The organism is Tatumella sp. UBA2305, assembly GCF_002345795.1.
GTDB classification, from domain to species: Bacteria; Pseudomonadota; Gammaproteobacteria; order Enterobacterales; family Enterobacteriaceae; genus Tatumella; species Tatumella morbirosei.
In genome coordinates this window covers 173,015-230,685 of the sequence record NZ_DDVT01000023.1, presented here as the reverse complement: position 1 = coordinate 230,685, position 57,671 = coordinate 173,015, and the positions used below count along the sequence as shown (strand labels likewise).

Sequence of the window (57,671 nt, the reverse complement as noted above, 5' to 3'; positions counted from 1 at the left end):
AGTGCGACCACTGCTCTGGCAGCCGATCTCTCAGTACCGACCCACAGTTCTATTCAGGTTAAGGAAGATCCTGCGCTGAATAAGCTATTACCGGCCGATATTGCTCAACGTGGTTATATTGTGGCAGCAACCAATCCCAATACACCACCCACCACGTTCTTTGAGACTGACAATAAAACCCTGGCAGGGCGTGAAATCGATGTGATGAATGCTGTAGGCCAGCGTCTGGGGATCCAGGTGCAGTGGCGTAACAGTGGTGGTTTTGACAATATCATCCCGGGCCTGAAAACCGGCCGATATGATGTCGCGCTTTCCAATATTAATGCCACCAAAACTCGTCTGAAACTGATTGATTTCGTCAGTTATTACGATGCCAGTAAGCTGGGGGTTATTTCACTGAAGTCTTCTGATATTAAGCCGTTCACTTCATTTGATGCACTGTGTGGCAGTCAGGTCGGTGCCGGTTCCGGGACCACCCAGGTGACCCGTCTGGAAGATGCCAGCAAACAGTGTCAGACCGAAGGTAAAAAACCTATCCAGGTGGCAGTGTTCCCGGATCGCCCGGCAGGCGTCCAGGCCGTGGTCAGCGGACGGGTACCTATGTTCCTGGGGCCCTATGAAGGTCTGGTCTGGCAGGTGAAACAGATTAAACCTGCCACCATCAGTGGTGTGTTAACGGTGAATGATGCACCGGTGTCGGTGGCTTTCCCGAAAGATTCTCCGTTAGAACCAGCAGTCCAGGCGGCGCTGAATTCTCTGATTAAAGATGGCTCCTACCAGAAGATTCTCGACCACTGGGGAATCGGTTTTGGTGCTGTGAAGCAGTCACTTCGTAATGAAGAGATCTTTAAATGAAATCAGTAACTGAACCGGCAGAAGAACTGAAAATTGTCGGTAAACGTTATTACGGTCGTTGGATTAGTGCACTGATCGTTCTGCTATGTATCGCGGGAATGCTCCAGTCAATGGTGAATAACCCGCGCTTTGAATGGCAGGTGATAGCCGATAACTTTACCGAAGCGTCGATCCTGCAGGGGGTATTAATGACCCTGCAACTGACCGTGATCTCGGTGGTGCTTGGATTCCTGTTTGGTACTCTGTTAGCGTTAATGCGCCTGTCATCGAACCCGGTGCTCTCTACCGTCAGCTGGGCCTATACCTGGTTCTTCCGTGGTGTACCGATGCTGGTTCAGTTGTTCCTGTGGTATAACGTCGCTGCGTTGTACCCAACTCTGTCCGTATCTTTGCCGGGGCTGGGTGAGTTATGGAGCGTAAAGTCTAATACGCTGATTAGTCCCTTCACCGCGGCAGTGATTGCCCTGGTGATGCACCAGTCTGCCTATGCCGCAGAAATTATTCGTGCCGGTATCCAGAGTGTGAGTAACGGCCAGATTGAAGCGGCCCGTGCGCTGGGCTACCGTCCGGCGCAGATCTTTCGCTATACCATTTTGCCCCAGGCGATGCGGGCCATCCTGCCTCCGGCGGGTAATGAAGTGATTGGTCAGTTGAAAACCACAGCGATAGTCTCGGTCATTTCCCTGCAGGATGTACTGTACTCGGCTCAGATCATCTATCAGCGCACTTACGAGGTTATTCCGCTGCTGCTGGTAGCGACGCTCTGGTATCTGCTGATGACGTCCGTGCTTTCCGTGGGGCAGTATTATATTGAACGTTATTTTTCCCGTGGGGTGACACGCCGTGAACCTTCGGGTATTGCTAAACTGCTGAGCCGGATGGCCCGCAAGGAGGTATCCCGTGGCTGAGGCAATTTACTTACGTAAAGTGACCAAGCGCTTTTCCGGCAACACCATTCTTAAACAGGTCGATCTGGATATCCCTGCCGGGTCAGTCACGGTCATCCTGGGGCCTTCCGGCTCAGGAAAATCAACACTGTTGCGTTGTATCAACCATCTTGAAAAACTGGATGGCGGTACAATCCGTGTCGGCGAAGAGCTGGTAGGGTATCACCAGAAAGGCCATACCCTGCATGAACGCAGCAACCGTGATATTGCCCGGCAACGCCGTGAAATCGGTATGGTATTTCAGCAGTTCAACCTGTTTCCACATCGTACAGTGTTGCAGAACATCATTGATGCACCGATGCGGGTCAAAAAGCAGGGGCGTCAGCAGAGTATTGATAAAGCACTGGAGTTGCTAAAGCAGGTAGGGTTGGCTGGGCGTGAAAACGAATGGCCACAAAACCTTTCCGGTGGACAGCAACAGCGGGTGGCGATAGCCAGGGCACTGGCGATGAATCCGGGGGTGATGTTGTTTGATGAACCGACCTCTGCCCTGGACCCCGAGCTGGTGGGTGAAGTGTTGCAGGTAATTAAGCAACTGGCACATTCCGGAATCACCATGGTGATTGTGACCCACGAAATCGGTTTTGCTAAGGAAGTGGCTGACAATATCGTGTTTATGGAATCAGGCAGCATTATTGCCGCCGGCCCGACCCAACAGGTACTTGATGATCCGCAAAACGGACGGGTACGAGAATTTATTGCAACGGTGCTTTAGGGCACCGTTTTTTTTACTGGCAGACTCATGAGCTCATCAAAGAAAATGCACAGCGCCCATTGGGGGGCGTTTCAGGCCGAAATGCAGGAGGGAGAAGTTCGGGTAACCCCTTTCCCCGGCGATCCGGACCCCAGTCCGTTACTGAATAACTTTTCCAATGCGCTGAATCATCCGGCTCGCGTAACCCAACCGATGGTGCGCCGGGGCTGGCTTGAACAGGGGCCGGGGCCGGACTCACGGCGGGGCAGTGATGAATATCTGCCACTCAGTTGGCCAGAAGCTATCGAACTGGTGAGTCACGAGTTAAAGCGGGTGAGTTCGGCTTACGGTCCTGAGGGCATCTTTGGCGGGTCTTATGGTTGGTCAAGTGCCGGACGTTTCCATCATGCCCAGAGCCAGGTACACCGCTTTCTGAATACGGCGATCGGCGGCTATGTACGGTCAGTGAACAGTTACAGTTCCGGTTCTGCCGCCGTACTGTTGCCGCATATTGTCGGTTCGATGGATGAGATTGCCCGTAAGGGTGTGAGCTGGCAGGAAATTGCCACGGATACCGACATCGTGATGGCGTTTGGCGGTCTGGCACTCAAAAATTCTCAGGTAGCCAGTGGTGGGATTAGTGAGCATACCGAACGTGGCTTTATGCGTCAGGCCGCGGCACGCGGCGCCCGGTTTATTTCGGTCAGCCCACTGGCCAGTGATTTGCCTGTTGAAGCAGAGGGCGAATGGTTGTCGATTATTCCCGGGACAGATGCGGCACTGATTATTGGTATCCTTGCTGTTCTCATCGAACGGCAACTGACCGACGAGGATTTTCTGGCGAAGTATTGTGTCGGCTGGCCAGCGATGGTGGCCTACATTCGTGGTGAAGAAGACGGCCTGCTGCGGGATGCGCATTGGGCGGCGGAAATTTGTGGAATCAGCGCCACAGAGATTATCACCCTGGCGCAACGTTTACACGGGAAGCGGGTACTGATTACCGTTGCACATGCACTGCAGCGTTCTCAGCACGGAGAACAGCCGGTATGGCTGGGACTGGTCCTGGCTGCCGCCCTTGGTCAGCCGGGGTTACCCGGCGGTGGTTTTACCTATGCACTGGGTGCGCTGGGGCACTACGGCAAGCTGTTTAATCTGGTGAGCTTTCCTTCGCTTCCTCAGGGACGTAATGGTATTGACCGTTTTATCCCGGTGGCAAAAATTTCGGATATGTTGCTGCACCCGGGTGAGCATTTTCACTATAACGGTCGTCGCCTGACCTATCCTGATATCCGGCTGGTGTACTGGGCCGGCGGAAATCCTTTCCATCACCATCAGGACCTCGCCAGGTTGCGTCAGGCATTTTGTCGGCCAGATACGCTGATAGTGCATGAAACCGCCTGGACCGCCACTGCCAGACATGCTGATATTGTATTGCCAGCGACCATGACGCTGGAACGTGAAGATATCGGTGGTGCACCGACCGACCGGCATCTGTTTGCCATGCATCCGGTGGCAGAACCCCGTGGCCTGGCCCGCGATGATTTTGATATCTTTACTGATCTGGCGCGTGCGCTGGGCCGCGAGCAGGAATTTACTGAAGGGCGCACTTCTCAGCAGTGGCTGGAAATGATGTATGGTCAACTCAGAGATAAACTGGCTGCGTTACAGTACAGTTTGCCGGATTACCAGACGTTTCAACAATCGGGTATGGTCGAATTACCTCAGCACACCGAAAGTGGTCTGATGATGAAAGCGTTTCGTCGGGATCCTGTGGGGGCACCGCTGACCACTCCCAGTGGGAAGATAGAGATCTATTCTGCGACGATTGCCGGTTTTGGTTATGCAGACTGTCCGGGGCATCCGGTATGGTTAGCACCACAAGAGCAGGCGGTGGCCGGAGAATCCTGCTGGCTGATAGCTAACCAGCCAGCCACCCGGTTACACAGCCAGCTGGATTTTGGTAATTACAGTCAAAGCAGCAAACGTCAGAACCGCGAAGTCTGTTGTCTGCATCCAGAAGATGCCAGGGCGGCAGGGATCAGTGAAGGGGATATTGTTGAGTTGTATAACCCGCGGGGAACGGCACTGGCCTCTGCCAGCCTGACTACTGAGATTCGTCGCGGGGTCATTCAGCTTCCGACCGGTGCCTGGTATGACCCCGTGGAACCCGGTGCAGATAAACCGGTTTGCCGGCATGGTAATCCCAATGTGTTAACCCGGGATGTGGGGACATCGTCTCTGGCACAGGGCTGTACCGGACAGATCACCGTTGTTAAGGTGCGGAAGTTTAACGGAGAATTACCGCCAATGCAGGCGTTTATTCCGCCTGCCGGGGCTGTCGGTCAGACCGCCTGAGGCTGGCTCAGGCGGTAAGGTCGATTATGCCAGTAAGGCATCAATTAAACGGCTAAGTTGCCGGCGGTCAGTCAGCCGGCAATCGTCAACAACCTGCTGTCGGCGGTCTGCCGTTTCCTGCTGCAGTGCCAGAGCGAGTTTTTCCCGTACTTTCACCGGTTCTGCCAGCGACTCCTGTCGGGTTCGCCGGCAACTGAGCTGTCGTCCGTCGGTCAGAAACAGACTGACCTCATGAAAACGCAGTGCCGGATTAATGGCATCCGGTGGCGCAGTTTCGTCGGGTGTGCGACGCACTTTGTTGGCCAGGGCCATCACCTGTGGGTTGACCGGTCCTTCAGCAAAATCCACCATACGTAAATCATCGTACAGCAGCATCGCAGCGATAACATATTCCAGACTGAACCGGGCTTCGATACCGTTATCAGGATGGCGAACCGATGCCGCGATATCACCACCAGGCGGGAAGCTGACCGTGATGTTATCGGTTAATGTCAGTAAATGGTCGATGTTTCCCTGCTCACTTACCCACTGGCGACGAAGGATCCGTGCGGCTTCTGCGGCACTGTGAGTACCGCTGCAGGTGGCAAAAGGTTTAAATTCCAGCCCGGGTCCGGTGATACGCCAGGGCATTCCCCAGTCTGTCGTCAGTTTTTCGGGGAGCGCCTGATCATTGCTGGTAGCAGAAAGGAAAGCCTCAATCACTCCCCGGGGTTGCCCGTCAAATCCGGCCAGTGCCAGTTGAGTTGCTCTGACTGCCCGTTCAGCAGCCAGTCCGGCATGCAGTGGTTTTACCGCTGAACCAAACTCAGCTCTTAATCCACTGGCTTGCGTGGCAGCTATCCCCAACAACACACAGGTCTGAGCCAGAGTCGCCCGGCTGAGACGGGCCAGGGCTGCCGCTGCGGCCAGGGTGCCGAGTGTCGCGGTATTATGGTAGCCACGGGTATAATGTTGCTGGGTAGCGGCCAGCCCCAGTCTGCCGGCGGTTTCCACGCCGACGATATAGGCATCAAGAAACTCCTCAACGCTGTATGACGGCTGAAAACTGCACCAGGCAATCAGGGCCGGCAGAATCACCGTGGTGGGGTGGCCCCGGAAATCGGCATGGAAATCATCATAATCCAGGGCATGGCCCGCATAACCGAGTAACAGGGCACGCTGTGCAACGGTCTGCTCCGGATACACCTGTCTGAGTATCGGCAGACCGGAATCCGGAACCTGCTGATGCATCAGTGGCCAGCAGACGGCAATAAAATCACAGACCCCATCCCGTGCATCCTGCCGTGCCTGTTCGTCAGGCTGGCTGCCGATAATTTTCTCTGCCAGCCGTTCAGTGATGTTCACTGTGCGGACTCCTGCGGCAGGTTCAGTGCGCGTTCTGCCAACTGTGCCAGATAGTGTGAGGTCGGCAACAGCACCTGATCATTGATACGAAACGCCGGATGGTGCAGGGCATATTGCTCGCCGGTACCGACCATCACGAATGCTCCGGGTAGTTGCAACTGGTAGAAAGCGAAGTCTTCACCAATCGGGCTGGCTTCAACGACCCGGGCCTCAAAGCCACATTCAGCCGCCTGTTCCAGGGCAAAGTCAGCCCAACGGGCATCGTTAATCACCGAAGGAGGGCCAGCCTGCCAGTCGAGACTGATGTCGGCATCAAAGGCGGCGGCGAATCCATCCAGAATCGCACGAAAGCGTTTTTCAATCAGTTGCCGGGTATCCGGGGAGAAGGTCCGGACAGTGCCTTCCATCCAGGCACTGTCCGGAATCACATTCCAGGTGCTGCCACTGTGAATCTGGGTGATGGAAACCACCGCATTATCCGATGACGGTGCATTACGGCTAATCACCGTTTGCAGAGCACCGGTGAGTTGCCCGGCAATAATAATCGGGTCATTACCTTCATGCGGACGGGCGGCATGGCTGCCGATACCTTTTATTGTGATGCTGAAGCGGTCAACCGAAGCTGTCAGTGCACCTGCTTTACTGCCGATGACCCCGGCCGGAAGTGTCGGGTCATTGTGCAGCCCAAAGATGGCGAAGGCTTCTGACAGTGCTCCGGTGTTAATAATGTCGGGTGCGCCCTGGCCGGTTTCTTCTGCGGCCTGAAACAGGATTCTGACGCGGCCTGGCAACGCAGCTTCATTTTTTTTCAGCAGAATAGCGGCACCCAGTGCAGCTGTGCTGTGAAAGTCATGACCACAGGCATGCATTACGCCAGGGTTTTCTGAACGATAGTCTACGCCCGATTGTTCTTCGATGGGCAGCGCATCGATGTCTGAACGCAGCACCACCAGAGGCCCGCTGGCGGGACCCACTTCGGCGACCAGTCCCGTTTTCAGGGGGAGGTCCAGCACACGGATATCATGTTGCTCCAGTTGCCGGCGGATTCGTGCCGTTGTCTCAAATTCCTGATTTGAGAGTTCAGGAAAACGGTGCAGTTCATGGCGAAAAGCAATCAGGCTTTCGGCGAACAGGTCTTCAGTAATATCAGTCATTGTGTTCTCCGGTTATTTTTTTCCGTCAACAGGCACCTGACGTGTCAGCCAGCGCTGGTGGGCGGCTTCATCCAGGACTTTTTTCATATACAACGTAATATGGCCTTTGCCCAGGTCAGCCTGGTGCATGGGCACGAAGCCTCGCTTCTGATACATCTCAATCAGCCACGGATGGTTGGTCGCAGTTCCCAGAGAAACCGCCGGAGCACGCAGCTGGCCTGTCAAAATTTCCTGCTCAAGGAGTTGCAGTATTTTACTGCCATAGTGCTTGCCGGGATGCTCCGGATGGGCAGCAAACCAGCCGATATGCGGCAAACCAAAGGGGCCGGGCAGCGGGCCCCATGGATAACGGATAGTGACAGAAGCGACCATCTGGTCATGCTGGTAGAGTCCGTAAACCCCATGATTTTGCAGGTGTAGCAGGGCTTTTTCACGATTCGTGGTGGCGGCATCGAAGTGGATTCCCATCGATATTGTTGGCGCATAGGCGGCCAGCACCAGTGCAAGATAGCTGTCTACCTCGTCGTCTTTGACCTGGCGGAAAGTAAGGCTCATGGTTATTTCCGGGATTATGAAAAAAAAAGAGTATAACAAAGCGTGGGGAGGAGAGATTAACAGTAAAGTGAACCGCAGCTATATATAAAAAAGGTATAAGCTAATTCCATTTTGGAAAGTCAGTCAGGCCGCTTTTCATTGCGTAAATAGCCAGTTACCGTAGACTATACTGCATCTCCGGTGTACCCCTGTCAGGGGTACTTCAGCTTAGTTACCATCGTATGTCGGTGGTCTGCAATAGTGTGTTCAGGGTGACCCCGTGTTAGCAATCAAATCTCCAAATGGTTATTTTCAGGAGCCCGGTCTGCGTACCCAAACCGGAAGCTATCTGAAAGCTTTTTCCTCCGAAGTTCGCATTATCAGCTCCCCGGCGGCCTGGAAGGCGGTCAATCCTGAACTGAGTCATAGCCTGGAAGAGCAGGGTATTCGTTGGCAACTGGAATATCTGAACGGAGAATGCACTCAGCAGGCGATTGATACTCTTCAACAAAATGTGCTGGCGCAGGGCGCCGGAGTGTTACTGGGTATTGGTGGTGGCCGTGTGATGGATGCGGCAAAAGCCGCGGGGGCTGCGGTTCCGGAAGTCAAAGTGGTGAACATGCCTACTCTGGCGGCGACCTGTGCCGCCTGGTCCCCGGTCAGTATCATTTATGATGATCAGGGCGGTCATTTGCGCAGTCAGTTATTGCCCGCCATGCCCGAACTGGTACTGGTCGACAGCGAGGTTATTGCCCGCTCTGATGTTCGTTACCTGAAGGCCGGTATGGTGGATGCGTTGGCGAAATTGTTTGAGTTCCGTCCTTACCAACTCAACAATCCTGACAACCTGTCGCTGCAACTGAAAATACTGCCGGCACAGCAGGCGTTGGAAATATTTAAACAGTATGGTGATCAGGCCATTGCTGATAACCAGGCCGGGGTGGTGACTCCGGCACTGATTAAAGTGATTGAGGCCAACATCGTCTATGCCGGACTGTCGAACAGTGTACGCGATACTCTGGCGACCCCCGGATTTGCCCATGCTATCCATAACCGGCTGACTCATCAGCCGGAACTGCATCACTGGTTGCATGGTGAAAAAGTCGGTTTCTGCCTGCTGATTCAGTCACTGATTGAAAATAACGGTCAGGCTGATGCAGAGCTGGTGGAATTATTGCAACGTTACTCTGCACCATTGAAACTTCCGGCATTTGCGGAGGACCGGAAAGCGGTCATCCGTACCCTGGCGGGCGCAGTACGCTTCCCGGAACGCAGCGCCGCTATGCTGCCGTTTGAGATTTCACCAGCCTCGCTGGAAAAGGCTTTTTTACTGGCCGATACCCTTTTTTAACCACCGCTATGCGGTGATGAATGTGACAAACAGGAATGATAAATGGACAGTTCAACAACTCAGCGTCGTCTTCGTCTTGGCCTCTTTGTTCAGCCCGTGGGACATCATGTCAGTGGCTGGCGGTTAACCGAAAACCTTGGTTCACCGACCGATATCGACTGGCTGATTACTCTGGCGAAAAAGGCCGAAGCAGGGACTTTTGATCTGTTTTTTGTCGGTGACGCGCTGGCAACCAGTATGTATCGCCTGCCCTCTACCATGGCACGCCTGGAGCCGCTCACGCTGCTGTCTGCGCTGGCAGTGAATACCCGGCGGATTGGTCTGGCGGCTACCGCATCCACCACTTTCAGCGATCCCTTCACTCTGGCCCGCAGCTTTTCTTCGCTGGATCATATCAGCCGTGGGCGTGCCGCCTGGAATGTCGTGACCTCATTCTCTACCGATGTGGCGCGTAATTTCAGCCGTGAAGATATGCCTGACCACGCGCAACGTTACGGACGTGCCCGGGAATTTCTTGAGGTGGCTGATAAGTTATGGGCTGGCTGGGAAGAGGGCGCGGTACAGCCGGATCCTGCCAGTGGCCGCTATTTTATAGATGAAAAAATTAAGCCGATCGATCATCAGGGAGAACACTTCCAGGTGCAGGGGCCGCTGAATATTACCCGTTCGCCTCAGGGACGTCCGGTGATTATTGAAGCGGGCTCCTCTGCTGACGGCCAGAAGCTGGCCGCTGAAACGGCCGAAGTGGTATTTACTGCCGCGGCCAGCCTGGAAGAAGCTCAGACATTCTATCGCTCACAAAAAGATCAGGTGATTGCTGCCGGCCGTAATCCTGATCATGTAGTCATTATGCCAGGGGTGATGCCGATTGTTGGCCGGACCCGTGAAGAAGCTAAAGCATTGTGGAAAGAGCTGAATACGCTGGTGGATATTGATAACGGATTACGCCAGCTTTCATTACGGTTTGGTATGGATCTGTCGACTTATCCGCTGGACGGTCCGGTGCCGGAAGTTCCACTGGGTGAAGGCAATCAGAGCCGGGTGAAACTGATGACCGATATGGCAAAACGCGAAAATCTGACCTTACGTGAACTGGCCGCCATAGCTGCCGGATCCCGTGGGCACCGCGTGATTGTCGGGACTGCGGAAGATATTGCTGATGATTTCCAGCTGTGGCTGGAGCAGGGCGGGGCGGATGGCTTCAATGTGATGCCGGCGATTATGCCTGAGCAACTGGATCTGTTTATCGAACTGGTGATCCCGGAATTGCGTCGTCGTGGCCTGTTCCACGAAGATTATGAGTTTGCCACTCTGCGTGAAAACCTCGGATTGCCGGTGGTTGGTTAATTTTGCCTGGCGGGGCCAGACAGCCGGTGTGGTCGTCAATCACACCGGCATGCTCTCAGGCCCCCAGATACATCTTCTTCACTTCCGGATTTTTCAGAATATCCTGCGCATCGCCGGACAACACAATTTTACCGTTTTCCAGCACATAGGCGCGGTCAGCGATCCTCAGTGCTGCGGTGGCATTCTGTTCAACCAGCAAAATAGTGATATTGTCTTCCCGCAATTGGCGAATAGTGGCAAATAACTCGCCGACTATCTTAGGTGCCAGCCCGAGGCTGGGTTCATCCAGCATAAGTAATACTGGCTCACTCATCAGCGCGCGGGCAATGGCCAGCATTTGCTGTTCGCCACCGCTCATGGTGCCCGCCATCTGAGTGCGGCGTTCCTTCAAACGCGGAAACAGTTCAAACATCCGGTCTCGTAGTACGGTAAAACTGGCCAGATTATTGTAGGCACCCATCTTCAGGTTTTCTTCAATCGTCAGATTGGTAAATACCTTTCGGCCCTCCGGTACCAGCGCCAGCCCTTTACGGACAATGTTGTGGGTCTGGCTGCGGGAGATATCCTCATTAAGAAAACTGACCGAACCGGTCGATTTCACCATATTGATAATCCCGTTGAGTGCCGAGGTTTTACCTGCGCCATTACTGCCAATCAGGGTGACAATTTCCCGATCATTGACCTGTAAATCGATGCCTTTCAGTCCCTGAATCATGCCATAAAATACTTTCAGCTCGCGGGCATTAAGCATAACTGAGGTCTCCCAGATAAGCGGCAATCACTTCCGGATGGTTAATGGCCTCTGACATTAGCCCGCTGAATAAGGGTTTGCCATATTCAAGGACCATAACGCGTTCGCAGAGCGCATTAACAAAAGGCATATCATGTTCGATTAATAACACACTGAGCTGATAGTCTTTGCGCATCCGGAAAATTAATTTTGCCAGGTCTTCGGTTTCTTTGGGGTTCATCCCGGCGGCAGGTTCGTCAAGTAACAGCAGTTTTGGTGACGTTGCCAGGGCGCGGGCAATTTCCACTTTACGTTGGTTACCATAACTGAGGTTTGTCGCCTGCATATTGGCAAAATCAGCAATGCCGATATAGTCGAGCAGTGCCAGGGCTTTTTCCCGACTATGACGTTCCGCGGAGAAAAAGCGCCCGATACGTAATGCGGCTTCTGCCAGTGAATAACGGCTGGTGCGGTCCAGTCCAATCATCACGTTTTCCAGTACGGTCATCGAATTAAACAGGCGAATATTCTGGAAGGTCCGGGCAATTCCCCGTGCCACTACCTGGTTCGGTTTTAGCCCGGTCAGCGATTTTCCGGCCAGTACCACTTCGCCGGAGGTCGCCCGGTAATTGGTGGTGATAATGTTAAACATGGTGGTTTTACCCGCCCCGTTGGGTCCGATCAGACCGAAAATCTCAGCTTCTCTGACCTGAAAGCTGACATTGTCGATGGCCTTCAACCCCCCAAACTGAATACTGACATTTTTTACGTCAAGGATGACTTCAGGACTTTCCATGGCGCTTTCTCCCCGGACGAATTTGCCAGATCTCTTTCTTGCCCAGTAAACCTTCCCGGGCAAACAACATGATAATTAACAGGATCAGTGAAAATACCACCATCCGTAAGCCAGGATAGGAGCCGAGGTCATAACCAAACAGGTTCAGTGGCTGATCCAGGAAACGCAGCCATTCACCACTGCCAATCACAATAATCGTTCCGAGGATAGCGCCGGTAGTACTGCCGAGGCCGCCGAGAACGATGATAATTAACAGCTGGAAGGTCAGCATAAAATCAAACAGCCCCGGAGAGATGGTGGTCAGCAACGAAGCCAGCAAACCGCCGCCGATACCTTCGAAAAAGGCACTGGTAGCAAATGCACAGGTCTTAATCCTGAAGGTATTCACTCCCATGGCAATCGCCGCATCTTCGTCATCACGAATCGCTTTCATCATCCGGCCATATTTGGAACTGACCAGTTGCAGAATGATCCCTGTGGAAACGAGTGCCGCCAGCCCGCACCAGAACAGCAGGTGGGGTTGCTGAGGAATATCACTCAGGCCAATCGCTCCGTTGGTGATCTGTGGGTTATTAATTGCCAGAATTTTAATGATAAAGCCGAAACCCAGAGTCACGATGGCCAGGTAATCTCCCCGCACACGGAATACCGGAAACGCCAGACAGACGGCCAGTAACGCTGAACATACTCCGCTAATCAGTAAGGCGGGCAAAAAACTGGTATGCAGTGCGAGAATGAACTGGCTGGGGGACGCCATCTCGTACATGTCCAGCTTACTGTCACTGGTCAGTAACAGTATGGAGGTGACATAGGCCCCTACCGCCACAAAACCGTTCGGTTCCAGCGACAGTTGTCCCGTTACCCCATTGATCAGGTTATAACTGACGGCCAGAATCATAAAAATAAAAATAGTACTGATCACCCTGATAATGTAGTCATTAAACAGGGAGTTAATGGCAAATAATAACGCGATACCGATGGCAATGATCAGCAGGCTGCGGGCCACAGAGGCCGGAGCAGAAGTCGCTATTTTCATCAGAAACGGCTCCTTTCCAAACGTTCATCTCCCATAATCCCGACAGGGCGGAATAGCAGAACCAGAATCAGGAACATAAAGGCAAAGGCATCTTTATAACCTCCCAGTTCCGGGAACAGTGCCACTGCGACGACTTCGGTGAAACCGAGAATAAAGCCACCCAGTACTGCGCCGGTGACACTGCCTATTCCACCCAGCACTGCGGCTGCAAAGGCTTTCAGGCCAATTAATACCCCCATTAACGGATCGATAGTCGGATAGCTGATGGCATAAAACACCCCACCCAGTGCCGCCAGACTGCTGCCAAGCGCAAATACCAGCGAAATGATCCGGTTAGCATCAATGCCCATCAGGCGGACCGTGTTCACATCGAAAGCCACCGCGCGAATAGCCATGCCGTAGCGGGTGCGATACAGCAACCAGAGAATGGCACACAGCAACAACACAGTAATCACCGGAACCAGCCAGGCGACATTGGTAATGGTGATGCCACCCGGATTGATGGTCCGGTTGAAAAAATCCGGAGCCGAAAAGAAGCGGGTACTGCCACCGAACAGGACATTAAACAGATTCTCGAGGAAAAAGCTGACACCGATAGCGGTGATCAGCATTGAGATTTTCGATGCATTACGCAGGGGGCGATAAGCCACCCTGTCAATCAGCATCCCAAACAGACCACACAACATCAGCGTGAGGAATATGGCTACCCAGAAGGGTAGCCCGAGTGAAGAGAACAGAAATAACGTCAGGAAGGCACCTACCATCATGACATCAGCATGAGCAAAGTTAATTAAGCGCAGTACGCCGTAGACCATGGTGTAGCCGATGGCGATCAGAGCGTACATACCTCCCAGGCTCATCCCATTGACGACCTGCTGCAGAAAAATGGCACCATCCATTGCTGTCTCCTTATTAAAAACTATGGATTAACCACAGTTTTAAATACCAGTTTTCCGTCTTTCACTTCGTTGATGACTGCACTGCGGATAGCATCGCCATTTTTCAGAGTCAGAGTTCCGGTAATACCCTCATAATCTTTGGTGGCACGAATTTTATCGTTCACACAACTACGGTCATGGGCATCGCTACACTGGTTCATCGCATTGACGATGACGTTATAAGCATCGGCGGTCATTGCGCCCCAGGTATGAGTAGGCTGTTTGTATTTATCTTCCCAGGCTTTAATAAATTTTTCGCCTTCAGGAGTTTGCTGTTTCGCGGTAGGTGAGTAGTAGTCGGTGGTCATATAGCCATTCACTGCATCTTTACCCACCTCGAAGAATACCGGGTCAGCGGCCAGACCATCACCACCCACGACAGGTTTCTTCAACCCAAGTTGCTGAGACTGAACGGCAATCAACGCTCCTTCGGTGTAATAGATAGGCATGTAGATCATGTCCGGATCTTTGGCTTTCACGCTGGATAGCTGGGCTTTAAAATCTTTACTTCCAGTAGGTGCCTGTACCTCGATAACGATTTTCCCGCCATTTTTAACAAACTGATTGCGGAAGGCTTTTGCCAACCCAACGGAATAGTCATTGCTGCTGTCAAATACGATAGCCGCGGTTTTGGCATGCAGGTCCCGTGATGCCAGATTCGCGCCCACTACCCCCTGAAAACTGTCAGAAAAGCAAACGCGGCTGACATACGGATGGTTGCGGGTAACACGGTCATTGGTCGCGGTAGGGGAGACAATCGGGGTTTTACTGTCATCGGCAATTTTTACCATGGCCAGAGTGTTGGTAGAGGTGACTTCACCGATCACCGCATCGACTTTATCGCTGGAAACCAGACGCTGCATAGCATTTGCCGCTTCGACTTTGTCGCTCTTGTCATCGATCACAATCAGCTTAATCGTATCGCCATTTTTCAGTTTGGGCGTCAGCGACTGAATCACCTCCAACCCTTTCTGCGAAGGCTGACCGTAACCACTTAATGCTCCGCTCAATGGCAGGACAACACCAATTTTAATTTCATCAGCATGGACTGCAAAGCTGCCCGCCAGTGCAGAGACCATTAATGCAGCGACAGATAATTTCCCACCAAAGCTTTTCATAGTTACCTCATCATCCGTTTATATAAGTTGTTTAAGACGTTTACAGGCACAACAGTTGAAACAGGGAAAGCGACAGCTGACAAAACATCCCACAGGTATTTCATCTCAGTATGCTGATCCCACCGGTCTGAACAGCGCTGATTTCTGCGCTACTTCAAGGTAGTAGCTGAATATTGCAAAATGCTTCACACTAGCCAAAGCAAGTTACATGCCATTTTTAAATGAAACAAAATACAGGAAATGTGTCCTCTGGTTAATGTATGTTGCGCTAATGTGAAGATTATAGTCATCACTATGGTGCATTCGGTTTTTTTGCTGAACTCTTTTAGTGCAATGTGACGGCGGTAAATATTTTGGGTTGGGGGATGATCGTAAACAGTGCAGGGCACCAGAAAAATTGCCGGTAAACTGAGTGAGCGGATAATGTATACCGTAAGCAGAAATTTTGAAGTGAGAGGGAGTATTAATCCGCGATCGGATATTTTTAATAAATATTAAACATCGTAGGACAGCGGCAGAAAGAGAGTAAACAGGTTACTCTCTTAAACTGAATGATTAATTACATTTTACGATAGGTTTCAATATAGGCTTGAGCTTTTTCGTAGCCAAGTATCCCCCCATATAAATAGCCACCAATCCCTCCGCCAACTGCAGAAACGGTTAAACCGACCAACTGGGCGATACCGCCGACGATCCAGCCACCCGCTCCGCCATATTTACCTCCCACCGCCGCCCCGGTACCGAAACCGTCAATGGCACCAAGAATCGACCCCCAGAAGGCTCCATCCATATCACCATCAATAAGGCCACCGGCACCGGAAACGGAGGCTGATTCTGTAAAGGTTAATTCTTTCATATGAATACTCCCTGTTTATTTTAAGCTGAGTTATTTCCTTATGAGATAAGCAAAAATTCTGTCGGAACAAAATATTGCTCTTTAGCGATCGCTCCGGTATTAAATTTTTCCGTGAGAGACAGCAAAAATATACATGCAACTAGTAGAACACCTAATAAGAATCGGCATATTTGTGAGGTGCATCACGTTAATATTATGGGCAGTGATATGTCGATAGGAATAATGCATAGCTCAGGATAACTCATTGTAATTAATAGTAAGTATTGGAGTTTTTTCGTGCTTATGTGGGGGGGCTGTTTCATTTAATAGGATAAATACGGGATTTATTGCCTGGTTTTGTTTTTACTATGCAGTGACTGATTTTTGAGGCGTTATTACGAATATTAATGCAGAATTATTGTCTGTAGAATCCGGAGTGACTAATTTAAAAAACTGCAGTGTATTGTGGGGAAATACAGGTATTCAGGTGCAGGGATAGCGATGGTCAGATGTCGGTACCCCTTTATTGTAGGGAGATATTATCTCCTTTTGAAAATGAAACAAGCTGTGGACAGTGGGCAATCCGTTCAGAGATGAAATTTTTTATTCTCCAGCCTGTGGCAAACGAGGCGCTGAGACAGGCTGTCGTAAGCAGAGAGTCTTCTCTACGATTATCGGGATTTTTTGGGCTGAAGATTTAATCTAAAAATCCGTAAAACGGGTAACAGAACTCAAAGTAGGTGATAAGTCGCTAATGGGAGATTGCCATGGTTTTATCGCTGAATTTTTTAGAAAAAACGAGTTCAGCATGGGCTTTAAGTGGTGATAAATCCGGGTTTTCTGCGCCCGGATCTATAATTATTGTGTCGTATGGTGTATTTTTCACCGCTCAGAAACGATTTTTGATAGTTTGAGATATTATGTCACAGATGAGTAGGGGAAAAAGTACTTCAATACTGTTCTACTTATCGGCTGATAAATCAGTGTGCAATTGCAGCACAATTGTTGTCTCCTGTACTGTGGGTTACGGGAAACGTTTGCCAGGGAGTAATTATGCGTAAGCCGTTAGTTTTAGTCTCATCTCTCATCCTGATGTCAGTGAGTTTATTAAGCGGGTGTTCTTCGTCCACGAAGCAAGCCTCAGAGGCTCCGGTGACCACTGAGGCACCAGTTTCAGATGCAAACCAGCCTGCACCAGAGGTCGTAGCTCCGGCTCCGGCTCCGGCGGCAGAACCAGAGACTAAATTTGCAGACCCGCTGGAAAAAAGTTCAGTATTTGGTGATTTCCGCCACTACAAAATAGGCGACATCATTCCTGCGCTGTACCGGACGCAGACTTACAACATCTCTAAATGGCAGCTGAGAAAAATCCCTGCGCCGTCAGCGGGCAGTCACTGGACTTATTTCGGTGGTGATTATGTGCTGATTAGCGATGAAGATGGAAAAATTCTTCGTATTTTCTCTGGCGAAATTATCTATCGTTAATACTGCCGTATAAGAGGAAGATGGCCGCAGGACAATGCGACCATCTTCTGTTATTCCCGGAGTGGCTAATCCTCTGGCTCTGCCCGGTTCTCCCCGCTGATAATCTGTAACGACTTCATACCTACACCCAGTTTTCTTGGGTCCTGCCCGATAATATTATTCAGCATACTTTCAACAGGTGCCGGTGGAGTAATGACCAGCGTTGGGCTTTTGCTGTGGCGGGTAAACTGCAGTGAATAGTCAGCCAGCTCCCCGGTAGGAATAAAGCTGTGTTGTTCACCACCCACACTGACGGTGACCGGTTTACCGATATTCGGCCCATAGCCTTTTGCCACGATATGTAACGTAAATTCATCCGGTAGTGGGCGGGTGTAGTTAATGGTAACCCCCGGTGCCAGATTGGCATTTGACCAACGCCCCCAACTTTCCGGGCGGGATAAACCACTGTAGCTGGCGACGGATTGTGGAGCACCGGGCAGATAGAACAGGTAACTGTCAGACGGATAGCGGATATCATTATCAGCCACCTGTAACTGCTGCAGTGTCTGACGATAGGTATCCTCTGAAATGACTGCCGGGGTAAAGGCCACATTGCCCTGGTAATTTCCGCGGCCGATTTCTGTGACCCGGGGTTTGCCTCCCAGTTCACCCGTGGTGTAGCATAGCGCATCTGATAAGGCGAGGTTCGGAGCCCATAACCGGCCAGCCTTATAGCATCTGTCAAACCAGACAAATTTATCTCCGGCTGCAAATTTACTCAGACGTGAAGTTAATGTTTCGGCATATACCCCTTCCGGGATCGGTTCGACTTTATCGCTGTCCACTTTTATCAGTACCGGCAGACGGAAGGTGGATCCGGAAAAGCTCAGGGTGTTTTTTTGCTGATCGACAGTAAACCGGTCAATGCGCCGCGGGAAATTCCATAACTGGATGATGTCCGGTTTCCACGCGTTGATCTTGCGGGGAAGGTCAGTAAATATTTCGGATAACGAGGTTCCTGACAGGCTGCTTCGCCCCAGACCAATAAAATTATCACCTCCCAGAATATCCAGTACGGTCGCACCGTTATCCATCGTGCTGCGTTTACGGTTGATCTCCGTGGTTTCAGGCTTATCACCACGAATTATAAAAAAGCTATCGTGGCGCGGATGCTTGATCAGGTAACGATAAGCGGTGTTATTCATCGCCAGATGGTCAGATCCCACGACGATAATAGTATTTTTAAACCACGGTGAGCTTTTTATCCGCGCAATAAGCCGGGCAATGTGTTCCTGAGAACAGGAAACCGCACTAAACGACAGGTTATTTTTTCCGTCATAGGGGTAGGCCTTGCGCTGGCAGGTCGCCGAGATAAAGCCGTCCGGGTGGTGGGTGTCAACGGTCAGCGCGAATAATGCAAATCGTTGTTTTTCCTGTGATAACTGTTGGTATTTTTCGAAAACTTTATCCAGAACCGTATCATCATAAAAGCCCCAGTTATTTCGGTAGTCAGGATTTGTCACCTGAGATTTCAGTTCTTCAGAACCTTCAAGATGTTGCACGTCAAACCCGTGGGATTTGAGAAACACATCTTTACCGCCGAACCGGAGGTCAGCACCCTGCATGAACCAGTTCTGGTAGCCTGAGTTTTTCAGTATATCCCCGAGGCAAATATTTTGCGGATAGAAGCTGGATAATGAGGACGACGCATTACCTTCAAAGGGGGCAAACAGCGGAATACCACACTGAGAGGCGACCATACCCGCGATGGTATAATCGGTGCCCGGTAACTGAGCGGTTCGGGTGAAATCGATGCCGGAGTTCATCTGTTGTGACAATTCCGGAGCCAGGTCAGGAAAGGCTTGCTGATCGAAATAGGTACGTTCCAGGCTTTCTGCGTAGATATACACCAGGTTCAGCGAGGGGTTTTCAATCTTTGCCGCAGGGACTTTAAAGTAATCATCAAAATCTGACCCATCTTTGCCTGTATGTGACGTAATAATCTCTTTAACCTGATAGTAGGCCGGGCTGGTATTGATCGACAACAGGGCCAGCACACTGGCCAGCAGGCTCCAGCCTAAATGATGTTGTTGGTTTTTTTTATACAGCAGCCAGCCCAGAGCACAAAACAGGGCGATGAAAAGCAAGATCAGTCCTGCAGCCGGCAGGATGTATTTAGCGGTGCCGGCACCGGTCAGACTGCTGGTCAGGGTATAGATGACTGCATCGGTAATGCCATTTCCGGTAAAGTAGTTACTGGCAAATAAAACCGCGTTAAGCAGCAGGAAAATCATCAGCAACATCAGCATAAGGATAAACCACAGGCGATGCCGTCCGGCTTTACGGGAATAAAGGAACACTGACGTAATAAAAAGTCCGAATGAAACAATGACTGACACTACCTGGCTCTCCTGATAAAGAAATAACGACAGATGGGCGGATTCCGTCGCCAGACACTCTGCCGCAGAGGATGATTCTGCTTACTGGCTGAGATGCCTGTTGTTACGCCATAATTCTCCTGGTGTACCTGCTGCAAAATGGCCGTCAGCATTATTCCAGGCTAATTCCCAAAAAAACTGTCATACCAGTGTCATGCGGGCAGGATAGGGTAATAATATTGCTGCCCCAATCCTTGGTGGCCGGAAAATGCTCGCGATACTGAAAATCAGTGTCGTTGCTAACTATTTGATAGTTTTCTGAATGTGTTTTTTTGTACCAAAGAATAAGTATAAAGCACAATGCGTAACTTGTGATGATATTTCCGGACGAATTGAGATCTGCCTGCAGATTTCAGGGAGATATCTGTGATTCTGGTGAGTGTATTCTAAGAAGTTCAGTAGCCTTCCGGCGATGGTTGTTACGCCTGCACCTTGCGACATAATTTTTTACATCTCATTGACGTTTCTGACAAATACTCTCCTTCAGCTTCTGTTGTGAAATGCTATAAAAATAGTATTAACAAAAAAATAACCTCACCTCTTCCCTCTTGTTATCCGCGTTACTTTGGCTTGCCTGCCGACAGGGTCAGTCTTGGCTAACGTGATGAAAAGGATAAATAACATGTTTCACTGGACGCCAACTCAGCGTAATGTCGCCTTTGCCAGTTTTATTAGCTGGACTCTGGATGCGTTTGATTTTTTTATTCTGGTATTTGTATTGAGCGATCTGGCTCAGTATTTTCATAACACTATCACTGATGTATCACTCTCTATTATGCTCACTCTGGCGGTCAGACCTGTCGGTGCGCTGATATTCGGTCGTCTGGCTGAAAAATTTGGCCGCCGTCCGATTCTTATGGTCAACATCGTGATGTTTTCGGTGTTTGAACTGTTGTCAGCCTGGTCACCCACCTTCGGAGCGTTCCTGACTTTCCGTGTGATCTATGGGATTGCGATGGGTGGGATCTGGGGCGTCGCCTCGTCGCTGGCGATGGAAACCATTCCGGATCGTTCCCGGGGTTTGATGTCAGGGATTTTTCAGGCGGGATATCCGTGTGGTTATCTGCTGGCTTCTGTCATCTTCGGTCTGCTGTATAATCTGATTGGCTGGCGTGGAATGTTTATGGTGGGGGCATTGCCTATCCTGCTATTGCCATTCATCTGGTTCAAAGTGCCTGAATCTCCGGTGTGGCTGGCCTCTAAAGCCCGTGCAGAAAGTCACGCTCTGTTGCCGGTCATTAAGCAGAATGCCAAACTATGCTGTTATCTGGTCTTGCTGATGGCCTGTTTTAACTTCTTTAGCCACGGTACGCAGGACCTCTATCCGACCTTCCTGAAAGTCCAGCATCAGTTTGATGCACATACCGTCAGTATCATTGCTATCTGCTATAACATTGCGGCGATGTTGGGTGGTGTTTGCTTTGGGCTGTTGTCTGAGAAAATTGGTCGCAAGAGAGCCATCATGCTGGCCTCGGCGCTGGCATTACCGGTACTGCCGTTATGGGCCTTCTCTTCCGGTTCCTGGATGATTGGCCTGGGCGCATTTTTAATGCAGTTTATGGTGCAGGGCGCCTGGGGCGTTATCCCGACCTGGCTGACCGAACTGGTTCCCTCGACTGCCCGCGCCGTTCTGCCTGGCTTCGTCTATCAGCTGGGTAATCTGATTGCTTCCGTGAATGCGACATTGCAGTCTAAAATTGCCGCGACTCATGGCGGAAACTATGGACTGAGTATGGCTATCGTGGCAGGGACTGTGGCGGTGCTTATCTGCTTACTGACTGCGTTTGGCCGTGAAACCCGGGGGATCAGGATTTCAGGTCAGGATTGATGCTGGCGGCGGTTATCACCGCCAGCCGCTTACTGGCAAACGTCAACCCAGCTGGCGTTTGTCAGTTCTGCCATCCGTTGCGGAGAGATCCTGACCGCACTATGGGTGGCTCCCGCCGCAGGCAGCACTTCATCAAACGCCTGTAAGGAGACATCACAGTAGACAGTTAACGGATTTTCCAACCCGAAAGGGCAGACACCCCCCACCGGATGTCCGGTGGCATTGATCACCTCATCGACACTCAGCATCCGAGCTTTGGCGCCCAGAGTATCTTTCAGTTTTTTATTATCCAGTCGCGCGTCACCGCGCATTACAATCAGCACTATCGCCTGTTTTACTTTCAGAGACAGGGTCTTGGCTATCTGGCCGGGAGTGACACCATGAACCCGTGCTGCCATATCGACCGTCGCGGTACTTTCCGTGGTTTCAATCACTTCAATATCAGGGGCATGCTCAGCAAAAAACTGCTGTACCGACTGCAGACTCATGTTTATCTCCGGGAATTATTCAGCATTAAAAATTGCCATAAGCCGGTAGCGCTGTAAACGCCCACCCTCTGAATTCCGCCGCGTAGCGGTCAAAAAAGCAATTTTTTGTGTCACAAACGTAAAAAAGCTGGAAAATGACAATTGTTATCATATGATAGTGAAAATCATTATCATTCGCGGGGCGTAATCGATGGAAGTTGCAATGCTGGCTTCAGGTTCGTTATGGATGTTCAGTTGGGTGATGGGGAAACGACTGGACAGTGGCTGGGGAGTTTTGCTGCCCTGTATCGCGTTACCACTATTTGCATTGTGGCAGCCCGGCTTTGAGCAGTGGCGGATTATTATGCTGATTGCGTTACTCATGACGCTGGTAATGCTGTTCCACCATCGCTTACGCCATTATCTGTTATTGCCTTCCTGCCTGGTCGTGTCTGGCGGACTCGCGGCAATCATGGTTAATTTTCAGCTAAGCTAAACAGCTGGCAGGAAGAGTTCAGGGAATGGGCAGCAGTATATTCACGGAAAGAAGTTCAGGAGAAACTGTCAGGGATGATGTTCTTCAGGGGGGATAGCCTGAGAGAGATGACAACGTGGTGCGAAGAGAGGGACTTGAACCCTCACGTCCGTTAAGACACTAACACCTGAAGCTAGCGCGTCTACCAATTCCGCCACCTTCGCATTGGTTGTCATTTTATATCAGTATCCTGGTGCGAAGAGAGGGACTTGAACCCTCACGTCCGTTAAGACACTAACACCTGAAGCTAGCGCGTCTACCAATTCCGCCACCTTCGCAGTATTCAGGATGATATAAAACTCGTGGTTTTTGGTGCGAAGAGAGGGACTTGAACCCTCACGTCCGTTAAGACACTAACACCTGAAGCTAGCGCGTCTACCAATTCCGCCACCTTCGCATACCGTCAATACAGCGTTACTGTATTGTCACCACGGAGGCGCATTTTAGAGGTTTTCCACCCCGCGTCAACTGATATTTGATTGTCGGGGGTGTATTTGCTGTAAAATTCAGCAGCGCTGCCAGTTGCTTAGTCAACGCGACTTATTTCGGGCGGCTGCCACGGCCATAGATGCTCCGGTAGACACGGAACCGGCCTGTCTGCGCCAGCACTTCATGGTTACCGAAGGTCTCGTCCAGTACTTGCGGATAAGGTAAAAAGGCATTAGCGACAATCCGGAGTTCACCGCCAGTATTCAGGTGCTTCACTGCGCCGCGGATTAGCGCGGTTGCAGCATCCAGGCTGGTTTGCAGCCCTTCATGAAACGGTGGGTTGGACATTATCATATCAAACCGGCCGGTCACGTCGGAAAAGACATTGCTGGCAAACACTTCGCCTTCGACATCATTGGCGGCCAGTGTTGCCTGGCTGGCCGCCAGCGCTGCCGCATTGACATCGGTAAGCCACAGTCGCACTTTCGGCGAATGTCTGGCCAGTGTGACAGACAGCACTCCGGCACCACAGCCCACATCCAACACTTTACCCTTAGTGTGCGGGGTAAGGGTGGAAAGCAGTAATGCGCTGCCAACGTCCAGCCCGTCACGGCTGAAGACGCCTGGCAGGGTATGAATGGTCAGCCCGTCATACTGATAGTGGTTTGCAAAACTTTCAGCATTGAATGCGGGTTGTTGCTCAAGACGGCCGTGGTACAGACCACAGCGTCTGGCACTATCAATTTTCTCTATCGCAGCCCAGGGAGCCAGCAACGTTTCTGCACTGCGAACACCGCTCCGGTTTTCTCCCACCACGAAAATATCGCTGCCCACCGGCATCAGGGATAGCAGGTTCTGCAACTGGAACTGAGCTTCCGGTTTATTTTTGGGCCAATAATATACCAGGGTGTCACAGCCGCTGACCATTCCGGCTTCAGCCACCAGACTGAAACTGGCATCGTCACCCATTCGCTGGCTGAGATTCTGCCAGTGGTGATATTGCTGGGTATGAACTTTGCGGGAAGCGGTCGCCAGCTGCGCCGGCAATTCATCCTGCAGGTCCCCGGCAAATAAAACATGACGGGTTTCGAACTCTTCACTGTGGCGCAGTATCACTTCACTGGCCGGTGTATACGCGGACATATTGGCTCCTTATTCTTAAGCCCGACGATTATAGTGGTTTGTTGGCGCATGTACGATGGGTTTGCTAGCATATGCACGCAATCTTCTTACTGACGGACTTAATTCATGGCAAGCAGGCGCGACTGGTTGTTACAGCAGATGGGTATCACACAATACCGGCTTCATCATCCCAGGGTGTTACAGGGAGAGGTAGCGGTAAGGTTGCATCCTGATACCCGGCTGGTGATCGTTGCGGCCGAAAATTTGCCCTCTCCACAGAGCTTTCTGCAGGATGTTTTGCAAAGCTTAGGGCTTCAGCAACATCAGTCGAGACTACTGACCGACCGTCAGCTTAGTATGCTGCCGGAACCGCTGGCCTGTCCGGTCTGGTTGTTGGGTGTTCCGGCCGATAAGCAATATTCGGCCGTGCAACTGGTTTCTCCTCCGCTGGCGGAGCTTATTAACAGCAGCGCGGCAAAGCGCAATTTATGGCAACAAATCACTACTTATGGCAGTCATTTCTTTTCTCGCGCCTGAAGATCAGGCACAGGCGCTGGCCATTGAGCAGCGTTGCCATGCTTTTCCCTGGTCAGCAGAAACTTTCGCCGGAAATCAGGGCGAACGTTATCTGAACTACCGGATTGATGCCGACGGAAAAATGGCCGGTTTTGCGATTACCCAGATAGTGCTGGATGAAGCCTCATTATTTAATATTGCGATTGACCCGGATTTTCAACGCCAGGGTTTAGCGCGCCGTTTGCTGGAAACGCTGGCTGAAGAGCTGGCTGCCCGCGGAGTGCTGACGTTATGGCTGGAAGTCAGAGAATCTAATCTGCCGGCGATTGCGCTTTATGAACAACTTGGTTTTAATCAGGTCTCTCGCAGACCCCGTTATTACCCGACTCCAACCGGCCGTGAGGATGCTCTCATCATGGCTCTGGTGCTGTAATCTGATTGACTTGCTGGCGGAGACCCCCATGCTGGATACACTGGACTGCATTATTTTTGATGCAGACGAAACGCTGTTTACCTTTGATTCATTCCGTGGTCTGCAACAAATGTTGCAGAGCTATCAGGTGACGTTTACCGAACAGGATTATGCTGATTATCAGGCGGTGAATAAGCCATTGTGGGTGGAATATCAGGACGGAAAAATCAATGCCACCCAGTTGCAGGTCAGACGTTTTATGCACTGGTCTGACCGGCTGGATGTGGCCGCGGAACAACTGAATGATCAGTATTTAGCGGCAATGGCCGATATTTGCCAGCCGTTGCCAGGCGCAGAAGCGCTGCTCAACAGCTTGCGGGGTAACGTCCGGCTGGCGATTATTACCAATGGTTTTACCCGTTTACAGCAGACCCGCCTGCAACGCACCGGCTTCAGTGATTACTTTGATGCTCTGGTGATCTCCGAGCAACTGGGCATTGCCAAACCGGATCGGGCGATATTTGACTATACCCTGCAACAACTGGGCAATCCTCAGCCTGGTCGGGTGTTGATGGTGGGGGATACCCCGGAGTCAGATATTCTCGGTGGGATAAATGCCGGAATGAAAACCTGCTGGCTGGATCATGGTACCCGCGCTCTGCCAGAGACCCTGAGACCTGACTGGCAGGTTAAAAATCTGGCGGAATTACAGGCGTTATTGTCAGCATAATATTTACTTTATGGCCTTACAGCCAGACGTTAGTTAATGGCTGGCTGTGCTACGTGCTGACGACGGGTGAGATGCCGGTAAAACGCTTCTGCCAGTGCTGACTGCTCCAGCGTCTGACTCACCAGATAAATATCGCAGGACGGAATATTGTCCAGTGGAAACAGGTGCAGCCCCGCCAGAAGCGGATTATTGTCGATAAAGGTCTGCGGCATCACCGTGAATCCCAGTCGCCGGTGAACAGCACTCAGGATGAGCTCGTAAGACTCGATATCCGACTGGCGTGCATAACGCAGATTCTGTTGACTCAGCCACTGGCGAACCAGCAGATGATAGAAACATTTTTCCCCGAAGCTGAACAGCGTCAGCCCGGATGCCTTGTCACGAAACTGCCCGGGATCGGCCAGGTGAGTGACCAGTGACAGCCTTTCAGGGGCATAAAATTCCGCTTTCAGGGCCGGATGTTCTATCGGACCGTCAACCAGAATCATATCCAACTCCCCCTGTAGCAGCTTTTCCATGAGTGTCAGGGATGAGTGACAGCAGATATTAATTTGTACCTGCGGATGCTGATGCATAAATTCAACCACCGCCTGTTGTAATGGTCCATTCAGGGCCACATCAAGCACTCCGAGCTGGAGTTGTCCCTGCAACAGAGAATGCTGAAAAAAGGTCAGACATTGTTGACTCTGTTCGAGTAACTGCTGAGCTTTGGGATAAAAAGCCCGCCCTTCCGGGGTCAGTGTCAGGCGCTGTTTCTCACGGTTAACCAGTGCTACGCCCAGACTGCTCTCCAGCTCTTTAATTCGGGTACTGATGTTCGACGGCACGCAACACATTTTGTCTGCGGCTGCAGCGACACTGCCTTCTTCCACCAAAGCACAAAAGAAACCTAACTGATGTAATTTTAACAACATAGCGACTCCTTTAACCGCGCTAAACGGTCATAACACTCCATGCCATCCGACAATGGTGACGAAGGAAAATAAAATACCGTAACTTTGTAATGCTGTGGCCAGCTCCGGCTTCAGTCCTGCCCGTTGGGCCATAATCGCCGCCGCTATCATCGGGGCCATACCTGCCTGCAGTACTGATATATTTCTGACTTCCGCACTGACGGGGAATAGCAGCGAGGCTAATAGCACCAGTGTCGGAGCTGCTAACAGCTTCCATATCGTCCCGGCCAGTAACGGGATAAATAGCCGGCGAGGCGGGCGAAGCTGGATCTGTAATCCAACGGTAAACAGTGCCAACGGAGTCATTGTCGCTCCGATACTGGCCACCGGTGATTGCAACACGTCCGGCAGTCCATGGGTTAGTTTTAGCAACAGGCTCGCGACCAGAGCGACAAAGGGTGGAAAGGTGATTATCCGCTTTGTGACCTGTTTTACGCTCACCTGGTGACCAGAGCAAAGTGCCATCACAATAACTCCGGCAGTGGACAGTATAATAAAGCTGCCCAGCTGATCGGCAATTACCGCAGTTTTAAGTCCGTCGGCCCCGTAATAGCCGGAAATAATGGGATATCCCATAAATGACGTGTTACCGATACCCGCGACCAGAATTAATACCCCACAGACTTCCCGCGACCAGCCGGCAAACCGGCAGGCGACTACCGCCAGTATCAGCGCCCCGAGGAATACCAGCCACATGCTCAGCACGGGGAACAGGCTTGAGCTATCGAACCGGGTATGCGGGATCAGGGTCAGGATAACGCAGGGTAGGGCAATACTTATCAGCCACCAGTTAAAACAAGGCACCAGTTGTTCAGGAAACGTGATAAACCGTCGGACAAAAATCCCCAGCAACAGGCAGAGGAGCAGTAACACATTCATAATAAGTCCTGTTATTCAGGGCATGCTGTCTACGCCGCTCAGTCAGACGTAAAACGGGGCACAGGACGCGCCCCGGGTCATAGCAGATTACTGATAATCGATATAGACGGTCTTACGTTTGATGTACAGCTGATAGCCATATTCGCCGTCATCCCCGCCCAGTCCGGAGAGTTTCCATCCGGCATGGAAGCCATTAATCTCTTCCGGTCCGAAACGATTGATATAAACCTCACCATATTCCAGTTGATCGGAAATCTGGAACGCTGTCGACAGGCTGCTGGTATACAGGTAAGAACTCAGGCCATATTCAGCGGCATTAGCTTTTTCGATGACCTCTTCCTGAGTATCAAATACCACCACTGGCAGCACCGGACCGAATACCTCTTCACTGAGGATGGTTGCATCTTCCGGTAAATCAGTCACAATTACCGGAGCAACCCAGTTACCTTTTGACAGTTCCGGATCCTGTGGCAATTTTGCCTGCCAGAGGATTTTTCCGCCCTCTTTAAGGGTGGTTTCCAGTAACTCATCGACATGCTTTTTTTCTGCCGGTGAGACTTTTGGACCCACAATAGTGCCTTCCTGCAACGGGTCACCTACGACGACTTCCTGAGCAGCTTTCTCTAAAGCCCGGATAAACTTATCGTACACTGCCCGCTGAACATAGGTTCTTTCGTTACAGATACAGACCTGTCCGCAGTTTGCCATACGCGAATTCACTGCATCACGTGCAGCTTTATCAATATCCGCATCCGCCATGACAATAAACGGTGCTTTACCGCCTAATTCCAGCGATACCGGAATCACTTTTTCTGCAGCATTCTTCATGATTTCTTTACCGGCACGGGTTGACCCGGTCATGGTAATCAGTGCTGTGCCAGGATGTTTGACTATCGCGTCCCCGACCACGCGTCCTTCTCCGCACACGACATTGACAATACCTTCAGGAATACCCGCTTTTTGGCTCAATGTTGCCAGCGCCAGTGAACTGAGTGGAGTCACCTCACTGGGCTTAATCACAATAGAGTTGCCGGCAATCAGGGCCGGGGCAGCCTTACGCAGGAACAGTGCCAGCGGAAAATTCCAGGGAATAATCGCGCCAATGACTCCCAGCGGGACTTCCCGGGTCACTGAATGCTGTTGAGGCGCTGAGGGTGCCAGGACATCACCCTGTCGTTTCCAGGCGAAATTAGCGGCATAACGCAGCATAGTGATGGCCATATCGACCTCGCCACGGGATTCACTGAGCGGTTTACCCTGCTCAGTGGTCAGTAGTGTCGCCAGGGCTTCGTGATTTTGTTTAATCTGTTCAATCCAGGCTTCCAGAAAAGTCGCACGTTCTGGCTGGGGCTTACTGGCCCAGGCTTTCTGCGCTTTTACGGCAGCCTGTACCGCTTTATCGACCATGTCTTTATCGCCCTTCGCCACCTGACAAATAACTTTGCCAGTGGCTGGATTCAGAACATCATCGTGTTGTGATGATTTTACCCATTTTCCGTTAATAAAATGGGCGGGTGAATCAGGCAGCAGGTGATTATATTGGGTCATAAAATACTCCGGTACAGTTGAAGGCTAGCGATAGCCACGGTAAACGGATAGTTAGTCATCCAGCGGGGTGGGTTGCAGAATCTCAATCCAGTAGCCGTCAGGATCCTTAATAAAGGCCACATAGTTCATACGGCCCTCAGAGAGTTTTTTCTGGAAAGGCACCGAAAGCTGTTCAAAACGCTCACAGGCCTGGCGTACATCGGGTACGCTGACACACAGATGACCAAAGCCCTGAGGCTCTGAATTACCGTTGTGGTAATGAAAACCGGCCTGTTTTTCTGTGCCATGGTTCCAGGTCAGTTCCAGCACGCCGGGCTGGCTAAGAGCCCATTGTTTCAACTGCTGGTCATCCTGTGGGATATCAGACAGTGGACGACGCACCAGGTAAACGATAGTAAAAGCGGCCTCTTCGAAACGTTCTTCATATACCGGAATGAATCCAAGAATCCGGCTGTAGAAATCGATGGCTTTCGGCAGGTCTTTGACACGAATCATCGTGTGATTAAACACATAATCCCCGGCCTTGTGGGTTTCTTCGATATTAATCTGGTACTTATTGATCAACTCAGATAATGACATTGTCTGGTTCCTCATCGTCGGTGATGAATTTGGTTAAGTCTGCGGTGTGAGCCGCAAAAAACCTGCGGCTGGTGGATTAAGTATAGAAATGCATTAACACCATGCTTTCTGATTATTCCCGGTTTTTGGCGACAAAATGCAGTTAAAACGCATCACCCGCAGCTAATTGTGGATAAGGATGGCAGAGATTGTTGTTACACGAAATCAACATTTAAAGCAGAGGTCTGTTCACTATTTGTGAACAGACCGGCAGGCGGTAACGGGCTAGCGTGAAGAATGGCGTTTTTTACGGTTACGAGGGGGACGGGCATTTTTGGCCGGCGCTCTCCTGGACGGAGGGGGACGCTGGTCGCTCTCAGGTTCCGCCGGTACTGGCTGGCTGGCCGTCAGCAGGAACGGTGACTGCTGCCAGTGACTGCGCCGGTTTTTCAGCAGAGTCCGGCTCAGCACCAGGCCAATAGCCAGCGCCAACAACATCATCAGCCGTAAAATATTGGTCGTGTTATCCACTTGCCGGGATTCGGTGGCCAGCACATGGGTATCCAGCGTCAGTCGTAAAAAACCAAGCGGTCCGTTTTTTCCCTGTACTGGCTGGACAATCTGATGATTGAAATAGCTGCCGGCACGTTGCCCGTCCAGACCGAGACGGTCTCTGACCGGGATGCTTTCTCCGCTGTGAGCAACCAGTGCACCGTTGGTGTCATAGACCGAGGCATCCAGTACCCGACTGTTGGTGGTCAGCTGTTGTAAAATGGCTTCAATCCTGCCCTGCTGGTTGTTGCTGTCAGCCAGCAGTGGAACCAGACTGAATGCGACCTGGCGGGAAAGGGTCCCGGCCAGTTGCCGGACCTGAGTCGACTGGACTTTCTGGCTGTTCAGGCTGAACCAGGAGGCTCCCTGCATCAGCAGCACCAGTAACGCCAGGCAGGCCAGTGTGATCACTGTGCGGTGCAGTGTAAACCTGATTTTCTGTTGTGCCATGGGCGGCGTGTCTCATTCCTGGGCGAATAATCGTAATGACTTATGGTTTATGTTGCCAGAATAGCTGCACTCGGGGTAGCCTCTTGCGTGGTTTTGTTGTCCCCTACAGGAGCTCTGATGCCAAACCGTCTTACCTGGTGTGATCTGCCTGCGGATGTCGCGCAATGGCCAGGTCTGCCTTTATCTTTGAGTGGTGACGAAGTTATGCCACTGGATTATCGTGCCGGCAGTACTGGCTGGTTACTTTACGGGCAGGGGCTGGATAAACAGCGCCTGACCGATTATCAGCACCGTCTGGGTGCTGCCATGGTGATCGTCAGTGGCTGGTCGGTCGAGGATGTACAGGTGATCCGGCTGGCCGGTTCCCTGACCCCGCGCGCCAGTAAACTGGCCCATGAGTGTGGCCTGGATGTGGTGCCAATGGGTGCCTTACCACACCTGAAAACCCCGGGGTTACTGGTGATGGATATGGACTCCACTGCGATAGAGATCGAATGTATCGATGAAATCGCCAAACTGGCGGGGTGTGGTGAGCAGGTTGCGGAAGTGACCGAGCGGGCTATGCGGGGTGAGCTGGATTTTGAAGCCAGCCTGCGCCAGCGTGTCGCAGCGCTGAAAGATGCCGATGCATCCATCCTGAAACAGGTACGTGATGAGCTGCCGTTAATGCCGGGTCTGCGTAAAATGGTTGCAGAGCTACAGTCGTATGGCTGGAAAGTGGCTATTGCGTCCGGTGGCTTTACTTTTTTTGCTGACTATCTGCGTGATGAGCTGGATCTGGTGGCTGCTGTCGCCAATGAGCTGGAAATCTATGATGGCCGGTTGACGGGCAACGTACTGGGCACCATTGTTGATGCAAAACACAAGGCGGTGACTCTGGAAAAACTCGCTGCCCGGTTTGATATTCCTAAAAACCAGACCATTGCGATTGGTGATGGTGCCAATGATCTGTTGATGATGAAAGCTGCCGGATTAGGGATTGCCTATCATGCCAAACCTAAGGTCAATGAAAAGGCCGCGGTGACTATTCGGAATGCCTCTCTGACGGGAGTACTCTGTATTTTGAGTGGTGGTCGGATCCACGAACAACGATAAGCTGAGGAGTCGTTTTGGCCAAAGCGGTAAAACGTGCATACGTTTGTAATGAGTGCGGTGCGGATTATCCGCGCTGGCAGGGACAATGCAGCGCCTGCCAGGCATGGAACAGTATCACTGAGGTGCGGATTGCTGCGACCCCCACTGCGGCCAGAAATGAGCGATTGTCGGGGTATGCTGGTAGCGCCGGAGTTTCTAAAGTACAGAAGCTTTCAGAGATAAGCCTGGAAGCTTTACCTCGTTTCAGTACCGGGTTTAAAGAGTTCGACCGGGTGCTGGGAGGCGGTGTCGTACCAGGCAGTGCTATCTTAATTGGCGGAAATCCGGGGGCAGGGAAGTCAACATTGCTGTTGCAGACGTTGTGTAAACTGGGTGAGCAGATGAAAACGCTGTACGTCACCGGGGAAGAGTCTCTGCAACAGGTGGCGATGCGTGCCCATCGTCTGGGCCTGCCGACAGATAACCTGAATATGCTCTCAGAGACCAGCATTGAGCAAATCTGCCAGATTGCCTCGGAAGAGAAACCACGTCTGATGGTCATTGACTCCATTCAGGTGATGCATATGGCCGATATTCAGTCCTCGCCTGGCAGTGTGGCGCAGGTACGTGAAACCGCCGCTTATCTGACGCGATTTGCCAAAATGCACGACGTGGCAATCGTTATGGTCGGTCATGTTACCAAAGATGGCTCTCTGGCCGGGCCTAAAGTGCTGGAACACTGTATTGACTGTTCGGTATTGCTGGATGGCGATGCAGATTCCCGATTCCGTACCCTGCGCAGCCATAAAAATCGTTTCGGTGCAGTGAATGAGTTGGGTGTATTTGCCATGACAGAGCAGGGAATGCGGGAAGTCAGCAATCCGTCAGCCATTTTCCTGTCGCGGGGTGATGAGATCACCTCGGGCAGTTCCGTGGTGGTGATTTGGGAAGGTACGAGGCCGTTGCTGGTGGAAATTCAGGCACTGGTCGATCATTCGATGATGGGGAATCCCCGTCGGGTGGCGGTCGGCCTGGAGCAGAATCGCTTAGCCATCTTACTGGCAGTGCTGCACCGGCATGGTGGATTGCAGATGGCCGATCAGGATGTTTTCGTCAATGTGGTGGGTGGGGTCAAAGTGACCGAAACCAGTGCCGATCTGGCATTGCTGCTGGCGATGGTTTCCAGCCTGCGGGATCGGCCACTGCCACAGGATTTGGTTATTTTTGGAGAAGTGGGGCTTGCCGGAGAAATTCGTCCGGTACCCAGCGGGCAGGAACGAATTTCAGAAGCGGCAAAACACGGTTTTCGTCGCGCAATAGTCCCTGCTGCCAATGCCCCGAAAAAGCCTCCGGAAGGGATGAGGGTTTATCCGGTCAAAAAACTGTCAGATGCTCTGGATGTGTTAGAAGAACTTGCATGAGAATAAAGAGCTGGCCAGCTTTCGGTGGCCGGTTTTGTTACCTCTGGAATACCCGATATCCGGCAGCGCAGCAAAGTGGATGCCAGACAGCTGTCTGGCAGATGACAAGAGGCAATGAATGTCGACCTATGACTATCTGAAAAAGGCAATTCGTCAGCAAGGATACACCTTGCAACAGGTGGCGGATGCCTGCGATATGACCAAGGGTTATCTGAGTCAGTTGATTAACGCCAAAATTAACAGCCCCAGCGCCCGAAAACTGGAGGCGTTACATCGTTTTCTTGGGCTGGAGTTTCCCCGCCGACAAAAAACAGTCGGGGTCGTCTTTGGTAAATTCTACCCGCTACATACCGGTCATATCTACCTGATACAGCGAGCCTGTAGTCAGGTCGATGAACTGCATATCATTATGGGGCACGACGATCCGCGGGATCGTCTGCTATTTGAAAACAGTTCGATGTCAGAACAGCCCACCACCAGCGATCGTTTACGCTGGTTATTACAGACCTTCAAGTACCAGAAAAATATCCGTATCCACTCTTTCAACGAAGAAGGGATGGAACCTTATCCGCACGGTTGGGATGTCTGGAGCCACGGCATGAAACAGTTCCTGGCCGCGAAGGGGATTGTGCCTGATAAGGTGTATACCAGCGAGGCTGCCGATGCGCCGATGTTCGAAAAACATCTGTCGATACAGGCGGTGCTGGTTGATCCGGATCGTTCATTTATGAACATCAGTGGCAAGCAGATACGTCAGGATCCCTTCCGTTACTGGGACTATATCCCGACCGAGGTAAAGCCATTTTTTGTCCGTAAAGTCGCGTTACTGGGCGGCGAATCCAGCGGGAAATCCACCCTGGTGAATAAACTGGCAAATATTTTTAATACCACCAGTGCGTGGGAATATGGCCGTGATTATGTGTTTTCTCATCTGGGCGGGGATGAAATTGCTCTGCAATACTCTGATTACGATAAAATCGCGCTTGGACAGGCCCAGTATATTGATTTCGCAGTAAAATATGCCAATAAAGTGGCCTTTATTGATACCGATTTCGTCACGACCCAGGCTTTTTGCCTGAAATATGAAGGGCGTCAGCACCCGTTTGTCCAGGCGATGATCGATGAATACCGTTTCGATCTGGTGATTGTGCTGGAAAATAATGTGCCCTGGGTGGCGGATGGCTTACGCAGCCTGGGCAGTTCGGTTGACCGGCGGGAATTTCAGACCATGTTGCTGGGGATGCTGGAGCAGAACAATATTCGTTATGTGCGGGTAGAGGAAGATGACTATGATTCGCGTTTTCTGCGCTGCATTGAACTGGTGAAATATATGCTGGAACATCCGGCCGCTCAGTTACCCCCGACCCGTGAGCGTTAAGCGCAGGTAAATAAAGCTGCCGGACGGCCAGCGATGGCCGGCCCGGCAGGCTCGATATTACTTAGTCATTCGCTTGTACTTAATACGTTTAGGTTCCAGTGCGTCGGCTCCCAGAGTCCGTTTCTTGTACTCTTCATATTCAGTGAAGTTACCTTCGAAGAAGGCGACATTTCCTTCATCCTGGTAGTCAAGGATATGAGTCGCGATACGGTCAAGGAACCAGCGGTCATGCGAGATCACCATGGCACAGCCCGGGAATTCCAGCAGGGCGTTTTCCAGGGCCCGCAGAGTTTCCACGTCCAGGTCGTTGGTAGGTTCATCGAGCAGTAACAGGTTACCGCCCACCTGCAACAGTTTGGCCAGATGCAGACGTCCGCGTTCACCCCCGGACAGTTCACCGACACGTTTGCCCTGGTCAGTCCCTTTGAAGTTGAAACGACCCACATAGGCGCGGCTCGGCATTTCAAAGTTACCAATTTTCATGATGTCCTGACCACCGGACACTTCTTCCCAGACCGTTTTGCTGTTGTCCATCGCATCACGGAACTGATCTACTGATGCTAGTTTAACGGTTTCACCCAGCTCAATGCTGCCTGAATCTGGCTGTTCCTGTCCGGATAACATACGGAACAGAGTCGATTTACCGGCGCCGTTGGCCCCGATAATCCCGACGATTGCCCCTTTCGGTACAGAGAAACTTAAGTTATCGATAAGCAGCCGGTCGCCGTAGCTCTTGCTCAGGTTATTCACTTCAACGACTTTGTCACCCAAACGAGCACCCGGCGGGATAAACAGCTCACTGGTTTCGTTACGTTTCTGGTACTCAACGCTGTTCAGCTCTTCAAAGCGGGCCAGACGGGCCTTACCTTTAGACTGACGGCCTTTAGCTCCCTGACGTACCCATTCCAGCTCTTTTTCGATCGATTTACGACGGGCCGCTTCAGACGAAGCTTCCTGCGCCAGACGCTGATCTTTCTGCTCCAGCCAGGAGGAGTAGTTACCTTCCCATGGAATACCTTCACCGCGGTCCAGTTCAAGGATCCAGCCGGCAACATTATCCAGGAAGTAACGGTCGTGGGTAATCGCCACTACCGTTCCTTCGAAGTCGTGCAGGAAGCGCTCCAGCCACGCGACAGACTCGGCATCCAGGTGGTTGGTCGGTTCGTCGAGCAGCAGCATGTCAGGTTTTTCTAACAGCAGACGGCATAGGGCGACACGACGCCGTTCCCCCCCGGAGAGATTGGCGATTTTTGCATCCCAGTCTGGCAGACGCAGCGCATCGGCTGCACGTTCAAACTGAGTGTTAAGGTTGTGGCCATCATGTGCCTGGATGATTTCTTCCAGGCGTCCCTGTTCTGCAGCCAGCTTATCAAAGTCTGCATCAGGGTCGGCGTACAGTGCATAAACTTCATCCAGACGCTTCAGGGCGCCGACCACTTCGGCCATGGCTTCCTCGACGGATTCACGGACCGTGTGTTCAGGATTAAGTTTTGGCTCCTGTGGCAGGTAGCCAATTTTCAGGCCAGGCTGAGGACGTGCTTCACCCTCAATGTCGGTATCAATACCGGCCATAATGCGCAACAGGGTGGATTTACCGGCACCGTTAAGTCCCAGAACCCCGATTTTGGCCCCCGGGAAAAAACTCAGGGAGATGTTCTTCAGGATATGCCGCTTTGGCGGGACAACTTTGCCCACGCGATGCATGCTGTAAACGAATTGAGCCACGAGAATGAGCCTCTTTTAATACATATTGATCATGATAATTCAGCTGTGGAGTGTAGCCTGTTTCCGGGCATAATCACAGAGAGCGACAGCCGATGTCAGCCCGGAAAGTGCAGCGACTTTCCGGGGCGCGGCCAGGATCATGCACTGACACGGCGGCGCAGGCGAAACCATCGCGCCGGCAGAGTAATCATTGCCAGACACAGCATGATAAACCCGATACCCACCCAGCCGGCGGCGGGCAGGTGTTCTCCCACCAGAGTGACCGCCAGCAAGGCCGCGACCACCGGTTCGGTCAGCGTCAGCGTGGTTGCGGTGCTGGCTTTGATACGTGCCAGGCCAAAGCCGTAGCACAGGTAACCGATAAACATCGGCACCAATGCCATATAGAGTGCTACCGCGGTATTGGTGGCAGAGGCAAGCAGTGGAGCGCCGGTCAGCAGCAATACCGGAATCAGCGGTAATCCACCGGCACCAAAAGTGGAACCCATGGCAGCGACAGCATTGACACCATTGTGCATCATGCGTCGTGCCGACCAGGAGTAGAGGGCATAGGTAAAGCCTGCGACCAGTCCCAACAGCATACCGCACAGCGTTTGCAGGCTGTCTCCGGAAACGGCCGCCTGGTCTTCAGCAATGCACAGCAGCACCATCCCGACCACCCCGGTAACCGCGCCAACCAACCACTGGCGACTGAGCGGCTGGCCATCAAAATAGTATTCAATTAACGCAGACAGCAGCGGGGCGGACCCAATCGAGATCACGGTTCCTGCCGCCACTCCGGCATAATGCATGGAGGCATAAAAGGTCAGGGGGTAGACCGCGACCGCCAGGGCACCCATCAGCAAATTCAGCCAGTTGGCCACAATCTGTCGGCGACCGGAGAGTATTTTCGGCAGGGCCAGCAGGGCCTGTAAAATCCCGCCACTCCCCATAGCCACGGATCCAATTGCCAGCGGGCCGACATCTGTAGCAAAAGTCGCGGCGGTGCCGGTCGTTCCCCAGAGGATGGCTGCTGCCAGCACGGCGGCAATCCCGGCCTGCGGGCGGGAAGTCTGTGAGGTCACAGGGCCTCCAGCAGGTTTTGGGCCATGACAGCCGCCTGATTTATACAGTGGCTGTTTCCTTCCAGACCTGCTCGCGAAATGCTTCCTTCCAGCAGAAACGATAAATGTCTGGCCAGTAAATCACACCGTGCCCGGTCATGCGTCAGTTGGCTCAGGTGCTGTTTCAGAATATCTTCCACCTGTAGCTTGTGCTGACAGATAGCTTTACGACCTGCGGCATTGGTGGGCAGTTCTGCTGCGGCATTCAGCAACCCACAACCGCGGAAAGCATATTCGTATTCAAATTCGGCATGATCGGTATAGGCGCTAAATACTGCCATGATGCCTTGCTGAGGGGTGGTAGCTGTGGCTGAACGGCTCTGATAGAGATCCAGCCATTCCTGATGACGGGCGGTCAGATAGGCTTCAACCAGTGCATCTTTGGAACTGAAATTGTTATACAAACTTTTTTTAGCCACCCCGGCCCGTTTCACCACCGCGTCGATCCCGGTGGCAGCAATACCATAGTTGTAAAACAGCACCCTGGCGGCGCTCAGTAGCTTGTCGTAGGCGGTGGATTTTGGGTCCTGATGAACAGTCATGGCGAGAACCTGAAAATAAGTAGGTAGACCAGTATACCTATTTTCAGGGTGGAGTCAGGGAGATTTCTTTCCCGGTACAAAGCTTTCCGGCGGCCAGTGGAGGGCCGCCGGAAGTGAGATTAAATCGCGACCAGTTTTCTGACGCCATCTTTTTCCATATCAGCGCCGGAGCCTTGCTGAATAATCTCTCCTCTGGACATCACCAGATACTGATCGGCCAGTTCAGCCGCGAAGTCATAGAACTGTTCAACCAGCAGAATTCCCATATCACCCCGCTGAGCCAGCATTTTAATTACCTGGCCGATTTCCTTAATCACCGAAGGCTGAATACCTTCTGTTGGTTCATCCAGGATAAGCAATTGCGGGCGGCTGGCGAGTGCGCGACCAATGGCTAACTGTTGCTGCTGGCCTCCTGAGAGATCCCCGCCACGGCGGTGTTTCATTTCTTTCAGTACCGGGAACAACTGGTAGATATCTTCCGGGACGTGGCGTGCCTCACGGGCGCTAAAACGCGACATGCCCAGCAGCAGGTTTTCTTCCACTGTCAGACGCGGGAAAATTTCTCGTCCCTGCGGTACCCAGGCAATACCGGCATTGACCCGCTGGTGGGGTTTGCGCGGGTTAAGCAGTTGTTGCTGCCAGTGGATAGTGCCGGACTTTACCGGCAATAGTCCCATCAGGCATCGCAACAGGGTGGTTTTACCCACCCCGTTACGGCCCAGCAGGCAAGTCACCTGACCGACAGGCACTTCAAATGACAGGCCGCGCAAAATGTGGCTGCCGCCATAATACTGATGTAATTCGGCTATCTGTAACATGTTAGCGCCCCAGGTATACGTCAATCACGTGTTCATTGGCCTGTACTTCACGCAGAGAACCCTCTGCCAGTACCTGCCCCTGATGCAGTACGGTGACATGGTCGGCGATGGTTTCGACGAACCCCATATCGTGTTCCACCACCATCAGCGAGTGTTTTCCTGCCAGCTGGCGAAACAGCTCTGCGGTGTATTCTGTTTCTGCATCGGTCATCCCGGCGGCCGGTTCATCCAGCAACAGCAGGTGGGGTTCCTGGACCAACAGCATACCGATTTCCAGAAACTGCTTTTGTCCATGCGATAACAGTCCCGCCAGCCGCTGTTGCTGGTCTGACAGCCGCAGCAATTGCAGTGTCGAGGCGATTCTGTCCTGTTGCTCACCGTTCAGCCGGGCGCGTAACGAGGCCGCCACGGTTTTGGGTGCTTTCAGGGCAATTTCGAGATTTTCGAACACGGTTAACGCTTCAAACACCGTGGGTTTCTGGAACTTACGGCCAATACCCGCACGGGCAATTTCGGAGGGCGATAACTGCGTCAGGTCAGTACGTTGGTCATATACCACTTTTCCCTCGTCCGGCCGGGTCTTGCCGGTAATGACATCCATCAGGGTGGTTTTACCGGCACCGTTCGGACCGATAACACAACGCAGTTCCCCGACGCCGATATTCAGCGACAGGTTGTTCAGGGCGCGAAAACCATCGAACGTCACAGAAATATTTTCCAGCTGCAATACCGGGTCGGTTTGCTGGCGGTGCCGGTCGGCCGGTGAACTATGGGTATAGAGTTGATCAGTCATTTTTCCTCCGGCGCAGCAGTCCGACAACGCCCTGCGGCAGTGCCAGGGTCACTACAATAAACATCAGGCCAAGGAAAAACAGCCAGTAATCCGGGAAGCTGACGGTAAACCAGCTTTTTGCCCCATTAACAATCGCCGCGCCCAGTACCGGGCCAATCAGTGTGCCACGGCCACCGAGTGCGACCCAGATGGCCGCTTCAATCGAGTTAGTCGGGGACATTTCCCCCGGATTAATGATACCGACCTGCGGCACATAGAGTGCCCCGGCCAGGCCACACATCACAGCCGACAAGGTCCAGATAAACAATTTGAAGCCGCGCGGGTCATAGCCGCAGAACATCAGACGGTTTTCGGCGTCACGCACAGCGGTCAGAATGCGGCCAAATTTACTGCGCGCCAGCAGAAAGCCAGTGAGCAGTGATAACGCCAGCAGAATCACGGTGGCCATAAACAGCGCAATACGGGTTCCTGTGGCATCAATCTTCCAGTCGAGCAGTGTGGTGAAGCCGGTAAATCCGTTGTTGCCGCCAAATCCGGTCTCGTTGCGGAAGAACAGCAGCATCCCGGCGTAGGTCAGTGCCTGGGTCATGATCGAAAAGTAGACCCCTTTGATTTTTGAGCGAAAAGCAAAGAAACCAAATAACGCCGCCAGCCCGCCAGGTAATAACACAATCAGACATAACGTCCAGATAAATGACTGAGTTCCGGTCCAGAACCAGGGCAGATGGTCCCAGGAGAGAAACGACATAAAGGCCGGCAGGGCGTCACCAGAGGCCTGACGCATCAGGTACATACCCATGGCGTAGCCACCCAGGGCAAAAAACAGCCCGTGGCCCAGCGACAACATTCCGGCATAGCCCCACACCAGATCCAGCGCGACGGCGACAATGGCATAGCAGAGGATCTTACCGCACAGTGTCAGGGTGTAAGTCGACACTGACAACGGATTGCTGGCCGGCAGCAGACTCAGAAACGGCATAATCAGCAATGCCAGCAGTACCACGCTGACCAGAGTCAGCGTCAGTACCGGCATTTTTTTGCCTATGGTGACAGTAATTGGCTGGCTCATTAGTCAATGACCCTCCCTTTTGCAGCGAACAGCCCCTGAGGACGTTTCTGGATAAACAGGATAATCGCCAGCAGGATAATAATTTTACCCAGCACAGCCCCGACCTGGGGTTCCAGCACTTTATTCAGAATACCCAGACTCAGTGCCGCCGCCACGGTTCCGGCCAACTGACCGACACCGCCGACCACCACCACCAGGAAGGAGTCAATAATGTAGCTTTGCCCCAGTTCAGGGCCGACATTGCCCAGTTGGGATAAGGCGACGCCCCCCAGACCGGCCAGACCGGATCCCAGGCCAAACGCCAGCATATCCACTCTGCCGGTAGCCACACCACAACAGTCAGCCATCGCGCGGTTTTGGGTCACGGCACGAATATTCAGTCCGAGTCGTGTTTTGTTCAGCAGCAGCCAGGTCAGCAGCAGTACGCCGACGACAAAGATAATGACGGCAATACGGTTATAAGGCAGTACCAGGTTTGGCAGTACCTGCCAGCCTCCGGACAACCAGCCCGGGTTGGCAACTTCAAGGTTTTGCGCGCCAAACAGTATCCGGACACCCTGGATCAGAATCAGGCTGATCCCCCAGGTGGCCAGCAGTGTTTCCAGAGGGCGACCATACAGGTGACGAATAATGGTTCGTTCGAGGATCATGCCGATAGCCGCAGTCAGCAGGAAGGCGGCCGGCAGAGCCAGCACCGGATACCACGCCAGCCATTGCGGTGCCCACTGCTGAAACAGGCTCTGGATCATCCAGGTGGTGTAAGCACCAATCATCAGCATTTCGCCGTGGGCCATATTAATGACGCCCAGCAAGCCGTAGGTAATAGCGAGGCCCAATGCGGCCAGCAGCAGGATAGAACCGAGGGAGAGCCCACTAAAGGCCTGGCCGAGCCAGTCGCCCCACATCAGACGGTGGCGAATCTTCTGCAGGCTGTCAGCCGCCGCCTGTCGTACAGCCGCATCGGGTTCGGTCGATGCCTGAGTCAGAGGTTGCAGGCTGGCCTGCACATCGGGGTTGCTGGCCTGACCTAACAGTTTAACCGCCTGCAAACGGACTTCCGCCTGAGGATTTGTCAGTTGTAACAGGGCAACGGCCTGTGACAGAGCATCACGGACCTGTGGGTTAGTCTCTTTCTGCAGTTGTTGCTGCATCAGTGGCAACTGATCGCTGGCAACATCGTTCTGTAATTGCCGGGCTGCCAGCAGGCGTAGTGCCGGATCGTGGCTGGTCAGCTCGATAGCTGACAGGGCGCGGGAAGTCAGAATTCGCAGTCGGTTATTCATCAGCAATTTACGGGTATTGCCGGAAGGCTGTTGCGCACTGTCCAGTGGCACCAGTTTGTCGCCGGTTTTACTGAAAGGCTGCTTGTTCTCATCTGTTACCACATTCTCATTATGTAATGCGTTCAGCAGTGGTAGTAAATGTTCATCAGGTGCGGCAGCCCATTGCTGTAACAATGTAGCCTGCTGGGTGCGGCTGGCCGCGGCAAAATCAGCCGCGGGACCGGCACTGGCGAGTAATGGCTGGCACAGTGTTAACCACAGTAATGACCAGAAAACGCGGCGTAGTGTGATCATAATCTTTGCTCAACTGAGGACAGGAACGGACCTGACCGGGGTGACTAACGGACCCGCCGTTTGGCAGCGGGTCTGCGGATGGTCAGAACGTACCTTTGACCGGGGTATCAGGCTTCTTGTCGTTACCGGCGATGTACGGGCTCCATGGTTGGGCGCGTACTGTACCGTCAGTCTGCCAGACCACGTTAAACTGGCCGTTGGCTTCTACTTCGCCAATCATCACTGGCTTATGCAGGTGGTGGTTGGTTTTGTCCATGGTCAGCGTGTATCCATCCGGGGCTTTAAACGTTTGTCCGGCCATCGCTGCACGGACTTTATCTACATCGGTAGTACCGGCTTTTTCGACCGCCTGTGCCCACATATGAATACCGACATAGGTGGCTTCCATCGGGTCGTTAGTCACTACGGAGTCAGCGTTTGGCAAATGGTGAGCTTTGGCATAGGCACGATAATCGGCAACGAATTTAGCGTTTACCGGGTTATCCAGAGACTCAAAGTAGTTCCAGGCAGCCAGTTCCCCGACCAGGGGTTTCGTATCGATACCACGTAGTTCCTCTTCACCCACCGAGAAGGCCATGACCGGGATATCGGTGGCTTTTATGCCCTGGTTAGCCAGTTCTTTGTAGAACGGAACGTTGGAATCGCCGTTGATGGTAGAGATAACCGCCGTCTTACCTCCGGCAGAGAATTTCTTGATATTAGAGACGATAGTCTGGTAATCGCTGTAACCAAACGGGGTATAGACTTCCTGAATATCTTTATCCTGAACGCCTTTGGAATGGAGATAGGCACGCAGGATTTTGTTGGTAGTCCGTGGGTAGACATAGTCGGTACCCAGCAGGAAGAAGCGTTTAACATTGCCGCCATCTTCGCTCATCAGATACTGTACTGCCGGGATGGCCTGTTGGTTAGGTGCCGCGCCGGTATAAAAGACGTTCGGTGACATCTCTTCGCCTTCATACTGTACCGGATAGAACAGCAGACCGTTAAGCTCTTCAAATACCGGCAGAACGGACTTACGGGATACCGAAGTCCAGCAGCCAAACACGACGGCAACTTTATCCTGGCTAAGTAACTGACGGGCTTTTTCGGCGAATAATGGCCAGTTGGAGGCCGGGTCAACGACCACTGGCTCCAGTTTCTTGCCCAGTACACCACCGTGCGCATTAATTTCATCAATGGTCATCAGAGCGACATCTTTTAACGGCGTCTCTGAAATTGCCATGGTGCCGGAGAGTGAATGCATAATCCCGACTTTGATAGTGTCGGCAGCATAAGCGCCGAGACTGATCCCCATACTGACGACAGTAGCGGAGAGAGCAAAAGCTTTAAGTAATGAACGTCTTTTCATTGTAATACCCCTGATAAGCGAATTATGACTCGGGTGTTGTTCTTGCCTGCTGTAACATGTGTAGTGTTATTTTGCGGACTTCCGCTTTACTCTCTGCGATATGCCTGGTGAGCAGTAGCTGTGCCTCCTCGCTGTTTTGTTGAAAAATCTGGTTTAAAATCAGGGCGTGCTCACGATAAGTGGCACTGATCCTGTCTTCCCGGGTAAAGTCCAGACGGCGGATAATGCGAATTTTCTCGGTAACAATCGCATGAACTTTGGCCATTTCCCGGTTGCCTGCCGCATCCAGTAATCCACGATGAAACTCTTCATCGCAGGCCGAGATCTCCTTGCCATCACTGAGTGGTAGTGGTGGCATATCGATCCAAAAGGTTTGGAGACTGGTTAATGCCTGGCGGCACTGTTCAGCCGGTAAACGGCACAACCGGCGCACGGCTTCACATTCCAGTACGGTACGGAAGTCGTAGAGCTCTTCGAAATACTCAAAATCGAACGGTTTAACCTGCCAGCCGCTGCGAAAATAGACCTCCAGATAGCCTTCATGGGCCAGCCAGTAGAGTGCCTGCCGGACCGGCGTCCGGCTGACCTGCATTTTTTCGGCAATATCGTTCTCACTGAAGCGATCACCCGGCAGCAGGCGAAAGTCGAAAATATCGTCCTTTACTGCCTGATAAACCCGTGATGCCAGAGCTTCTGGCCGTGACTTATTGCTGTGACTGACTGAACTCATTGTTCCTCCCCGGCTAACCACAGCAGGACATCTCCGGGCGCGACCTGGCGTCCTGGCTGGCAGGCAATCTGGCTGACCACTCCGGCGGCGGGTGAGCTGATGGTCAGTTCCATTTTCATCGCCTCGACAATCACGACCGGCTGGCCGGCAGCGATGGTATCGCCTGGCGAAACCAGGACTTTCCAGACACTGCCATTGAGGTCGGCGTTGACCGGCAACAAACCTGCGGTATCTTCTTCGGCGACCAGAGGAAGAGCATCATCTGACGGGGAATTCAGTGCCTCCCGGCTCCATAATTCCACTTCTTCAGCAAAGGCGGTGGCCTGGCGTTGTTGGAACTGACGGATAGAATCAGCGTTCTCCGCCAGGAAACGACGATGGGCAGCGTAATCAAATTCGCTTTCCTCAATGCGCACGGTGGCACGGCCTTCACGGAAATCGTCGCGCAGTTGCAGCAATTCATCTTCGCTGACCGGGTAGAAACGTACCTGATCGAAGAAATGTAAAAGCCAGGGTTCGTTGGCGGCGAACTGATCGTTTTTCAGATACTTGTTCCAGATAGGCAGCGTACGGCCCACCAACTGATAGCCGCCCGGCGAATCCATCCCATAAATACACATATACATGCCGCCGATACCGACGGTGCCTTCGGCGGTAAAGGTACGGGCAGGATTATATTTAGAGCTGAGTAACCGGTGACGTGGATCCACGGGCACTGCACAAGGGGCTCCCAGGTATACATCGCCCAGACCAAGAATCAGATAACTGGCGTCAAACAGAATGCGTTTAACTTCTTCACGGTTTTCCAGCCCGTTGGTCCGTTGCAGGAAATCCACGTTATTTGGTAACCACGGCGCCTGCTGACGGACGGTCTGCTGATAACGGCTGACTGCGTCGAGAGTCGCGCTGTCCTCAAAAGCCATCGGCAGCCAGACAATACGTGAAGGGACTTTCAGCTTGCTGACATCCCCGAGCGAGGTTTCCAGATCCAGCAGCAGGTCGATCAGGGCTTTCTGTGATAACTGCAGGCTGTCATAGCGGATCTGCAATGAACGGACACCCGGCGACAGTTCACGGATCGCCGGGATCGCCTGTTGACGGATAGCTTCAATCAGCAGATGAACCCGCAGGCGTAACGCCAGATCCAACACGTTGTCGCCGTACTCAATCAGGATATAGTGATCACCGGCCTGGCGGTAAACCACGGAAGGACGGTTACCTTGTGCCGGTAATGCGGCCAGGGCGGTCGCCGGGACTCCGTCGACAGGTTGCAGGTTAGCCGGAGCAAACTCTGGTATCGCTGCCGGTGCGAGTTGTTCAATCTGCTGATTACAGGCGATTTCCAGTGCCTGCGCTTCATCAAAACTGATCGGATAGAAACGGATTTTGTCGCCGGGTTTCACCTGACCCACCTTCCATAACTCGGCACTGGCAATCGTCACCGGGCAGACAAAACCGCCGAGACTCGGTCCGTCACGGGTCAGGATGACCGGGAAGTCACCGGTGAAGTTGATTGCCCCAATCGCGTATTCGCAGTCATGCACATTGGAAGGGTGCAGACCGGCTTCACCGCCATTTTCCCGGGCCCATTCCGGTTTAGGGCCGCTGAGCCGGACACCTAAACGGTTCGAGTTGTAATGTACTTCCCAGTCAGTGGCAAAGAAGGTATCGATGGCTTGCGGGGTAAAAAAGTCCGGAGCACCGTGCGGGCCATATAGCACCCCGATATCCCAGTGATGACTGTATTCCGGAATCATCTCTGTCGGCAGGGCTTGTGGTTCACTGATGGCCGGCGGTGTGGTGCAGGCCGGTAACTCTGGCTGTGATACCGGCAGCATATCTGCCTGACGTAAAATTCGCCCGGCATGGCCACCAAACTGTCCCAGCGCAAAGGTCGAGCGGCTGCCCAGATAGACAGGGACATCGAAACCGTGACGTATGGCGAGGCAGGTACGGCAACCGGACGTGGCACGGCCGAGCGTCAGTGTCTGACCCGCTTTTACGCTCACCGGTTGCCAGAAAGCGACCGGCGTATCATCCAGGGTTGCTTCCGAAGGGGCGCCGGTCAGTGCAATAATGCTGTCACAGTGGAACTTCAACACGGGTCCCTGCAGCGTGAATTCCAGCCCTGCAGCTTCCGGGGCATTGCCCACAATACGGTTAGCCAGCCGGAAGGCGTAATCATCCATCGGGCCAGAGGGTGGAACACCGATGTCCCAGTAACCAGGACGCCCCGGATAGTCCTGCACCGAGCTCCAGGTGCCTGGTTGAATCACTTCAACCACATGGGCGTTGGCGGTAAATTTATCGAGGAAACGAGTGTAGCTGCGTCCTTCCCGGAACTCAGGGGTATTGATGACCTGGCGGAGATAGTCAAGATTTGAGGCAATACCCTGAATCCGGGTTTCTGACAGGGCCTGACGTAATTTTTCCCAGGCGTCTTCACGGGTATCGGCGTGAACAATCAGTTTTGCCAACAGCGGATCATACCAGGCGGAGACTTCGGTACCGGTACTGACCCAGCCATCGACCCTCACATTATCCGGGAAACTGACATCCGTCAGGGTTCCGGGAGAAGGCTGAAAGTTTTTCAGTGGATCTTCTGCATACAGACGTACTTCGATGGCCGCTCCCTGAGGCGCTTTGGCCATGGCCTGCCAGTCTGGTGTTTCGCCGGCCGCGACCTGTAACATACAGGCGACCAGATCCAGCCCTGTGACCGATTCGGTGACCGGGTGTTCTACCTGGAGTCGGGTGTTCACTTCCAGGAAATAGAATTTATCCTGAGCACCGTCATAGATGTATTCGACAGTACCTGCGCTGCGGTAATTCACACTTTCCCCGAGCCGGACAGCACTTTCCAGTAACGTGCGGCGGGTTTCTGGTGGCAGGTGAGGTGCAGGGGTTTCCTCAACGACTTTCTGATTACGGCGTTGCAGGGAGCAATCACGTTCACCGAGGGCAACGACCTTGCCCTGACCATCCCCGAAAATCTGGACTTCAATATGCCGTGCCTGATCGATACAACGTTCAAGAAATACACCTGCATCATTAAAGAATTGTGCACCCAGCCGGCGAACACCTTCCCAGGCGTCGGATAACGCCGACTCATCAGCACAGCGGGTCATTCCGATACCGCCGCCGCCCGCGGTACTTTTCAGCATCACCGGATAACCGATAGTCGCGGCGGCCTGCAATGCTTCTGGCAGTGAACTCAGTAGCGGAGTGCCCGGGGTCATGGGGACACCGGCCGTGGCAGCCAGCTCCCGCGCCCGGTGTTTTAAACCAAACTCACCAATCTGATGGGCCGTTGGACCAATAAACACGATGCCGGCTTTTTCGCAGGCGGCGGCAAACGGCAGACTTTCTGATAAAAATCCGTACCCTGGCCAGATAGCCTGGGCGCCGCTCTGTCGGGCGGCCTGTAAAACTTTCTCTATCGACAGATAGCTGTCGGTCGGTTTATCCCCGCCCAGGGCAATCGCCTCGTCGGCTTCTTTCACATGCGGGGCATTTTTATCCGCATCGGAATAGACTGTGACGCTGCGAATTCCCAGACGTTTGAGGGTTTTCAGTGCACGGCAGGCGATTTCACCGCGGTTAGCAATCAGTACGGTATCAAACATGATTAACGGGTCTCCTGTGAGCTTAACCAGCGGCGCCAGCCACCTGTTTCGGTGATATCAAGGGCGTTACTCAATGCGTAAGGTTCGCAGACAAACCCCTGGACCGTGCGTCCATCGGCCAGTGTGAGAGTGCCAATCCCTAAAGGAGCAGGGATCTCAGCAACGAACTCACCATAACGGGCCAGTGGGATATCCCAGAGTTCGACGATAATGGCGGCACCACTGTCATCACGAACCAGGCCTGGTTTTTTAATCGCTCCGCCACTCAGGGCATACAGTCGGTACTGCGCGGCAGTCGTGGTTTCTTCCACCAGCACAGCCTGACGGGTGGTGAGCTGGTAATTGAGCGGCATACCTGTCAGATGAGCGCCGACCACCGCAATACGGACGTGATCAGCAGATGCCGGCAGAGAAGCCGCTGTTTCCGGGGCCGGGAGTCCGGTGGCCCCCGGCGACAGTTGTTGCTGCTGTTGCCAGCGTAAGCCAAAGTCAGCCAGTGCCCGATCGTACCAGGCGGGGGCAATCAGTGTGATCCCGGCAGGCAGTCCGTCAGCCCGAAAACCGGCAGGCAAGGCCAGTGCACAGAGATCGGCCAGATTGGTGAAGTTGGTGTAGGTACCAAACTGTGCGTTGTATTTCACCGGTTCCTGTTGCATTTGCTGACGGGTACGGATAGTGGGGGACGTCGGTACCACCAGTCCGTCGAACTGTGCCAGTGTTTGCTGAATCTGTCGGCTCAGTTCGGAGCGCAGGTATTCAGCCTTCCAGGCATCGGTGGCTGTAAATTTTTCACCCTGTCTGACAATGCCGTAGACCACCGGATCGAGTTTGTCCGGGTGCTGTAACATTTCACCGACAGCCGCTGTTCGTTCCGCAACCCAGGGGCCGTTATATAACTGCTCTGCCAGCCGGTGAAACAGTGTGAAATCGATCGCCGATAAGGTGGCACCACAAGCCTGAAGGTCGGTTAATGCGTTGTCCCAGGCGGCCCGGGCCTGCTCATCACCAAAAAATTCCGGACTGGCGGGGATGGCAAATTTCGGGGCAGCTGGCAGGGCAGCCGGAGCCGTATGCGGGGAAGAGCGGGAATAGCTGTCTCCACTGTCATAACCTCCGGCGAGGCTGGCGACCTGCCAGGCATCTTCGGTGGTGAGCGCAAATACGGAAATGGTATCAATCAGGCGACAGGCCGGGACAACCCCTGAGGCAGAGAGCCAACCCTTAGTCGGTTTCAGACCGACAATGTTATTGAATCCGGCGGGTACACGTCCGGAACCGGCGGTATCGGTGCCCAGAGAGAAAGGCACCAGACCACGGGCCACCACTGATGCAGAACCGGAACTGGAACCGCCGCTGACATATTCAGGATTAAAACTGTTAGGGACTTCGCCATAAGGGGAACGGGTCCCGACCAACCCTGTAGCGAACTGGTCCAGATTAGTTTTCCCGGCGACGATGGCGCCGGCAGACTTCAGGCGGGCTACGACTTCGGCATCATTGTCAGCCACATAACTGAACGCGGGGCAGGCAGCGGTGGTGTCAAAACCGGCAACATCAATATTATCTTTAACTGCAAACAACACGCCGAATAGCGGCAGGGAAGCCGGGTCCTGCAGGAAACGCGGCAGAATTTCGCTGACCTGGGCGGTAATCTGCGCCGGGGTCGCGACACTTATCCATGCCGGATCCTGTGGGTCAAAGGTGGCCAGCCACTGATTCAGAATGTCAGCCAACTGCTGAGGGTGCTGCCGACAATGGTCAGTCCACTGTCCAAGGGTAAGTCCTGCGCGTAGAGAGGTCATATGAATTCCATCATGTATACCAGATGGTATTCATCTCAGCAAAGAGTGTGCCATATTTATAACTATATGAATTATATTATTTAAGTGGTTTTTCCTGAGGAACCTGATGCCCGGAGTTGAGCATTTTTGGCGCACGCCCGCCTGCGGATGGTGCAAATTTTTGCCATGCTTTCGCACAAAAATGTGCCAACGAACGTCAGACTGAGTAAATTTTTGGCAGATGATAGTAAGTCATCATTTAACCCGCTAGCATGGGAACCTGTCAGCGGGTCTGCTGATATGTGGCGGGTAAACGAGGAGAAGCGTGTGATTAATTGGAAGCATTGGGTATTGGGTCTCTGTCTGACAGGGGTTGCCGGTCTCAGTCAGGCAGATTCATTAGATCAACAACGTCAGCGATACCAGCAAATTAAGCAGGCCTGGGATAACAACCAAATGGATGTGGTGGCGCAGATGATGCCATCACTGAAAGATTATCCACTCTATCCTTATCTTGAGTATCGACTACTCTCCCAGGATTTGAATCAGGAAACCTCTCTGGCAATCAGCAATTTTGCCAACCAGTATCCGACATTGCCTTCCGCCCGTAGCCTGAAAAACCGCTTTGTAAACGAACTGGCAAGACGCCAGGACTGGCAGGGATTATTAAGCTTCAGTCCGACCCGCCCGGCACCGGTGCAGGCCCAGTGCAACTGGTATTACGCAAACTGGGCTACCGGGAATCAGCAACTGGCCTGGGAGGGGGCAAAAAAATTGTGGCTGACCGGGGCAAATTTACCTGACAGCTGTGATGCATTATTTACCGCCTGGCAATCATCGGCACAATTCAGTCCACAGGCGATATTACAACGCCTGATTCTGGCCTTTAAAGCCGGCAATGATTCACTGGTGCGTCACCTGATTACGATGTTGCCGGTGAATTATGCGACCGTGGCAGCAGCTCTGTCGACGCTCGGACAGAACCCTCAGACGGTGAGTAGTTTTGCCACTACGGTTTCACCCAGTGATTTCAGCCGGCAGATAACCCTGATTGCTTTCAGCCGACTGGCACGACAGGATGCCGAAAATGCCCGTTCGTTGATCCCGACACTGGTCTCTGCTCAGAAAATGTCTGATTCAGAAGCTCAGGCAATGAAGGAGGCGGTGGCCTGGCAATTTATGGGCAGTGATGTGACAACGGAACAGATGCGCTGGCGGGATGCTGTTGTCATGGACAGCGATTCTACCTCCCTTATCGAACGACGCATCCGTCAGGCTATTTCTGATAATGATCACCGTGGGCTGAATACCTGGATTGCCAGGTTACCCGTCGAGGCTAAGCAAAAGGACGAATGGCAATACTGGCAGGCGTGTTTGTTACTGGAGCAGGGACGTAAACAGGAAGGCGATCAACTACTCAGTGAGTTGACACAGAAACGTGGCTTTTATCCCATGGTAGCGGCCCAAAAACTGGGCGTACCTTACAGGCTGACCATTGATCCGGCGCCTGCACCGACGGCCCAGGTTGCCAGCGGCGCTGAGATAGCCCGTGTCAGAGAGCTGATGTACTGGGGCATGGATAATTTGGCCCGAAGCGAATGGGCTAACCTCATCAGTAGTAAACCCCCTGAGCAACAAAAAATGCTGGCTCGTTATGCCAGTGAGCAGAACTGGTGGGATTTGAGTGTCCAGGCCACTATCACCGCGAAAATGTGGGACAGCCTGAAAGAACGTTTCCCGTTGGCCTGGCAACAATACTACCAACAATATTCTGCCGGAAAGGCTATTCCGGTGAGTTATGCGATGGCGATTTCTCGTCAGGAAAGTGCATGGAACCCGAAAATTCGTTCACCGGTGGGCGCCAGTGGACTGATGCAGGTTATGCCTGCGACTGCGGCACATACCGTTAAAATGTTCCCGGTCAGTAACTACGTGAACAGCAGCCAGTTGCTGGATCCGCAAATGAATATCCAGATTGGAATGCAATATCTGGATTATGTGTACCGACAGTTTGATGATAACCGCATTTTTGCTTCTGCGGCTTATAATGCAGGGCCAGGCAGAGTCAGAAGGTGGCTGGCAGTGAGTGGTGGTAAGCTGGATGCTGTCGGGTTTATCGAAACCATCCCTTTTGCCGAAACACGAAACTATGTGAAGAATGTCCTGGCTTATGATGCTTACTATCGTTACTTCATGGGCCAGCCTGGCAAACTGTTACAGGATACGGAGTGGAATCGCCGCTATTGAGTATGCTATGCTTCCGTACTCATTAATGAGTACGGAAGCCGTCTATGTTGCCCACTGCCAATGCAGAAGAAAACTTTGAGTTTAACTGGCCGCGTGTTGTCAGCTTACTGAAGCAGGCAGTGGACGATCAGCAGACAGAGGCATTACTGCAGCTGATGATGACTCCGGATGAACGGGAAGCACTGGCGACCCGGCTAAGAATTATTGAAGAGTTGATGCGTGGTGAAATGAGCCAACGGCAGCTAAAAGATCAGTTAGGTGTTGGCATAGCCACCATTACCCGGGGGTCTAACAGCCTGAAAGAGTCGCCGGCCGGATTCCGGCAATGGCTTGAGAGTCAGTTATCGCTAAAGGGTGATTCGCTGTAGTAAGGATGTAGCAGCGGACATAATGCCAGCAGCAGAGCCTGATGATAGACGGATGTCCGGGTGAGCCGGCCTTCAGTCAGCGCGCCAATCGCCCCACCTTTTTGTTTGATATTGGCAATGCCGGTCAGTTGTGCCATCACGTCACCCAGTTCACGGCCCTGATGAAGTTGTTCAGACACCGCGGCAGGCAATAAAAAGCTGGCAGAACGAGATTCACCCCGCTGTGAGGCATTTTCTACCACCATCCAGGCGAATGCCTGCTGACCATCTATACCCGCCTCAATAGCGACCCAGAAATCAGCCCGTGGCTGCCGATGGCGGGCATTTGCCACGCGTTGACGGGCGCCTTTACGGGTTTCTTCATCACTCATGGGTTGCGCTGAAACACCGCTGTCGGTTTCTGAACCTGAAACCTGGCATTGACCGGTACCGAAAACATCCTCAAAAGCTTGTAGGATAGCGCTGATTTTTGCCGGGTTGCTGGTAGCGGCGACAACATGGTACATAATAGTTAAACTCTCAGGGCAGATGGTTGCACTGACTCAGTATAATGGATAGGTAACATGCTACAAGTCTTTCTGGTTCGTCATGGTGAAACCCTGTGGAATACCGAACGTCGTCTGCAGGGACAAAGCGATAGCCCGTTGACCCCACAAGGAGAGCAGCAGGCAAAACAGGTAGGAGAGCGACTTCAGTCTTATGGTATCACGCATATTATTAGCAGTGACTTAGGCCGGACCCGCCAGACTGCGGAGATTATTGCGCAGTACTGTCAGTGTCCGGTGGTTACCGACAGCCGGTTACGGGAACTGAATATGGGAATACTGGAAACCCGTCGACTGAGCGAGCTGTCCGCCGAAGAAGAAGGATGGCGTAAGTCGCTGGTGGATGGCACCGAACAGGGGCGTATTCCCGGCGGAGAAAGTATGACTGAACTGGCTGGTCGTATGCAGCAAGCGCTGGATGCCTGCCGTGAACTGCCGTCTGGCAGTCGCCCGGTACTGGTGAGCCATGGTATGGCTTTGGGGTCGTTAATTAGTACGCTGCTGGGACTGCCGGCTTATGCTGAAAGGCGCTTACGGCTACGTAACTGTTCGCTGTCAAGAGTGGATTATCAGCACAGTGAATGGCTGGCTAATGGCTGGGTCGTCGAAACTGCCGGAGATGTCGCGCATTTAACAGCAGATGCGCTGGATGAACTACAGCGTTAAACCACCCGCCCCCGGATTCACAGAATCCGGGGGCGGGTGGTTTGTCAGGCTACGCGTCGGGCTTCGTTGCGGATAGGAATCAAATATTCGCAGTGAAGTTCCGCGGTATTTTCCTTAGTCAGTTTTCCGCCCGGGGTATAGAAGCGTTCAATATCCTGGCCGGCACGACGGGTCAGCCCCAGCGTCGGCATACAGGTGCTGTACAATACCAGGATAAAGTCCTGGAGTTGTTCTTTCGGGCCTTTATAGCTGAACTGAACGTATTCACCACCTTCCAGAATGATCTTCTGTGCCGATTGCAGGCTTTGCCCTGAATCGCTTTCGGTGACCGCTGTGGTATAAAGAATTTCCTGTTCATCTTCTTTATCCACACTGCTACGCACCTGATGGAGTCCATATAAAATATGAGGTGCATCGGTGTCATGCAGGAACTGGCGCCAAAAATGGCCACGCATTTCCGCCCGATAAACAGAAATCTGTTCAAGAGTGCAGCTGTAACTCTGAGTCTGCCCCATCAGTATCGTTTCCGGCAACGTAACATACGTTGGTTGAGGCATTGAAAACTCACCCATGCGAATCGGTGGGCGTAACCCAAAGGAGTTCCAGTCAGAGGCGCGACGATAACCGGCAGGCGTCTGATTAAACTGTTTTTTAAAAGCACGGGTGAACGTTTGCTGAGAATCAAACCGGTATTGCAGAGCAATATCCAGAATAGGGCGACTGGTGAGTCTCAGTGCAACAGCAGCTTTAGACAGGCGTCTGGCCCGAATATAAGCGCCGATAGCATGACCTGTTACGTTTTTAAACATCCGCTGTAAATGCCATTTGGAGTATCCGGCCTTAAAGGCAACATTATCCAGAGATAAGGGTTGATCCAGATGGCTCTCCAGCCAGACAAGCAAATCGCGAATGATACCAGCTTGGTCCATATTACATCCTCACAGTCCTGGTTGGCATAATTGATCAGGCAACCTTCATAAAGCTAAGAGTAGCATTAAATGCAAAAAAAACAGGAAAGGGCGTAATTATACCGTTTCCTGTTGTTACAATAATTCAGTGCGACAAAGGAATATTTGAAGGTATCAATAGTAACCTTATATTGATTATTCAGTAATCACCTAATAAGCGATAACTTAATGAAAATCAAAAAACTACAGTTTTTTATCAACAAATTTGCGGCAGCCGGCTGCGTACTTTTCGCTCTTAATGGCGTTGTACATGCTGAGGAAATTGGCTCTGTAGATACCGTTTTTAAACTACTTGGTCCGGATCACAAGATTGTAATCGAAGCCTTTGATGATCCAGATGTTAAAAATGTTACATGTTATATCAGTCGGGCGAAAACCGGCGGTATAAAAGGCGGTCTGGGGCTGGCCGAAGATACGGCGGATGCCGCTATTTCCTGTCAGCAGGTTGGGCCGGTAACTATCCCTGACACCCTGAAACCCGGTGAGTCAGATGTGGTGTTTAAAAAACGCACCTCGTTGATTTTTAAGAAACTTCAGGTTGTTCGTTTTTATGACAAAACCCGGAATACGTTGGTGTATCTGAGCTATTCTGACAAGCTGGTTGATGGTTCACCAAAAAATGCGATCAGCGCCGTTCCCATCATGCCATGGCACTAAGTTGTTCGCACAAAATGTAAAAAAAGCCCGCCGGTCATCAGACCGACGGGCAGCGTATAACAGTCCGCATCCGGGAGATTAGTGGTCTTCTAACTCGCCGCAAAAACGATAACCTTCGCCGTGGATGGTCGCGATGATTTCCGGCGTATCACTGTTTGACTCGAAATGTTTACGGATACGACGGATGGTCACATCCACCGTACGATCATGAGGTTTCAGATCTCTGCCGGTCATTTTCTTCAGCAAGTCAGCGCGGGTCTGAATTTTGCCCGGATTCTCACAGAAGTGCAGCATGGCACGGAATTCACTACGTGGCAGTTTGTACTGCTCACCTTGCGGGCTGACCAGAGAACGGCTGTTAATATCCAGTGTCCAGCCGTTAAACTGATAATTTTCCACATGCTTACGTTCTTCACTGCTGACCGCCAGGTTCATAGTGCGGGACAGCAGGTTACGGGCACGGATTGTCAGTTCACGCGGATTAAACGGTTTGGTGATGTAATCATCCGCACCGATCTCCAGTCCGAGTATCTTGTCGACTTCATTGTCACGTCCTGTCAGGAACATCAGCGCTACACTTGCCTGTTCGCGAAGTTCGCGGGCGAGCAGCAGGCCATTTTTTCCTGGCAGGTTGATATCCATTATCACCAGATTGACATCATTGTCAGTCAATAACTGATGCATTTCAGCACCATCAGAGGCTTCGAATACAATGTATCCTTCAGCTTCGAAAATACTCTTTAAAGTATTCCGGGTTACTAGCTCGTCTTCGACGATAAGAATTTGCGGGATCTGCATGGTTTGCTACCTAAAATTTGCCATCAAAATTGATACAAGGCATACAGTGCTGATGTCTGAGATATCGGTCGACGTATAATGAGTCTGCATTGCCAATTTACGACGTTTTGTTCTTGATGCATCACAGATTAATGTCACTGACGGATTTCAACGTAATTACAGTTGGTCTGTATGCGCCTAAACTGGTCTTTATGCGCTTCATCCTAACCTCTTTAACAGCGGGCTAACAGCACCAACAACATTCAGGAAGCAAATAAAAACGCTTCGTTGACTTATATCAAAACTGAGTGTAGCACGTTAACACTTGTGTGAAAAATATCTCTTTTTTATTCTCCTTATAGGAGAAATGGCTAAATTATACCGTAGCGCGTGTTTGATACCCACAGTGAATTTAGTGATATTTTAGATTAACTTATTGTAATTCAGGGATAAAAAAATAATTCATTCCTGTATTCTGTCGTTTTTTAGCTCAGCGTATTCTTTAACTGATTAAAATTTCTGATAAAACCGGACAAAATAGCCGACACTGAGTTATTTCGTGCATTGTTAAGGTGATGATATGTCATTTCCGATTATTTTAGTTTCTCCGGCGCGGGCCGAAAATGTAGGGGCGGCGGCCCGGGCGATGAAAACCATGGGGTTTAGTGAGCTACGTATTGTCAACAGCAGTGTCTGGCAGGAGCCTGCCGCTTATCGGGTGGCTCACGGGGCCACCGAGATACTGGATAATGTGCGCCAGTTCCCTGATTTGGCCGCTGCGCTGGCTGATGTTGATTTTTCAGTGGCCACTACGGCCCGCAGCCGTGCCCGATACCATTATTATGCAACACCTCAGCAGGCCGAAGCGCTGCTGAAAGAAAAACAGCAGTGGCTAAACCGGCTGGCATTGATCTTTGGTTGTGAGGAAAGCGGCCTGACCAACGAGGAGCTGGCTCTGGCTGATGTGTTGACCGGGATTCCCATGGCCGTTGACTACCCGTCATTAAACCTGGGTCAGGCGGTTATGGTGCTGTGTTATCAGTTTTCTTCGCTGATGCAGGTAACAGCAAAACCAAAGCCGGAAGCTGATCCGCAACAACTTCAGGCGCTGCGTCAGCGAACGCATCAGTTACTGGAGCGTCTGGCGGTCAGTGATGACCAGAAAATGGCCGACTGGTTGGATCAAAGACTGGGGTTACTGGAGCAGCGGGATAGCGCAATGCTGCATCGTTTATTGCATGATATCGAAAAAAAGATCGCAGAATGATCTGCTGATATATTGATAATTTATAGTGACCTGATCGGAATATTCCGGCAAGAATGTTGTAGATTTATGGTGTTTGGTCGACATTAAAGAATCAATGCGCGGTCTGATTCAGGCGAGTGAAATGACAAAATTATTGACTTATCGGGTGGTTTGTTTTACTTCTGGGTGCAGACAGTTTCGATAAAAGACAGACAGACATTAAATGCGTAATCACAGCCTGAACATTACTATTATTACCACCATCACCATTACCACAGGTAACGGTGCGGGCTG

General features: G+C 52.2%; 52 protein-coding genes, 3 tRNA genes and 1 other annotated feature (3 of these 56 only partly in view). Of the genes, 21 read left to right on the top strand and 34 right to left on the bottom strand.

All coding sequences use genetic code 11. From position 1 onward, the window contains the following. The 4 genes in view from B3Z23_RS16725 to B3Z23_RS16710 are tightly spaced (at most 27 nt apart) and all read left to right on the top strand, a layout consistent with a single transcriptional unit that may run on beyond the window. Positions 1 to 855 carry the 3' portion of an ABC transporter substrate-binding protein gene (locus B3Z23_RS16725; protein ID WP_294912293.1) on the top strand. The gene continues 45 nt to the left of window position 1, outside the view, so the window shows 855 of its 900 coding nt (coding positions 46-900); its start codon lies beyond the left edge, outside the window; it ends in the stop codon at positions 853 to 855. Continuing rightward, positions 852 to 1,763, top strand: a complete 912-nt coding sequence (locus B3Z23_RS16720) for an amino acid ABC transporter permease (RefSeq protein WP_038023283.1) — start codon at positions 852 to 854, stop codon at positions 1,761 to 1,763. Before B3Z23_RS16725 ends, B3Z23_RS16720 begins: the two co-directional genes overlap by 4 nt. Next, entirely contained in the window at positions 1,756 to 2,517 is a 762-nt protein-coding gene (locus B3Z23_RS16715) for an amino acid ABC transporter ATP-binding protein (protein WP_294912292.1), read from the top strand. The genes B3Z23_RS16720 and B3Z23_RS16715 overlap by 8 nt, the downstream gene beginning before the upstream one ends. Before the next feature lie 27 nt (positions 2,518 to 2,544). After that, a complete protein-coding gene (locus B3Z23_RS16710) occupies positions 2,545 to 4,851 on the top strand; it encodes a molybdopterin-dependent oxidoreductase (protein ID WP_294912291.1) in 2,307 nt (768 codons plus the stop codon). Positions 4,852 to 4,875: 24 nt separating this feature from the next. Here the strand turns inward: B3Z23_RS16710 and B3Z23_RS16705 are convergent, their stop codons facing one another. Genes B3Z23_RS16705 through B3Z23_RS16695 form a run of 3 tightly spaced genes read right to left on the bottom strand, consistent with a single transcriptional unit; the run spans position 4,876 to position 7,904 of the window. Further along, the gene (locus tag B3Z23_RS16705) at positions 4,876 to 6,195 is read right to left on the bottom strand and encodes an MmgE/PrpD family protein (protein WP_294912289.1); all 1,320 of its coding nucleotides are present in this window, start codon (positions 6,193 to 6,195) and stop codon (positions 4,876 to 4,878) included. Then, a complete protein-coding gene (locus B3Z23_RS16700; protein WP_294912287.1) occupies positions 6,192 to 7,349 on the bottom strand; it encodes an amidohydrolase in 1,158 nt (385 codons plus the stop codon). Before B3Z23_RS16700 ends, B3Z23_RS16705 begins: the two co-directional genes overlap by 4 nt. 12 nt (positions 7,350 to 7,361) lie before the next feature. Beyond that, on the bottom strand, positions 7,362 to 7,904 hold the full coding sequence (locus tag B3Z23_RS16695) for a GNAT family N-acetyltransferase (RefSeq protein ID WP_294912286.1): 543 nt from the start codon (positions 7,902 to 7,904) through the stop codon (positions 7,362 to 7,364). 259 nt (positions 7,905 to 8,163) lie between these two features. Between B3Z23_RS16695 and B3Z23_RS16690 the strand changes: the two genes are divergently transcribed. Then, positions 8,164 to 9,234 (top strand): iron-containing alcohol dehydrogenase family protein, encoded by a 1,071-nt coding sequence (locus B3Z23_RS16690; RefSeq protein WP_294912284.1) that lies wholly within the window; start codon positions 8,164 to 8,166, stop codon positions 9,232 to 9,234. A 42-nt stretch (positions 9,235 to 9,276) separates the two neighbouring features. Further along, entirely contained in the window at positions 9,277 to 10,581 is a 1,305-nt protein-coding gene (locus tag B3Z23_RS16685; protein WP_038023264.1) for an LLM class flavin-dependent oxidoreductase, read from the top strand. 55 nt (positions 10,582 to 10,636) lie between these two features. Here B3Z23_RS16685 and B3Z23_RS16680 read toward each other — a convergent pair whose 3' ends face one another. The 6 genes from B3Z23_RS16680 to B3Z23_RS16655 all read right to left on the bottom strand — a co-directional run bounded on the left by B3Z23_RS16680 (position 10,637) and on the right by B3Z23_RS16655 (position 16,055). Then, entirely contained in the window at positions 10,637 to 11,332 is a 696-nt protein-coding gene (locus tag B3Z23_RS16680) for an ABC transporter ATP-binding protein (protein ID WP_038023262.1), read from the bottom strand. Beyond that, entirely contained in the window at positions 11,325 to 12,107 is a 783-nt protein-coding gene (locus B3Z23_RS16675) for an ABC transporter ATP-binding protein (protein WP_294912281.1), read from the bottom strand. Before B3Z23_RS16675 ends, B3Z23_RS16680 begins: the two co-directional genes overlap by 8 nt. Next, the gene (locus B3Z23_RS16670; protein WP_294912279.1) at positions 12,094 to 13,143 is read right to left on the bottom strand and encodes a branched-chain amino acid ABC transporter permease; all 1,050 of its coding nucleotides are present in this window, start codon (positions 13,141 to 13,143) and stop codon (positions 12,094 to 12,096) included. Before B3Z23_RS16670 ends, B3Z23_RS16675 begins: the two co-directional genes overlap by 14 nt. After that, entirely contained in the window at positions 13,143 to 14,042 is a 900-nt protein-coding gene (locus tag B3Z23_RS16665) for a branched-chain amino acid ABC transporter permease (RefSeq protein ID WP_038023257.1), read from the bottom strand. The genes B3Z23_RS16670 and B3Z23_RS16665 overlap by 1 nt, the downstream gene beginning before the upstream one ends. A 20-nt stretch (positions 14,043 to 14,062) precedes the next feature. Continuing rightward, complete coding sequence (locus tag B3Z23_RS16660; protein ID WP_038023255.1) at positions 14,063 to 15,199, bottom strand: ABC transporter substrate-binding protein; 1,137 nt, start codon at positions 15,197 to 15,199, stop codon at positions 14,063 to 14,065. 559 nt (positions 15,200 to 15,758) lie between these two features. Then, positions 15,759 to 16,055 carry a hypothetical protein gene (locus tag B3Z23_RS16655; RefSeq protein WP_294912276.1) on the bottom strand — a complete coding sequence of 99 codons (297 nt, stop codon included), beginning with the start codon at positions 16,053 to 16,055 and terminating at the stop codon, positions 15,759 to 15,761. A gap of 1,032 nt (positions 16,056 to 17,087) precedes the next feature. On the opposite strand from B3Z23_RS16655, the gene B3Z23_RS16650 reads away from it, so the two are divergent. Then, the gene (locus B3Z23_RS16650) at positions 17,088 to 17,519 is read left to right on the top strand and encodes an RcnB family protein (RefSeq protein ID WP_414716505.1); all 432 of its coding nucleotides are present in this window, start codon (positions 17,088 to 17,090) and stop codon (positions 17,517 to 17,519) included. 65 nt (positions 17,520 to 17,584) lie between these two features. Here B3Z23_RS16650 and opgB read toward each other — a convergent pair whose 3' ends face one another. Continuing rightward, a complete protein-coding gene (gene opgB / locus B3Z23_RS16645) occupies positions 17,585 to 19,897 on the bottom strand; it encodes a phosphatidylglycerol--membrane-oligosaccharide glycerophosphotransferase (protein ID WP_294912275.1) in 2,313 nt (770 codons plus the stop codon). A gap of 661 nt (positions 19,898 to 20,558) precedes the next feature. Between opgB and B3Z23_RS16640 the strand changes: the two genes are divergently transcribed. Then, a complete protein-coding gene (locus tag B3Z23_RS16640) occupies positions 20,559 to 21,764 on the top strand; it encodes an MFS transporter (protein WP_294912273.1) in 1,206 nt (401 codons plus the stop codon). A gap of 29 nt (positions 21,765 to 21,793) precedes the next feature. On the opposite strand, the gene B3Z23_RS16635 is transcribed toward B3Z23_RS16640, so the two are convergent. Continuing rightward, positions 21,794 to 22,252 carry a YbaK/EbsC family protein gene (locus B3Z23_RS16635; protein ID WP_038023247.1) on the bottom strand — a complete coding sequence of 153 codons (459 nt, stop codon included), beginning with the start codon at positions 22,250 to 22,252 and terminating at the stop codon, positions 21,794 to 21,796. Positions 22,253 to 22,442: 190 nt separating this feature from the next. Between B3Z23_RS16635 and B3Z23_RS16630 the strand changes: the two genes are divergently transcribed. Then, entirely contained in the window at positions 22,443 to 22,727 is a 285-nt protein-coding gene (locus tag B3Z23_RS16630) for a DUF1435 domain-containing protein (RefSeq protein WP_294912272.1), read from the top strand. 116 nt (positions 22,728 to 22,843) lie between these two features. On the opposite strand, the gene B3Z23_RS16625 is transcribed toward B3Z23_RS16630, so the two are convergent. The 4 genes from B3Z23_RS16625 to rsmC form a co-directional block, all read right to left on the bottom strand. Continuing rightward, positions 22,844 to 22,930 (bottom strand) — tRNA-Leu (locus B3Z23_RS16625). Positions 22,931 to 22,957: 27 nt separating this feature from the next. After that, a tRNA-Leu gene (locus tag B3Z23_RS16620) sits at positions 22,958 to 23,044 on the bottom strand. A gap of 32 nt (positions 23,045 to 23,076) precedes the next feature. After that, positions 23,077 to 23,163, bottom strand: a tRNA-Leu gene (locus tag B3Z23_RS16615). Between the two features lie 143 nt (positions 23,164 to 23,306). Beyond that, positions 23,307 to 24,338 carry a 16S rRNA (guanine(1207)-N(2))-methyltransferase RsmC gene (rsmC, locus tag B3Z23_RS16610; protein WP_294912271.1) on the bottom strand — a complete coding sequence of 344 codons (1,032 nt, stop codon included), beginning with the start codon at positions 24,336 to 24,338 and terminating at the stop codon, positions 23,307 to 23,309. A gap of 105 nt (positions 24,339 to 24,443) precedes the next feature. On the opposite strand from rsmC, the gene B3Z23_RS16605 reads away from it, so the two are divergent. From B3Z23_RS16605 to yjjG, 3 genes are read left to right on the top strand one after another with little or no spacing between them, the layout of a single operon-like run. Next, positions 24,444 to 24,854 carry a DNA polymerase III subunit psi gene (locus tag B3Z23_RS16605; RefSeq protein ID WP_294912270.1) on the top strand — a complete coding sequence of 137 codons (411 nt, stop codon included), beginning with the start codon at positions 24,444 to 24,446 and terminating at the stop codon, positions 24,852 to 24,854. Further along, positions 24,826 to 25,266 (top strand): ribosomal protein S18-alanine N-acetyltransferase, encoded by a 441-nt coding sequence (gene rimI / locus B3Z23_RS16600; protein WP_294912268.1) that lies wholly within the window; start codon positions 24,826 to 24,828, stop codon positions 25,264 to 25,266. The genes B3Z23_RS16605 and rimI overlap by 29 nt, the downstream gene beginning before the upstream one ends. Before the next feature lie 28 nt (positions 25,267 to 25,294). Continuing rightward, the gene (gene yjjG, locus B3Z23_RS16595; RefSeq protein WP_294912267.1) at positions 25,295 to 25,975 is read left to right on the top strand and encodes a pyrimidine 5'-nucleotidase; all 681 of its coding nucleotides are present in this window, start codon (positions 25,295 to 25,297) and stop codon (positions 25,973 to 25,975) included. A 29-nt stretch (positions 25,976 to 26,004) separates the two neighbouring features. Here the strand turns inward: yjjG and B3Z23_RS16590 are convergent, their stop codons facing one another. From B3Z23_RS16590 to B3Z23_RS16570, 5 genes are all read right to left on the bottom strand, one after another. Next, positions 26,005 to 26,889 carry a LysR family transcriptional regulator gene (locus B3Z23_RS16590; RefSeq protein WP_294912266.1) on the bottom strand — a complete coding sequence of 295 codons (885 nt, stop codon included), beginning with the start codon at positions 26,887 to 26,889 and terminating at the stop codon, positions 26,005 to 26,007. 27 nt (positions 26,890 to 26,916) lie between these two features. Continuing rightward, positions 26,917 to 27,807 carry an AEC family transporter gene (locus B3Z23_RS16585; protein WP_294912264.1) on the bottom strand — a complete coding sequence of 297 codons (891 nt, stop codon included), beginning with the start codon at positions 27,805 to 27,807 and terminating at the stop codon, positions 26,917 to 26,919. Positions 27,808 to 27,894: 87 nt separating this feature from the next. Further along, entirely contained in the window at positions 27,895 to 29,355 is a 1,461-nt protein-coding gene (locus B3Z23_RS16580) for an aldehyde dehydrogenase family protein (protein WP_294912262.1), read from the bottom strand. Between the two features lie 51 nt (positions 29,356 to 29,406). Then, the gene (gene gloA / locus B3Z23_RS16575; protein WP_294912261.1) at positions 29,407 to 29,934 is read right to left on the bottom strand and encodes a lactoylglutathione lyase; all 528 of its coding nucleotides are present in this window, start codon (positions 29,932 to 29,934) and stop codon (positions 29,407 to 29,409) included. 264 nt (positions 29,935 to 30,198) lie between these two features. Further along, entirely contained in the window at positions 30,199 to 30,915 is a 717-nt protein-coding gene (locus tag B3Z23_RS16570) for a YtjB family periplasmic protein (protein ID WP_294912260.1), read from the bottom strand. Between the two features lie 117 nt (positions 30,916 to 31,032). Here B3Z23_RS16570 and serB point away from each other — a divergent pair, with 117 nt between their 5' ends. From serB to nadR, 3 genes are all read left to right on the top strand, one after another. Next, entirely contained in the window at positions 31,033 to 32,010 is a 978-nt protein-coding gene (gene serB, locus B3Z23_RS16565; RefSeq protein ID WP_294912259.1) for a phosphoserine phosphatase, read from the top strand. A 14-nt stretch (positions 32,011 to 32,024) separates the two neighbouring features. After that, positions 32,025 to 33,410 carry a DNA repair protein RadA gene (gene radA / locus B3Z23_RS16560; protein ID WP_038023225.1) on the top strand — a complete coding sequence of 462 codons (1,386 nt, stop codon included), beginning with the start codon at positions 32,025 to 32,027 and terminating at the stop codon, positions 33,408 to 33,410. 118 nt (positions 33,411 to 33,528) lie between these two features. Then, positions 33,529 to 34,788 (top strand): multifunctional transcriptional regulator/nicotinamide-nucleotide adenylyltransferase/ribosylnicotinamide kinase NadR, encoded by a 1,260-nt coding sequence (gene nadR / locus B3Z23_RS16555; RefSeq protein ID WP_294912257.1) that lies wholly within the window; start codon positions 33,529 to 33,531, stop codon positions 34,786 to 34,788. Positions 34,789 to 34,845: 57 nt separating this feature from the next. On the opposite strand, the gene ettA is transcribed toward nadR, so the two are convergent. The 11 genes from ettA to atzF all read right to left on the bottom strand — a co-directional run bounded on the left by ettA (position 34,846) and on the right by atzF (position 49,924). After that, the gene (gene ettA, locus B3Z23_RS16550) at positions 34,846 to 36,513 is read right to left on the bottom strand and encodes an energy-dependent translational throttle protein EttA (RefSeq protein ID WP_072055927.1); all 1,668 of its coding nucleotides are present in this window, start codon (positions 36,511 to 36,513) and stop codon (positions 34,846 to 34,848) included. 137 nt (positions 36,514 to 36,650) lie between these two features. Next, a complete protein-coding gene (locus tag B3Z23_RS16545) occupies positions 36,651 to 37,577 on the bottom strand; it encodes a DMT family transporter (RefSeq protein WP_294912255.1) in 927 nt (308 codons plus the stop codon). After that, complete coding sequence (locus B3Z23_RS16540) at positions 37,574 to 38,158, bottom strand: TetR/AcrR family transcriptional regulator (protein ID WP_294912254.1); 585 nt, start codon at positions 38,156 to 38,158, stop codon at positions 37,574 to 37,576. Before B3Z23_RS16540 ends, B3Z23_RS16545 begins: the two co-directional genes overlap by 4 nt. Before the next feature lie 119 nt (positions 38,159 to 38,277). Next, on the bottom strand, positions 38,278 to 38,976 hold the full coding sequence (urtE, locus tag B3Z23_RS16535) for an urea ABC transporter ATP-binding subunit UrtE (RefSeq protein ID WP_038023218.1): 699 nt from the start codon (positions 38,974 to 38,976) through the stop codon (positions 38,278 to 38,280). 1 nt (position 38,977) lies between these two features. Further along, entirely contained in the window at positions 38,978 to 39,769 is a 792-nt protein-coding gene (gene urtD / locus B3Z23_RS16530; RefSeq protein ID WP_294912253.1) for an urea ABC transporter ATP-binding protein UrtD, read from the bottom strand. Beyond that, positions 39,762 to 40,838 (bottom strand): urea ABC transporter permease subunit UrtC, encoded by a 1,077-nt coding sequence (urtC, locus tag B3Z23_RS16525; RefSeq protein ID WP_038023212.1) that lies wholly within the window; start codon positions 40,836 to 40,838, stop codon positions 39,762 to 39,764. The genes urtD and urtC overlap by 8 nt, the downstream gene beginning before the upstream one ends. Next, entirely contained in the window at positions 40,838 to 42,412 is a 1,575-nt protein-coding gene (urtB, locus tag B3Z23_RS16520; RefSeq protein ID WP_294912362.1) for an urea ABC transporter permease subunit UrtB, read from the bottom strand. The genes urtC and urtB overlap by 1 nt, the downstream gene beginning before the upstream one ends. An 85-nt stretch (positions 42,413 to 42,497) precedes the next feature. Beyond that, positions 42,498 to 43,766, bottom strand: a complete 1,269-nt coding sequence (gene urtA, locus B3Z23_RS16515; RefSeq protein ID WP_038023210.1) for an urea ABC transporter substrate-binding protein — start codon at positions 43,764 to 43,766, stop codon at positions 42,498 to 42,500. Between the two features lie 22 nt (positions 43,767 to 43,788). Further along, positions 43,789 to 44,496 carry a GntR family transcriptional regulator gene (locus tag B3Z23_RS16510; RefSeq protein ID WP_294912251.1) on the bottom strand — a complete coding sequence of 236 codons (708 nt, stop codon included), beginning with the start codon at positions 44,494 to 44,496 and terminating at the stop codon, positions 43,789 to 43,791. Beyond that, positions 44,493 to 48,122 (bottom strand): urea carboxylase, encoded by a 3,630-nt coding sequence (uca, locus tag B3Z23_RS16505; RefSeq protein ID WP_294912250.1) that lies wholly within the window; start codon positions 48,120 to 48,122, stop codon positions 44,493 to 44,495. The genes B3Z23_RS16510 and uca overlap by 4 nt, the downstream gene beginning before the upstream one ends. A 2-nt stretch (positions 48,123 to 48,124) precedes the next feature. After that, positions 48,125 to 49,924, bottom strand: a complete 1,800-nt coding sequence (atzF, locus tag B3Z23_RS16500) for an allophanate hydrolase (protein ID WP_294912248.1) — start codon at positions 49,922 to 49,924, stop codon at positions 48,125 to 48,127. 279 nt (positions 49,925 to 50,203) lie between these two features. Here atzF and sltY point away from each other — a divergent pair, with 279 nt between their 5' ends. Together sltY and trpR are read left to right on the top strand one after the other, a co-directional pair. Next, on the top strand, positions 50,204 to 52,150 hold the full coding sequence (sltY, locus tag B3Z23_RS16495; RefSeq protein WP_414716504.1) for a murein transglycosylase: 1,947 nt from the start codon (positions 50,204 to 50,206) through the stop codon (positions 52,148 to 52,150). A gap of 44 nt (positions 52,151 to 52,194) precedes the next feature. Further along, positions 52,195 to 52,518: a trp operon repressor gene (gene trpR, locus B3Z23_RS16490; protein WP_294912246.1), complete on the top strand. Its 324-nt coding sequence runs from the start codon at positions 52,195 to 52,197 to the stop codon at positions 52,516 to 52,518. Here trpR and yjjX read toward each other — a convergent pair. Next, positions 52,488 to 53,024 (bottom strand): inosine/xanthosine triphosphatase, encoded by a 537-nt coding sequence (gene yjjX / locus B3Z23_RS16485; protein WP_294912244.1) that lies wholly within the window; start codon positions 53,022 to 53,024, stop codon positions 52,488 to 52,490. The two genes, trpR and yjjX, sit on opposite strands and share 31 nt — an antisense overlap. A 57-nt stretch (positions 53,025 to 53,081) precedes the next feature. Between yjjX and gpmB the strand changes: the two genes are divergently transcribed. Continuing rightward, positions 53,082 to 53,729, top strand: a complete 648-nt coding sequence (gene gpmB / locus B3Z23_RS16480; RefSeq protein WP_038023199.1) for a 2,3-diphosphoglycerate-dependent phosphoglycerate mutase GpmB — start codon at positions 53,082 to 53,084, stop codon at positions 53,727 to 53,729. Between the two features lie 44 nt (positions 53,730 to 53,773). Here the strand turns inward: gpmB and robA are convergent, their stop codons facing one another. Beyond that, positions 53,774 to 54,658, bottom strand: coding sequence for an MDR efflux pump AcrAB transcriptional activator RobA (robA, locus tag B3Z23_RS16475; protein ID WP_294912241.1), 885 nt, complete (start codon positions 54,656 to 54,658; stop codon positions 53,774 to 53,776). A gap of 207 nt (positions 54,659 to 54,865) precedes the next feature. On the opposite strand from robA, the gene creA reads away from it, so the two are divergent. Then, the gene (creA, locus tag B3Z23_RS16470) at positions 54,866 to 55,354 is read left to right on the top strand and encodes a protein CreA (protein WP_294912240.1); all 489 of its coding nucleotides are present in this window, start codon (positions 54,866 to 54,868) and stop codon (positions 55,352 to 55,354) included. 78 nt (positions 55,355 to 55,432) lie between these two features. Here the strand turns inward: creA and arcA are convergent, their stop codons facing one another. Further along, positions 55,433 to 56,152 (bottom strand): two-component system response regulator ArcA, encoded by a 720-nt coding sequence (arcA, locus tag B3Z23_RS16465; RefSeq protein ID WP_038023193.1) that lies wholly within the window; start codon positions 56,150 to 56,152, stop codon positions 55,433 to 55,435. Between the two features lie 559 nt (positions 56,153 to 56,711). Between arcA and B3Z23_RS16460 the strand changes: the two genes are divergently transcribed. After that, positions 56,712 to 57,398 (top strand): tRNA/rRNA methyltransferase, encoded by a 687-nt coding sequence (locus B3Z23_RS16460; RefSeq protein ID WP_294912238.1) that lies wholly within the window; start codon positions 56,712 to 56,714, stop codon positions 57,396 to 57,398. A 202-nt stretch (positions 57,399 to 57,600) separates the two neighbouring features. Next, positions 57,601 to 57,671: the 5' portion of a thr operon leader peptide gene (thrL, locus tag B3Z23_RS16455; protein ID WP_072055937.1), read on the top strand. The gene runs 1 nt beyond the window's last position; the window shows 71 of its 72 coding nt (coding positions 1-71); the start codon lies at positions 57,601 to 57,603; only part of the stop codon is in view: it crosses the right edge, with 2 bases visible at positions 57,670 to 57,671. Continuing rightward, positions 57,608 to 57,671 (top strand) — a sequence feature (Thr leader region); it runs 59 nt beyond the window's last position. (Overlaps the previous gene by 65 nt.)

Coding starts and splice junctions, on each gene's coding strand:
- B3Z23_RS16720 (WP_038023283.1), top strand. CDS start 852: ATGAAATCAGTAACTGAACCGGCAGAAGAACTGAAAATTGTCGGTAAA.
- B3Z23_RS16710 (WP_294912291.1), top strand. CDS start 2,545: ATGAGCTCATCAAAGAAAATGCACAGCGCCCATTGGGGGGCGTTTCAG.
- B3Z23_RS16700 (WP_294912287.1), bottom strand. CDS start 7,349: ATGACTGATATTACTGAAGACCTGTTCGCCGAAAGCCTGATTGCTTTT.
- B3Z23_RS16695 (WP_294912286.1), bottom strand. CDS start 7,904: ATGAGCCTTACTTTCCGCCAGGTCAAAGACGACGAGGTAGACAGCTAT.
- B3Z23_RS16685 (WP_038023264.1), top strand. CDS start 9,277: ATGGACAGTTCAACAACTCAGCGTCGTCTTCGTCTTGGCCTCTTTGTT.
- B3Z23_RS16680 (WP_038023262.1), bottom strand. CDS start 11,332: ATGCTTAATGCCCGCGAGCTGAAAGTATTTTATGGCATGATTCAGGGA.
- B3Z23_RS16675 (WP_294912281.1), bottom strand. CDS start 12,107: ATGGAAAGTCCTGAAGTCATCCTTGACGTAAAAAATGTCAGTATTCAG.
- B3Z23_RS16670 (WP_294912279.1), bottom strand. CDS start 13,143: ATGAAAATAGCGACTTCTGCTCCGGCCTCTGTGGCCCGCAGCCTGCTG.
- B3Z23_RS16665 (WP_038023257.1), bottom strand. CDS start 14,042: ATGGATGGTGCCATTTTTCTGCAGCAGGTCGTCAATGGGATGAGCCTG.
- B3Z23_RS16660 (WP_038023255.1), bottom strand. CDS start 15,199: ATGAAAAGCTTTGGTGGGAAATTATCTGTCGCTGCATTAATGGTCTCT.
- B3Z23_RS16655 (WP_294912276.1), bottom strand. CDS start 16,055: ATGAAAGAATTAACCTTTACAGAATCAGCCTCCGTTTCCGGTGCCGGT.
- B3Z23_RS16650 (WP_414716505.1), top strand. CDS start 17,088: ATGCGTAAGCCGTTAGTTTTAGTCTCATCTCTCATCCTGATGTCAGTG.
- B3Z23_RS16640 (WP_294912273.1), top strand. CDS start 20,559: ATGTTTCACTGGACGCCAACTCAGCGTAATGTCGCCTTTGCCAGTTTT.
- B3Z23_RS16635 (WP_038023247.1), bottom strand. CDS start 22,252: ATGAGTCTGCAGTCGGTACAGCAGTTTTTTGCTGAGCATGCCCCTGAT.
- B3Z23_RS16630 (WP_294912272.1), top strand. CDS start 22,443: ATGGAAGTTGCAATGCTGGCTTCAGGTTCGTTATGGATGTTCAGTTGG.
- rsmC (WP_294912271.1), bottom strand. CDS start 24,338: ATGTCCGCGTATACACCGGCCAGTGAAGTGATACTGCGCCACAGTGAA.
- B3Z23_RS16605 (WP_294912270.1), top strand. CDS start 24,444: ATGGCAAGCAGGCGCGACTGGTTGTTACAGCAGATGGGTATCACACAA.
- rimI (WP_294912268.1), top strand. CDS start 24,826: ATGGCAGTCATTTCTTTTCTCGCGCCTGAAGATCAGGCACAGGCGCTG.
- yjjG (WP_294912267.1), top strand. CDS start 25,295: ATGCTGGATACACTGGACTGCATTATTTTTGATGCAGACGAAACGCTG.
- B3Z23_RS16590 (WP_294912266.1), bottom strand. CDS start 26,889: ATGTTGTTAAAATTACATCAGTTAGGTTTCTTTTGTGCTTTGGTGGAA.
- B3Z23_RS16585 (WP_294912264.1), bottom strand. CDS start 27,807: ATGAATGTGTTACTGCTCCTCTGCCTGTTGCTGGGGATTTTTGTCCGA.
- B3Z23_RS16580 (WP_294912262.1), bottom strand. CDS start 29,355: ATGACCCAATATAATCACCTGCTGCCTGATTCACCCGCCCATTTTATT.
- gloA (WP_294912261.1), bottom strand. CDS start 29,934: ATGTCATTATCTGAGTTGATCAATAAGTACCAGATTAATATCGAAGAA.
- B3Z23_RS16570 (WP_294912260.1), bottom strand. CDS start 30,915: ATGGCACAACAGAAAATCAGGTTTACACTGCACCGCACAGTGATCACA.
- serB (WP_294912259.1), top strand. CDS start 31,033: ATGCCAAACCGTCTTACCTGGTGTGATCTGCCTGCGGATGTCGCGCAA.
- nadR (WP_294912257.1), top strand. CDS start 33,529: ATGTCGACCTATGACTATCTGAAAAAGGCAATTCGTCAGCAAGGATAC.
- B3Z23_RS16540 (WP_294912254.1), bottom strand. CDS start 38,158: ATGACTGTTCATCAGGACCCAAAATCCACCGCCTACGACAAGCTACTG.
- urtE (WP_038023218.1), bottom strand. CDS start 38,976: ATGTTACAGATAGCCGAATTACATCAGTATTATGGCGGCAGCCACATT.
- urtD (WP_294912253.1), bottom strand. CDS start 39,769: ATGACTGATCAACTCTATACCCATAGTTCACCGGCCGACCGGCACCGC.
- urtC (WP_038023212.1), bottom strand. CDS start 40,838: ATGAGCCAGCCAATTACTGTCACCATAGGCAAAAAAATGCCGGTACTG.
- urtA (WP_038023210.1), bottom strand. CDS start 43,766: ATGAAAAGACGTTCATTACTTAAAGCTTTTGCTCTCTCCGCTACTGTC.
- B3Z23_RS16510 (WP_294912251.1), bottom strand. CDS start 44,496: ATGAGTTCAGTCAGTCACAGCAATAAGTCACGGCCAGAAGCTCTGGCA.
- uca (WP_294912250.1), bottom strand. CDS start 48,122: ATGTTTGATACCGTACTGATTGCTAACCGCGGTGAAATCGCCTGCCGT.
- atzF (WP_294912248.1), bottom strand. CDS start 49,924: ATGACCTCTCTACGCGCAGGACTTACCCTTGGACAGTGGACTGACCAT.
- sltY (WP_414716504.1), top strand. CDS start 50,204: ATGTGGCGGGTAAACGAGGAGAAGCGTGTGATTAATTGGAAGCATTGG.
- trpR (WP_294912246.1), top strand. CDS start 52,195: ATGTTGCCCACTGCCAATGCAGAAGAAAACTTTGAGTTTAACTGGCCG.
- yjjX (WP_294912244.1), bottom strand. CDS start 53,024: ATGTACCATGTTGTCGCCGCTACCAGCAACCCGGCAAAAATCAGCGCT.
- gpmB (WP_038023199.1), top strand. CDS start 53,082: ATGCTACAAGTCTTTCTGGTTCGTCATGGTGAAACCCTGTGGAATACC.
- robA (WP_294912241.1), bottom strand. CDS start 54,658: ATGGACCAAGCTGGTATCATTCGCGATTTGCTTGTCTGGCTGGAGAGC.
- creA (WP_294912240.1), top strand. CDS start 54,866: ATGAAAATCAAAAAACTACAGTTTTTTATCAACAAATTTGCGGCAGCC.
- arcA (WP_038023193.1), bottom strand. CDS start 56,152: ATGCAGATCCCGCAAATTCTTATCGTCGAAGACGAGCTAGTAACCCGG.
- B3Z23_RS16460 (WP_294912238.1), top strand. CDS start 56,712: ATGTCATTTCCGATTATTTTAGTTTCTCCGGCGCGGGCCGAAAATGTA.